Raw genomic sequence first — 57,262 nt, 5'->3', positions numbered from 1 at the left:
CCTGTCGTCCTCGTCCAGCAGCAGCTGCCGTTGCTGCCGAGCTGAGTCATCGACGCTGCGCGACTGGGCGGCCACCAGTGCCGGTGCCAGAGGCATCGGGACCGGTTCCTCCTCGAAAGGCCGCAGCGCGACCGCGCCCAGCACGGCGGCGGTCAGCAGGAAGCCGGCGAAGAGCCGCCCGGCGGTCACCCGTCGTCCGGGGCGCGCGCTCATGCCGGCGCCCCTGTCGGAGCCGGAACGGCCGTGGCGGCAGCCGGCGCGGCCAGGCTCGCCTCGTTCTGGCCCTCGCCGCCGGTGAGGTCGGCGCGGCGGGTCAGCCAGCCCTGCTTGTTCATGGTCACCAGCGCATAGGTCTTGATCGGGAGGGCCACCATGACGATCACGAGCGTCACCAGCGGCAGGATGAGCAGGTCGGAGGGGCGGCGGCGGAGATGACTGACGCTGCGGATGGCCCGGCCGAGGAACAGCCAGGTCACCGCGAGCCCCAGCCCCCACCAGCCCGCGCCGGTCAGGCCGGCTGCGATCACGTAGTAGACCGCGGCGAACATGGTCACCGGGGTGAAGAGGATCTGCAGCACCGTGATCTGGCTGACCAGCGGCACGTGCCACAGCCAGCCCTTCCAGGCGGCAGTGAGGTAGCAGCGGTAGCTGTTGCGGCTCCACCGCACCCGCTGCTTGCAGAAAGCCTTGAAGGTGCCGGGGAACATCGACATCGCCCGTGCGGTGTCCTGGTGCACGGTCTTGTACCCGCTGGCGAGCACCAGCCACGTCAACCGGCCGTCGTCACCGGCGATGCAGCGCCGGCCCAGGAAGAACTCGTGCTCGAGGTTCTCCAGCACCGGCAGCACGGCGCTCCGCCGGTAGGCCGCCGTCCGGCCCGACACGCACACCACGGCACCGGCGCGGCCGGTCGCCGGGACGTAGTCCAGGTAGCGCAGGTCGATGATCCAGTCGGCCACGCGCCGCCAGATGCTCGACATCGGCAGGTGCACGTTCTGCCGGGTGCCCACAGCGCCGACCGTCGGGTCGACGAAGGGCATCTGCACGGCATCGAGCAGGCCCGGACGCCAGTTGGTGTCCGAGTCGCAGAGCACCAGCACCTCGCCCTTGGCCTCCCTGATGCCGACGCCCAGGGCCGAGCGCTTCCCTTCGTGCGCGAAGGAGAGCACCGTCAGTCGCGGCTCGTCCCGCGCGGTCAGCCGACGGAAGGCCTCGTCGTCCTCGACGTCCAGCACCACGATCACCTCGGTGGGGCCCTGCGCCAGCCAGGTGTCCAGGCACCGCTCCAGCACGTCCGGGTCCTCCCGGAACGACGGCACGACGACCGAGGTCGTGGTCCGGTAGTCGTTGACCGTCGGCCGGTACCGGGCCGACAAGACCTTGCGGATCAGCCAGATCGACCACGAGAGGGCCCCCACGACGCCGAGCGGAACCAGCAGGTGCCAGTCGCGGGCGACCACGGACAAGAGGTCGGACATCTAGACGTTCTCCCCGAGATGAATGCAGCAGTGAGCAGTACAAGGGCATGGCTGAAAGCGGCGTGCCGATTCGGCGAAAATGCGCCGAGAACCGGAATGTCCCGTTCTCGGGCACGGCAAGGAGTCACCTGCCGTGTGCGAGTGGAATGGCGGCGCCACTCGATGCGGCGCATCGGGGTGGCCCGGTGGGTCGAGGTCGGACAAGTGGATCGTCGGGCGGGCGTCGGACAGGTCGTCGGCCCCGCGACGCGGGGACCGGCGCGACGGGTGTGTGGCCAGTTCGACCTGCGCCGGTGCAGGCGAGACGACGTCCACGGCTTCGGGGACGACGCTTCCGCACCGGCGCACCCACCCGTCGGTGGGGCGCTGGACCGATCATGGGTGCCAATTCGGCGGTTCGCCACCTCGAATGCATTAACTCTCAGTGAAGTCGCTCTACGGGCACGTAAGGTTACTCAGGGTAAATGCCCAGGTTGAGGTCGAAACGTGGCCAGTTCCACTCGCCAAGGCAGCCCGTCGTCGCTTACCGTGCGTATTGGCGGCGCCGTTCCGGCGCTTTCCCGTTCCCCTTGTACTCTTCTCTCCGATGTGGAGCTTCGTATGAAACTGTCGGTCATCGGTTGTGGCTATCTCGGGGCCGTGCATGCGGCGTCGATGGCGGAGCTCGGTCACGATGTCGTGGGCATCGACGTCGACGAGCGCAAGGTGGCCGCGCTGTCGCAGGGAAAGGCGCCGTTCTACGAGCCTGGCTTCGAGGAGCTGCTGGCCCGCACTCTGGCGACGGGGCGGCTGCGGTTCTCCACCGACTTCGCCGACGCGGCCGGTTCGCAGGTCCACTTCGTCTGCGTGGGGACCCCGCAGAAGCGCGGTGAGTACGCCGCGGACATGCGCTACGTGCAGGGCGCGGTGGAGTCGCTGCTCGACGTCCTCGCCGCCGGTGACCTCGTCGTCGGCAAGTCGACCGTCCCGGTCGGCACCGCGGGGTTCCTCGCCGAGCTGGTCGCGGGCAAGGTGCCCGGCGCGCTCCTGGCCTGGAACCCGGAGTTCCTGCGTGAGGGCTTCGCCGTGCAGGACACGCTGCACCCCGACCGGCTGGTCTACGGCCTGCCGGCCGGCCCCGACGCCGACACCGCCCGGGCGCTGCTCGACGAGGTGTACGCGCCGATCGTCGAACGGGGCACCCCGAAGGTCGAGAGTGACTACGCGACCGCGGAGATGGTGAAGACCGCGGCGAACTCGTTCCTCGCCACCAAGATCTCCTTCATCAACGCGATGGCGGAGCTGTGCGAGGCCACCGGTGCCGACGTGAAGCTGCTGGCCGACGCCATCGGCTTCGACGACCGGATCGGCCGCAAGTTCCTCAACGCCGGCCTCGGGTTCGGCGGTGGCTGCCTGCCCAAGGACATCCGCGCCTTCATGGCCCGCGCCGGCGAGCTGGGTGCCGACCAGGCGCTGACCTTCCTCAAGGAGGTCGACAACATCAACATGCGCCGGCGCATCCGCATGGTCGACCTGGCCCGCGAGGTGTGCGACGGGTCGCTGCTGGGCAAGCGGGTCGCTGTCCTCGGTGCGGCCTTCAAGCCCGACAGCGACGACATCCGCGACTCCCCGGCGCTCAACGTCGCCGCCCAGCTGCAGTTGCAGGGCGCCGTCGTCCGGGTCACCGACCCGGCCGCCGTGGATAACAGCCGCCGGCAGTGGCCGCAGCTGGACTACGCCGACACGGCCGAGGAGGCTGCGCAGGGCGCCGACGCCGTCCTGGTGCTGACCGAGTGGAAGCAGTACCGCGAACTGGACCCGGTCGCGTTCGGGGAGGTCGTCAAGCAGAAGCGCGTGCTCGACGGTCGCAACGCCCTCGACCGCGAGGCGTGGACGGCCGCCGGCTGGAGCTACCGCGCCCTGGGGCGTCGCGCCGGCTGACCGCACGGCTGTCGACCGTCAGGTCACCTTCTGACCTTTCCTGTCGATTAGTGGTTCGTCATGACACTTTATGGAGCTAAGGTGTCATGACGGGTGGGGATGTCGCACCTTCGAGGGGAAGCGGAGGCGCGAATGGCCGGCTGGGAGGACCGGACGTGGCGCGGCGTTGCCAACGCACCGAGCTTCGCCGACCGGGCATCGGGCTCCTACCGCTCCTACGTTCCCGATCTTCTCGTGCCCCGCCCACTCGTCCTCGAGCCCGACGTGTCGGCGCTGGCCTGGGAAGCAGAGGCTGCTGTCCGAGGATTGGGCAACCGTCCCGGCGCGCGAGGCCTCGAAGGCCTTGCCCGGTTCCTGCTCCGCTCCGAGGCCATCGCCTCCTCGCGAATAGAAGGCCTCCAGGTGTCACCGCAGCAGGTCGGTCTGGCCGAGATCGCGGACGAGGAGGCGGTCACCGCCCAGGGCGTGAACCAGACCGCACGACGAGTGGCGGCCAACATCTACGCACTCCGGCGAGCGACGCACGAATTGGCGGGCGGCCCGGCGGTCACGCTGGCGGGTGTCAGCGAACTCCAGGCGCTTCTTCTTGCCGACGAGCCGGAGTTGCACGGCGTTCGCGACGAGCAGAACTGGATCGGAGGTTCGGCGTACCACCCCCTGAGCGCGGAGTTCGTCCCGCCGGCCCCGCGTCACGTCGACGGGCTGATGGAAGATCTGGTGGACTACCTCAACCACGGGGCTCATGCTCCGCTCGTCCAGGCGGGTATGGCCCACGCCCAGTTCGAGACAATCCACCCCTTCCGCGACGGCAATGGCCGCGTCGGCCGCGCGCTGATCCACACGGTTCTCGTCCGCCGCGGGCTCACGACGCATGCGGTTCTTCCGATCAGCCCCGTGCTGCTCACCCGCTCACAGGAGTACGTGGACGGGCTCACCGCCTACCGCCACAGCGGCGACGCCGCAGGAGCGGAGGCGACGGCAGCGGTCTCTGCGTGGTTGCGGGTGTTCCTCCAGGCTGTCGCGATATCGGTCAGCCAGGCAGAAGACTTCGCCGCGCGCCTCGACGAGTTGCGGGGCCACTGGGACGAGGCGCTCGCGTCATGGCGGTATCTCCACGACCGGCGGGAGACGCCGCGTGCCGATTCGGCGACCGCACGCATCCTCGAGACCCTTCAGGAGCATCCCGTGCTGACGGCCTCCAGCGTCGTGCGGCTCTTCGACGTGAGCCGTGGGGCCGCGGCCCGGGCGCTCGATGAGCTGAGCGAGGCGGGAGTGCTCACCCGCCGTCGACTCGACGGACGGACCAGCGCCTACCTCTCGATGGACGTGTTCGAGCTGATCACCTCCGCCGAGCGCCGACTGGCCAGTACCCGGTGGGACACCGGCCACAGCCGTCCGGCCCGCCCTGTCCCCTATCCGACGGCGCGGTGACAGCACCCTTGCCGGCGGAATCACTGTTCGGCGCCTGGAGTGCTGCCTCGCCCGTAGCTGGCCCCATGGGATGAGGTACCCCCGGATTCGGGGATGCCTCGTAGCTGCAGCCGTCAGGATGGGTGTCACCCGATCTGGACGGAAGACGCATGCCCCCCCGCAGTGACCACGACCTTGCCCGCGATCTGGCCGAGTCTGCCGGTGCGCTGCTCCTGCAGGTGCGCGGCCGCGACTTCGGTGACGCCGCCGCGCGCAAGGCCGCCGGCGACGCCGAGTCGCACCGCTTCCTGCTCGACCGGCTGCGCGAGCTGTGCCCGGGCGACGCCGTCCTCTCCGAGGAGGGCGCCGACGACGCCGCCCGCCTGGGCGCCGAACGGGTGTGGATCGTCGACCCGCTCGACGGCACCCGCGAGTTCTCCGAGCTCGACCGCAGCGACTGGGCGGTGCACGTCGCCCTCTGGGAGCGCGGCCGGCTGGCCGCCGGCGCCGTCGCCGTCCCCGCCGAGGGGCTCACCCTGAACACCGGCGAGGCGACGGTCGTCCCCGAGGCCGTCGACGGACCGATCCGTCTCGCCGTCAGCCGCAGTCGCCCGCCGGCCCTGGTCCAGGACCTGGCCGCCGGCCTCGGTGGCGAGCTCGTGCCGATGGGCTCGGCCGGCGTGAAGGCGATGGCGGTCGTCCGCGGTCAGGCCGACGCCTACGTGCACGGCGGCGGCCAGTACGAGTGGGACTCCGCCGCGCCGGTCGCCGTCGCCTCGGCCGCGGGCATGCACACCAGCCGGCTCGACGGCTCGCCGCTGCACTACAACCAGCCCGATCCCTGGCTGCCCGACCTGCTGATCTGTCGCCCCGCGCTGGCCGACCGGCTGCTGGCCGCGCTCGCCGAGCTGCCCTCGGCCGCGGCGCCGTCCCGCCCGAACCACGGGGGAGTCCACGCATGACCACTGCGCACTACGAGCTGACCCACCTCGACGCCCTCGAGGCCGAGGCTGTCCACATCTTCCGGGAGGTGGCCGCGGAGTTCGAGCGCCCCGTGCTGCTGTTCTCCGGCGGCAAGGACTCGATCGTCATGCTGCACCTGGCCACGAAGGCCTTCTGGCCGGCGCGGGTGCCGTTCCCGGTCATGCACGTCGACACCGGGCACAACTTCCCCGAGGTCATCGAGTACCGCGACCGCCGCGTCGCCGAGACCGGCGTCAAGCTGATCGTGGCCTCCGTGCAGGAGTCGATCGACAGCGGGCGGGTTCGGGAGCAGACCGGACCCAGGGCCTCCCGCAACCCGCTGCAGACGGTCACCCTGCTCGATGGCATCGAGAAGCACGACTTCGACGCCGCGTTCGGCGGCGCCCGCCGCGACGAGGAGAAGGCCCGCGCCAAGGAGCGGGTGTTCTCCTTCCGCGACGAGTTCGGCCAGTGGGATCCGAAGAACCAGCGCCCCGAGCTGTGGTCGCTCTACAACGGCCGCCGGCACCGCGGTGAGCACATCCGCGTCTTCCCGCTGTCCAACTGGACCGAGCTCGACATCTGGCAGTACATCGAGCGCGAGGGCATCGAGCTGCCCTCGATCTACTTCAGCCACCGGCGGACCGTCGTCGAGCGCGACGGCATGCTGCTGTGGCCCAACGAGCACGTGCCGCCGCTCGACGGTGAGGAGCCGTTCGAAGCCACCGTGCGCTACCGCACGGTCGGCGACGTCACCTGCACCGGCGCAGTGGAGTCGGCCGCGAGCACGGTCGACGACATCATCGCCGAGGTCGCCGCCACCCGGCTCACCGAGCGCGGCGCCACCCGCGCCGACGACCGGGCCAGCGAGGCCGCGATGGAAGACCGCAAGCGCGAGGGGTACTTCTGATGGAGATGCTGCGGGTCGCCACCGCCGGATCGGTGGACGACGGGAAATCGACGCTCATCGGCCGGCTCCTCTACGACACCAAGTCGATCTTCACCGACCAGCTCGAGGCGGTGGAGCGCACCAGCGCGCAGCGCGGCGACGAGTACACCAACCTGGCGCTGCTCACCGACGGCCTGCGCGCCGAGCGCGAGCAGGGCATCACGATCGACGTGGCTTACCGCTACTTCGCCACCCCGCGGCGGAAGTTCATCATCGCCGACACCCCCGGGCACACCCAGTACACGCGGAACATGGTCACCGGCGCCTCGACGGCCAACGCCGCGCTGATCCTGGTCGACGCCCGCAAGGGCGTTCTGGAGCAGAGCCGGCGGCACGCGTTCCTGGCCAGCCTGCTGCGGGTGCCGCACCTGGTGCTCTGCGTCAACAAGATGGACCTCGTCGACTACGACCAGGCCGTCTTCGACGCGGTCGCCGGCGAGTTCCGCAACTTCGCCGCCAAGCTCGACGTCGGCGACCTCACGATCATCCCGGTGTCCGCGCTGGCCGGCGACAACATCGTCAGCCGGTCGGCGAACATGCCGTGGTACGAGGGCACGTCGCTGCTCCACCACCTGGAAGAGCTGCACATCGCCTCCGACCGGAACCTGATCGACGCCCGGTTCCCGGTGCAGTACGTCGTCCGGCCGTTCTCCAGCGACCACCCCGACTACCGCGGGTACGCCGGGCAGGTGGCCGGCGGCATCTTCAAGCCCGGCGACGACGTCGTCGTCCTGCCCTCGGGGCTGCCCTCGCGCATCGCCGCGATCGAGACCATGGACGGGCCGGTGGCCGAGGCGTTCGCCCCGATGTCGGTGACGATCCGGCTCGAGGACGAGATCGACATCTCCCGCGGCGACATGATCTGCCGGCCGCACAACCAGCCGACGGTCTCCCAGGACGTCGAGGCCATGGTGTGCTGGATGGCCGACGAGCCGATGCGGCCCGGCGGCAAGTACGCGATCAAGCACACCACCCGCTCGGCGCGCGCGATGGTCAAGGACCTGCGCTACCGGCTGGACGTCAACACGCTGCACCGCGACGAGCAGGCCGGGACCCTGGGACTGAACGAGATCGGCCGGCTGCAGCTGCGGGTGACCGCGCCGCTGTTCACCGACCCCTACCGGGTCAACCGGACGACGGGCAGCTTCATCCTCATCGACGAGGCCACCAACGCCACCGTCGGCGCCGGGATGGTGCTCTGACGGCGCCTAGCCCGTGGTCTTCGGAATCCACGCGGACACCCGTCGCCAGTGCTCCTCGACGAGGCCTTCGACGCTGACGAAGCGGGTGGGCTCGGCTCCGCGCGCGGACGATGCAGAGGACGCAGCAGAGACCTGCCAGGCGATCCGTTCCGCCTGCTCGTCGTTCTCGGCGCTGAAGACGTAGATGACGTCGTCCGCCCCGGCTACCACTCGGTACATCGGCATGGCGTTCCCCCCGCGGCTGCTCGTGGGCAGCCGCCGGCGGGCTCACAGACACACCCCGCGACGAGAGTCAGCACTGAAGCATGAAATCTGCAGTAGAACGTGCGGTGGCGGCGTCGTCTCCACTGCCCTTGGAGGCGACGCCGTCCCACGGGAACGTAGGGGCTACCGCCCGGTAGAGCGCCGGAGCGAAGCGTGATGTGAGCTAGCTCACAGACAGCACGTGGTCGAGCACCAGCTGGGCGCACTCGTCGACGGTGCGCCCGGCGGTCTCGACGGTCACCTCGGCGTCGGTCGGCGTCTCGTACGGGTCGCTGATGCCGGTGAAGGTCGGGATCTCCCCCCGCCGCGCCTTGGCGTAGAGGCCCTTGCGGTCGCGGGCCTCGCAGTCGGCCAGCGACGTCGCCACGTGCACCAGGACGAAGCTCTCCGGCCCCGCCTGGGCCTCCACCTCGCGGCGGACGGCATCGCGCACCTCGGCGTAGGGCGCGATCGGCGCGCACACCGCGATCCCGCCGTGCTTGGCGATCTGCGCGGCCACCCAGCCGATGCGCAGCACGTTGGTGTCGCGGTCCTCGCGCGAGAAGCCGAGGCCCGCCGACAGGTGGTGCCGCACCTCGTCGCCGTCCAGCAGCGTCACGGTGGAGCCGAGCTCGATGAGCAGCTCCACCACGCGCGCGGCGATGGTCGACTTCCCGGCGCCGGACAGCCCGGTGCAGAACACCACCCGGCCCCCGGTGCGGTGCGGGGAGACGCCGAGTCCGCTGCCCGCCAGGGTCGCGCCGTACGTGGCGGCGAGGTCTGCGACGGGAACCTCCGGGAAGCCCGGCGACAGGGGCACCGGGACGACGACGACCTCGCGGCCCCCGGTCTGCGCCGGCGCCCACGCGCCGGCACGGGCGGACAGCTCGGCCGCGTCGGGGGACGTGCCGCCGGCGGGAAGCAGCACGAGGAGCCGGCCGGGCAGCACCGACAGATCCTCCGGCGGGGCGTCGACCCAGGCCGCGGGGGACTCCCAGCCCCGCTCGCGCAGCCGCGCGGCGACCGCGGCCGGCGCCTCCCAGCGCGGGACCTCCACCACGGTCAGGCTCTCGCCGTCGGAGGTGGCGACCAGCACCCCCTGGGCGTCCTCGTACTCCGCGGCCGGCGGCAGCTCCGGGACGCCGTCGAGACCGAACCCGTAGCGGGCGACCGCGGCCACCTGGGCGTCGCTGAGCCGGAGGCGGGGAGCAGGCATGCAGCAATCTTGCCGGGCCCCGTCCCGACGCTGCGTTCCCACTGACCGTCCGGGTCCCCCCGTCGGAGGAGAACTCGTTGCGGTCCGCCGTCCGGCCGAGCAGCCTGGGACCGTGCTCCTCCTATCGGTGATCCGCTCCTCCGCGGCCCGGCCGTTCCCGGAGGCCTCCCGATGAGCGACCTGGCCGGCTCCCGCGCCGATCTGTCCGCCGTCCGCCGCGTCAGCGCTCCTGACGTCGTCGTATCCGCTGCGGGCGGGCGCGAGGTGCGCCTGCTGCTGGTCACCGAGTGGCTCGACAGCATGAGCTTCCATCTCTCCTGGCCCTGGCTGCTCGACGACGTCCACGCGAGCGTGCGGCAGGCCTACCGGCTCGAGGACGCCTCCGGCCAGAGCCTCCCGCTGCTGGACTCCCGCGTCATGCCGCTGGCCGGGCGGATGAACGAGGTCACCTACTTCGACACCCAGGGCCTCGACCGATCGCAGATCCTCGAGCTCCGGCTGCGCTGCCGGCTGCCGGAGCCGCTCGAGGTGCCGTTCGGCGGCTGAGCGCCGGCTGCGGGACTCCCGGCCCGACGAGGGCCGGACGACGGCACCCGGACCGATGCGGCAAGCTTGGCTCCGTCGTCCACCGAGCAGTCAGGGAGTGCCCGTGCGTCTTCTCGTCACCGGGGGAGCGGGATTCATCGGCGCGAACTTCGTCCACTACACCCTGCGAGAGCACCCGGAGCACCAGGTCACCGTGCTCGACGCGCTCACCTACGCGGGCAACGAGGCATCGCTGGCACCGGTGCGCGACCGGATCGAGTTCGTGCACGGCTCGGTGGCCGACCCCGCACTGGTCGACGAACTGGTCGGCCGGGCCGACGTCGTCGTCCACTTCGCCGCCGAGAGCCACAACGACAACTCGCTGACCGACCCCTCGCCGTTCGTGCAGACCAACCTGATCGGCACCTTCACGATCCTCGAGGCCGTGCGGAAGCACGGCGTCCGACTGCACCACATCTCCACCGACGAGGTCTACGGCGACCTCGAGCTGGACGACCCGGCCAAGTTCACCCCGGAGACGCCGTACAACCCGTCGAGCCCGTACTCCTCGACCAAGGCCGGCTCCGACCTGCTGGTGCGCGCCTGGGTCCGTTCGTTCGGCATCCACGCCACGATCTCGAACTGCTCCAACAACTACGGGCCCTACCAGCACGTCGAGAAGTTCATCCCGCGGCAGATCACCAACGTGCTGGCCGGCCTGCGCCCCAAGCTGTACGGCAAGGGCGAGAACGTGCGCGACTGGATCCACGTCGACGACCACAACTCCGCCGTGCACGCGATCCTGGCGCGCGGCCGGTCGGGGGAGACCTACCTGATCGGCGCCGACGGCGAGAAGAACAACCGCGAGGTGCTGTCGCTGATCCTCGAACTGCTCGGGCAGCCGGGCGACGCCTTCGACTCGGTGACCGACCGCGCCGGCCACGACCTGCGCTACGCCATCGACGCCGCCAAGCTGCGCGACGAGCTGGGCTGGAAGCCGCAGTTCACCGACTTCCGCGACGGACTCGCCGCCACCATCGACTGGTACCGCGCGAACGAGGCGTGGTGGGGCCCGCTCAAGCAGCAGGTCGAGGCGAAGTACGCGGCCCGGGGCCAGTGACGACGGTCATCGTCGGCGCCAACGGCCAGCTGGGCCGGGCGCTGCAGCGGGAGTTCCCGGACGCCGTCGCGCTCGACCGTTCCCGGCTCGACGTGACCGATGCCGCGGCCGTCGGCGCCTATCCGTGGGCCGGCGTCGACGTCGTCCTCAATGCCGCGGCCTGGACCGCGGTCGACGCCGCCGAGGACCCGGCGAACCTCGCCGCCGTCCGGGCGGCCAACGTCGACGCCGTCGGCCACCTGGCCCGCGCGGCGCGCACCTGCGGGGCCACGCTCGTGCACATCTCCAGCGAGTACGTGTTCGACGGCACGCACCAGGGACCGCACCCCGAGGACTGGCCGGCCCACCCCCTGTCGGTCTACGGGCGGAGCAAGGCCGACGGCGACGTGCAGGCATCGAACGTCGCCGAGCACTACCTGGTGCGGACGACGTGGGTCGTCGGCGAGGGCGGCAACTTCGTGCGGACCATGGCCGGCCTGGCCGACCGCGGTGTCTCGCCGACCGTGGTCGACGACCAGATCGGCCGGCCCACCGTCACCCCGGACCTCGCCGGCGGCATCGCCCACCTGCTGCGCACCCGGGCGCCGTTCGGCACCTACAACCTGACGTGCGCCGGGGGGCCGGCGTCCTGGGCCGACGTCGCCGCGGCGGTCTTCGAGGCCCGCGGCCGCTCGGCGTCCGACGTCGGGCGGACGAGCACGGTGGAGTACTTCGCCGACAAGCCGCAGGCCGCGGCGCGCCCGCTCAACAGCGTGCTGGACCTCGCGAAGATCACCGCCACCGGGTTCCAGCCGCGCGACTGGCGCGAGGCGCTCCGGGAGTACCTCGCCGCCCTCTGAGCCTTCCTGTGCGCGGGCGGACCCACGGCGCGCGGGTGTCGGTCACGCTCAGCATGGCCGGGCGTGGACAACCGGCCCTACGCTCTGTCACACAGATGACGACCTGATGAACTCTCGGAGCGCCCCGTGCAGGGCGTCGTCATCAGGCGCGTGGCGCTGAGCTGGACCTTTGACGCACCTTTTCGATACCAGGCAGACCACTTTCGATCACTGAGCGCAACCACCACGCTGATCATGCGGAGATCACACCCGCATCGTTTGACGCTCAGTAGTCACGCGTTGAAGCATCGCTGGCACCGGGTGTACGACGCGAGCGGCTGTCGCCGCGTCATCGAGGCGCCAGGTCGGACCGAACCGTGCACGCGGGGCGGTCCGAAGGCTGGTCGCGTCGTCGTCGACACGTCCCAGCGTCGCCGACCGTGCCACCCGCGCCGGCCTTCCCCGCCCGGCATCGCGGCGCCGACCGACAGCCCGCGGCCCGTGTCCCACCAGCGCACGTCGAAGGAGCTCGTGATCAGGCGAACCCAGCGAGGTGGGAGCTCGGCGGCCCGCGCACGGGAGATCGGCCGGCTCCCCGTGTTCCTCAACCCCACCGGGCGCCGGTGGCGGCGTGTCCGCATCGCCGCGCTGGTCCTCCTCGCCGCCCTCATCGCGGTGATCGCGGTGGCGGTGCCCAAGCTGACCGCGTCGCCGGCGCTGGCCGGCGCCGGCGTGCCGGAGGCGCCCACGCTCGACGAGATCGGCGACCCGCCCGTCGTGGGGGAGGGCCCCCTGGTCCGGGTCGTCCGATTGCTGGAGTCCGGCGGCAGGACCTACGCCCAGGAGCCCTTCTACGGGCAGGTGGTCGGCGAGCTGTCGGCGGCCGACGCCACCAAGGCACGCGACGCCGAGTACGCCGTCCAGCGGTACGGATACAGCGCGACGGCGGAGAAGACCATCTCGCTCACCTTCGACGACGGTCCGCACCCGGTGCACACGCCACAGCTGCTCGACCTGCTCAGCGAGCACGGCGTCCCGGCGACCTTCTTCGTGATCGGCGACGAGGCGGCCCGGCATCCGGAGATCGTGCAGCGGTTGTCGCTGGAGGGTCACGCGGTGGCCAACCACACGCTGACCCACGTCGACATGAACGAGACGCCGTCCTTCCGCCAGCGGGCGGAGCTCGCGCTGACCGACCGCCTCCTGCGCGCGGAGACCGGGAACTACGCCTCCTACTTCCGGCTGCCCTACGAGGGCGCCGACGAGAAGTCGATCCGCAAGGACCTGACCGGCATCCTGCGCGCGCAGCAGCTGGGCTACGCCGTCGCGTCGCACGACTTCGACCCGCAGGACTGGTCCTTCCCCGTCGGCACGGACGTCGACGAGGTGCCGATGCCGCCACTGGACGAGCAGAGCAACATCACGGTCCTGCTGCACGACGGGGGCGCCGACCGCACCCTGACCCTCGAGTACGTCGAGAAGCTGATCGTCGAGGCGCGGGCCGCCGGCTACACGTTCCACTCGATGCCGCAGGTGATGCCCGCCATCCAGGCGGCCACCGGCACCGCCCCGGTCTCCGCCTGGGACACCGCCGCGCTGGGCCTCGCCACCGTGCTGTTCGTCTGGCCCGGCTCGGTGCTCACCGTCCTCTTCGTCCTCGCCCTGGTCACGATGCTCGGGCTGGGTCTGCTCACCACCGTTCTCGCGGTGGTGCGGTCGCGGCGACGGCGGAAGGCCCCGAACGTCGCGGCGCCGGCCGGGGTGTCGGTGCTGATCGCCGCCTACAACGAGGAACTGGTCATCACCCGGACGCTGCAGTACGTCCTCGCCTCGGAGTACCCGGTCGACGAGGTGCTCGTGGTCGACGACGGCAGCACCGACGGGACCGCGGCGATGGTGCGGGACGTGGCCGAGCTCGATTCGCGGGTGCGGCTGCTCCAGCAACCCAACTCGGGCAAGTGGGCGGCGCTCAACCGCGGCTTCGAGGAGGCGAGGCACCCCGTCGTCGTCACCCTGGACGCGGACACGCTCTTCGCCCCCACCACCGTCGGGCACCTGGTCGCCGGCTTCACACGGCCCGATGTGGGCGCGGTCGCCGGCGTGATCAAGGTGGGCAACTACGCGCGCAACGTCGTCACCCGCTGGCAGGCGCTGGAGTACATCACCCAGATCGGCGTCGACCGGTCGGCGTCCGCGCTGCTGAACGCCGTGATGATCGTGCCCGGCGCCTGCGCCGCCTGGCGCCGCGAGGCGGTGCTCGAGGCGGGTGGGTACAGCAACGCCACGCTCGCCGAGGACTGCGACCTCACCCTGCTGCTGCACCAGCACGGGTGGCGGGTGGAGCAGGCCGACCAGGCGGTGGCCTTCACCGAGGCGCCGGAGACCGTCGACGACCTGCTCAAGCAGCGGGTGCGCTGGATGTTCGGCACCGTCCAGGCCCTCTGGCGGCACCGCGACATGATCCTCCGACCGCGGTTCGGCTGGCTCGGGATGCTGATCATGCCCATGGCGGCGCTGCAGATCCTGCTGCCGCTGGTGTTCACCCCGCTCGTCGTCGTGGTGGTCCTGCAGATGCTCGCCTCGGCCGGGCCGCTCCCCGTGCTCGGCTACTTCCTGTTGTTCGCCGTCATCTACGGCGCGATCGCCGCGGTCGCGGTCCGCCTGCTCGAGGAGAGGCCGGCTCACCTGTTGATGGTTCCGCTGTACCGCTTCATCTACGAGCCGCTGCGCGCCTACCTGCTGTACGCCACGATCGGCACGGCCGTCCGCGGCATCCGGCTGGGCTGGAACAAGCTGGCCCGGACGGCGCACATGGACGAGGCCGCCGAGCAGCCGGTGACGGTGCCCGCATGAGCCGGCGCCGGTGGATCTACGGATCGGCGGTGGTCGTCGTCGCCGTTCTCGCCGTGGCCGCGGCCCTCACGCTGCCCGGGAAGCTGGCCGACCGGGACCGGCCGCTGGTGGCCGCCGCGTGGCTCCCGGTGTGGGACGAGCGCGCCGCCGAGTCCCTGCGTCCGGCGCTGGACGTCGGCGGGGTCACGGAGGTGAGCCCGACCTGGGCCACCGTGGGCCTGGACGGCGAACTGGTGGTGACGCCGCCTACGGCGGAGGTCCTCGACCGGCTCGAGGCGGCCGGCGCGCGCCTGCTGCCCACGGTCCAGAACTTCGCCGACGGCAGCTGGCAGGGCGAGCTCGTCGCCGAACTGCTCCGCGACCCCGCCCGGGAGCTGGCGCACCGGGAGGCGCTGGTCGACCTGGCCCTGGCCAACGACTGGGACGGCATCGACATCGACTACGAGGCGCTGCCGCCGACCGCCGGGCCGCAGTTCATCGACTTCCTCACCGCGCTCGGCGCCGATCTGGACGAGCACGGCCTCGACCTCACCGTCGCCGTGCCGGCCCGGTCGGCCGACGAGGACCCGGGGACCCTGGCCTACAGCTACCAGTTGCTGGGCCGGGTCGCCGACCAGGTGCGGGTGATGACCTACGACCACTCGTGGAGCACCAGCGACGCCGGACCGGTCGCGCCGCTGGACTGGGTGTCGTCGGTGATCGACTACGCCGTCGAGCGGGTGCCCGCCGACAAGCTGATGCTCGGGCTGCCCACCTACGGCTACGACTGGGTCGGCACCCGCGGCGAGGTCATCGGCGCGGCCGAGGCCGCGGCCCTGGCCGCCGAGGTCGGCGCCGAGCCGGCCTGGTACGAGGGTGCCGCATCGCGCACGTTCAGCTACGTCCGGGACGGCGAGCAGCACACCGTCTGGTACGAGGACGCGCGGTCGCTGCAGGCCGCCCAGGACCTCGCCGTGGAGGCGGGGCTGCGGGGCGTCGCGATCTGGCAGCTGGGCGGCGAGGACCCGGACGTGTGGCCCGCGCTCGCGGCCGTCACGGGCGGCGGGAACCCCTCGTGAGGGTCGCGATCGATCCCTACCTGCGTCTCCTGGCCGCGGCGGCGCTGGTCGTCGTGGTCACCGGCACGGTCCTGGACCTGTCGTGGCTGCCGCTGCTCGTCCCGGCCGTCGGTGTCCTCTTCGCGGTCGGCGGCGCCGTCGCCGCCGCGGCCACGGACCGGGCGGCCTCCGCCCGCGCGTCCGTGGGCCGCGCGCTGACGACGCTCCTGCTGCCGTTCTGGCTGTTCGCCGTCGCCGTGGTCGCGACCATGCTGACCCTCGGCTGGAGCGCCGCCCCGTTCCAGGGAGCCGAGCCGTTCTCCTGGTCGACGGTGTGGCTCTGGCTGTTCCCGATCTCGGAACCACCCGCCTCGGTCGAGGGCACCCCGTGGGTGCTCACCGCCGCGTTCGTGCCCGCCTACCTGTGGTTGACCCTGGCCACGCCGGCGCTGCTGTGGCTGGTCCGGCGGTGGCCGCTGCGGCTCCTGGCCGTGCCGGTGCTGACGGTCCTGCTGCTGACGGCCGGGATCGTCACCCTGACCGGCCGGGCGCGCGACGTCGTCCTGGCGGTCTGCGTCCTCGGCTGCTGCTGGGGAGTGGGGCTCGCCCGCTCCGCCGGGACGCTGCCCCGCGTGCGGCCGCTCGTCGCGCTGGCCGCCGGGGGCGCCCTGCTCGGGTCCGGCCTGGCCCTCGCCCTGTGGCGAGACGTGTACCCGGCGGGAACGGTCGACGACTCCCCGCTGACCGCCCTCCTGTGCTCGCTCGGGGCCGTGCTGCTCCTCCTGCGGGTGCCGTGGCGCGGCGACCGGCTGCGCGGCGGATGGCCCGGCACCGTGGTGTCCGCGGTCGGCGCCCGGACCATGACGGTCTTCCTGTGGGCGCCCGCCGCCGCGGCGGCCGCCGTTCCGGCGCTCGCCCTCTCCCCGCTGGCGGCGTACCACACCGACGACGCCTCGGGCGCGCTGCTCCACTACGCGACGACGTGGCTGCTGATCCTGGTCGTCGTCCTGCTGGTGGGCTGGGCCGAGGACGTCGGGGCCGGGCTCTGGCCGACCCTGCTCGGTGGCCGCCGCCACGAGCGGCGGCGGGCCGCCGAGCTCGAGCGGACCTTCGTCGTCCGGGACAACCTCGTGCAGGGGCTGCCGCCGGCTCCGCTCGGCCCCGCGTCGGAGCCGGCAGCGGCTAGTCTGCGCCGATGACCTGGCTGGTGACGGGCGGCTGCGGGTACATCGGCGCTCACGTGGTGGCTGCCATGCGCGCCGCCGACGAGCGCGTGGTGGTGGTGGACGACCTGTCGACGGGGGACCGGCAGCGGGTGGCCGGCGCACCGCTCGTCGAGGGAACTGTGCTCGACCAGGCGATGCTCGAGCGGACGATGCACGAGCACGCGGTGACCGGCGTCGTCCACATCGCGGCCAAGAAAAAGGTCGAGGAGTCCGTCCGCCGTCCGGAGTACTACCACCGGGAGAACGTCGAGGGTCTGCGCAGCCTTCTCCAGGCAGCGGCTGCCACGGGCGTCGGCGCCTTCGTCTTCTCCTCGAGCGCCGCCGTCTACGGTGCTCCCGACGTCGACCTCGTCCGCGAGGACACGGAGTGCCGCCCGGTGAACCCCTACGGGCAGACCAAGCTCGACGGTGAGCACCTGGTCGCCGGCGCGGCGAGGGCCACCGGACTCCGGTACGCCAACCTGCGGTACTTCAACGTCGCGGGGGCGGCGAGTCCCGACCTGGCCGACGTCGGGGAGACCAACCTGGTGCCGATGGTCTTCCGGCGGCTCGTCGAGCGGCAGGCGCCGCTGATCTTCGGCGATGACTTCCCCACTCCCGACGGCACGTGCATCCGCGACTTCATCCACGTCGCCGACGTCGCGTCGGCCCATGTGGCCGCCGCACGGGCCCTCGGCGACGGGCGCCTGCAGGCGCTGACCGCCAACGTCGGTCGCGGCGAGGGCGTATCGGTGCGCGAGATGGTCACCGCGATCCGGGACGTCACCGGGACGGCGGGTGCGGAGTGGGCGGAACCGGTCGTCGTCCCCCGGAGGGCAGGTGACCCGCCCCGGGTCGTGGCGGCCGCGGACGTCATCCGGGACGCGCTGGGGTGGGAGGCGCGGTTCGGGCTGCGGGACATGGTCGCCTCGGCTTGGGACGGGTGGACCGCGCGGGTGGGTGCGCCCGCCTGATCCGCCGCACGCGGCCTCCGTCACGCACTGGCCACCTGACCGACGGCAGACCGACAGCCGCCGATCAGCCTGCTGACAGCTCCCGCCCCGACGATGGGTCGCGTGCTGCTGATCGTGCTCGCGACGTGGGTGGGCCTCGGCGTGCTGGCCGCGATATTCGTCGCCGCGGTCGGGAAGAGCGGCCTGCGCGAGGACCAGGCCCTCGGTCACCTCGCGACCGGGTGCTGCGACGTCGGGCAGGGTGCCGGGTCAGCCCCGGCGGCGCGGGCGGGGCACGCACCCGAGAACCCGACGAGCGCCTCCCTTGTCCCGGGGGACCATTGGTAGGACGCTGCCCGGCATGACCGGTGACACCGCGGTACTGGACCGAATCGGGCGCAGCGCATCCACTCGGCCCCACCAGCCCCTGCTCGCCCTGCCACAGGGGTAGAGGCACCGGCGGAATCGCGGGTACCGGCAGTGGACCGCTGCTATCGGGAGATCCGGTCGGCGTGCTTTCCCCTCGGGCTGCCGGACCGGAGCGACCTGACCGTCATCGAGGCGTTCGACGACGGCTGGCTGCTCATCGAGCACTCACCGTGCGGAAGTCAGCTGGTCGGGATGGCCGAGGACTACAGCGCCGCTCGAGCGTGGCTGGTGCAGCCTCAGGCCGCCGTGCAGCCCGACGGCTCCTGACCCCGCGTCAGCGGAGCACGCCCAGATCGCGCAGGCGGTTGACGATCTCCTCGGCGGCCGCTTCGGGGACCGTGACCGTCGTGTCGATGCGGATCTCGGGGTTCTCCGGCGCCTCGTAGGGCGAGTCGATGCCGGTGAAGTTGGTGAGTTCCCCGCGGCGCGCCTTCCGGTAGAGCCCCTTGACGTCACGCTGCTCGGCGACGTCGAGCGGGGTGTCCACGAAGACCTCGACGAACTCGCCCTCGTCGACCATGTCGCGGGCCATCCGGCGCTCCGACCGGAACGGGGAGATGAACGACACCAGGACGACGAGGCCCGCGTTCACCATCAGGCGCGACACCTCGCCCACCCGGCGGATGTTCTCCACCCGGTCCGCCTCGGTGAAGCCCAGGTCCTTGTTCAGCCCGTGCCGGACGTTGTCGCCGTCCAGCAGCGTGGTGTGCGCCCCGAGCGCGTGCAGTCGCTTCTCCACCAGGTTGGCGATGCTGGACTTGCCGGCACCGGACAACCCGGTGAACCAGACCACGCAGGGCCGATGTCCCTTGAGCTCGGCCTGCGCCGCCTTGTCGACGTCGATCGCCTGCCAGTGGACGTTCTGCGAGCGACGCAGCGCGAAGTGCAGCATCCCCGCCCCGACCGTGGCGTTCGTCAGTCGGTCGATGAGCACGAAGCCGCCCATGTCGCGGTTCTCCGCGTAGGGGTCGAACGCGATCGGCCGGTCGAGGTTGAGGTTGCAGACCCCGATCTCGTTCAGGGCCAGGGTCGTCGCCGCGGCGTGCTCGAGCGTGTTGACGTCGACGCGGTACTTCGGCCGGCTCAGCGAGACGGGGACCGTGCGCGCACCGAGCTTGAGCAGGTACGGCCGGCCCGGCATCATCTCGTTCTCGGCCATCCAGACGACATGTGCCTCGAACTGGTCGGCGGAGCCTGCCGGTGAGTCGGCCGCGCAGAGCACGTCGCCGCGGCTCACGTCGATCTCGTCGGCGAGCGTCAGGGTCACCGACTGCTCCGCGACCGCCTCGTCCAGGTCGTCGTCCATGGTGACGACCCGGACGACCGTGCTCTGCTGACCCGACGGCACCACGCGGACCCGGTCACCGGGTCGCACGCGGCCGCCGACGACGACCCCCGAGAAGCCGCGGAAGTCGTGGCCGGGGCGGTTGACCCACTGGACCGGCATCCGGAACGGCCCGTCCTTCGCGTGCTGCCCCACGGGAACCGTCTCGAGGTATCCGAGCAGCGTCGGGCCGTGGTACCAGGGCGTGTTCTGGCTGGGTTCGGTGATGTTGTCGCCCCGGAGCGCCGACATGGGGATGCAGACGATGTCGGTCAGCCCGATCTGGGCGGCGAAGTCGCGGTACTCCGCCTCGATCGTGTCGAAGACGTCGCGCGAGTAGCCGACCAGATCGAGCTTGTTGACGGCGACGACGATCTTGCCGATCCCGAGCAGCGAGACCAGGTAGCTGTGCCGTCGCGTCTGGGTGAGCACGCCCTTGCGCGCGTCGATCAGGATGACCGCGGCCTCGGCGGTCGACGCACCGGTGACCATGTTGCGGGTGTACTGCTCGTGGCCAGGGGTGTCGGCGACGATGAACTTGCGCTTCTCGGTGGAGAAGAACCGGTAGGCGACGTCGATCGTGATCCCTTGTTCCCGCTCGGCGGCCAGCCCGTCGACGAGCAGGGCGAAGTCGAGCTCACCGCCCTGGGTCCCCGTCTTCGAGTCCGCCTCCAGCGCCTCCAGGTGGTCCTCGAAGACCAGGTGCGACTCGTACAGCAGCCGCCCGATCAGCGTGGACTTGCCGTCGTCGACGCTGCCGCAGGTGATGAAACGGAGCAGGGACTTGTGCTGGTGGACGTTCAGATAGGACTCGATGTCCTCGGCGATGAGCCTCGACGGCACGGTCATCAGAAGTAGCCTTCCTGCTTCTTCTTCTCCATCGAACCGGCGGAGTCGTGGTCGATGACCCGGCCCTGGCGCTCCGAGGTCGTGGTCAGCAGCATCTCCTGGATCACCGCGGTCAACGTGTCCGCGGTGCTCTCCACCGCGCCGCTGAGCGGGTAGCAGCCGAGGGTCCGGAACCGCACGCTGCGCAGCTGCGGCTCCTCGCCGTCGAAGAGGGGAAGACGGTCGTCGTCCACCATGATCAGCGCGCCGTCGCGCTCGACCACCGGCCGCGGTGCACCGAAGTACAGCGGCACGATGGGGATCTCCTCGAGGTGGATGTACTGCCACACGTCGAGCTCGGTCCAGTTCGACAGGGGGAACACCCGCATGGTCTCGCCGGGGTTCCGGCGCACGTTGTAGGTGCGCCAGAGCTCCGGACGCTGCTGCTTGGGGTCCCAGCGGTGCTGCGCCGAGCGGAGCGAGAAGACCCGCTCCTTCGCCCGGGACTTCTCCTCGTCCCGGCGCGCGCCGCCGAATGCCAGGTCGAACCGGTGCATGTCCAGCGCCTGCTTCAGGCCCTGGGTCTTCCACATGTCGGTGTGCGTCGCCGACCCGTGGGTGAACGGGTTGATGCCCAGCTCCACGCACTCCGGGTTCTGGTGCACCAGCAGGTCGATGCCGAGCTCGGCGGCCGTCTTGTCCCGGAACTCGTACATCTGCTTGAACTTCCACGTCGTGTCGACGTGGAGCAGGGGGAAGGGCGGGAGGGCGGGGAAGAACGCCTTTCTGGCCAGGTGCAGCATCACCGAGCTGTCCTTGCCGATCGAGTAGAGCATCACCGGGCGCTCGCTCTCGGCGACCGCCTCCCGCATGATGTGGATGCTCTCGGCCTCGAGCCGCTGCAGGTGCGTGAGCGTGTCGGTCATCGTCGGCCCCCCGTGGTCACTGGACATCCCGCTGCACCCGCTCGATCGCGGTGAGCACCTGCTCGGCCACCTCGGGCCGGCAGACCACCAGATCGGGGAGGTACGGGTCGGGCTGGTTGTAGCGGAGCGGCGACCCGTCGAGGCGGGACGCGTGCAGTCCGGCCGCCATGGCGACGGCGACCGGCGCGGCCGAGTCCCACTCGTACTGGCCGCCGCCGTGCACGTAGAGATCGGCCTCGCCGCGCACGACGGCGGCGACCTTGAAGCCGGCCGAGCCCATCGCGACGAGGTCGGCGCCGAGCGCCTCGGCCACGCCGGTCGCGATGGCCGGGGGGCGGCTGCGGCTCACCGCCATGCGCAGCGGTGCGGCACCGTCACGGGAGGGGACCACCGCGGCCGGTTCGGTCGTGAGCACGGTGCCGAGTCCGGGGAGCGCCACGGCGCCGGCGACCAGGGCACCGGCCTCCCACAGGGCGACGTGCACCGCCCAGTCGGATCGGCCCTCCGAGTACTCCCGGGTGCCGTCGAGGGGATCGATGATCCACACCCGTGCCGCGTCGAGCCGGGCGGCGTCGTCGACCGCTTCCTCGGACAGCACGGCGTCACGTGGCCGCGCCTGCGCCAGGCCGGCGGCGAGGACCTGCTGGGCGGCCTCGTCGCCCCGCTTCTTGACCTCGTCGGTCGGCAGGTTCCCCACGCCGGCCCGCAGCTCGAGCAGCGTCCGCCCGGCCGTCCCGGCCAGCTCGACCGCCAGCTCGGCGTCCGACAGGTCCCCCTCGCGGAGGTGCGTGCTGGGCGACTGCGGCTCGGGGAGCATCGGCGTCCTTACTGATCGGGTCGGCCGGCGGCACGGCCGGGTGGACGGGGACGGCGCAACGGTGCGTCATCTTGCATGGCGCCCCTGGACCCCGACAGGCCCTTGGTCCTCGCACCTGCCCCGCTCGGGAGAAACGAATGTCCGCGGTCTCGCCGCACGGCCCGGTCGGAACGACCCGTACCCGGCCGACTACCCCACGTCGTCAACAGATGATCCAGGCCGACGGATCAGCCTGCGGACGCCGACGTAGCGGTGGGTCCGGACTCGCGGGCTGCCTGGCGACGACGGCGCTCCTGCCGGGCGAGGGGAGCCTCGCCGTGCCGCACCCGCACCCAGGTCCAGGCCGCAAGACCCCCGATCAGCGCCGCGGCGACGGTGAGGAGGACGACCGTCGTCGAGGCGCCGAGCAGCTTGACCCCGGACGCCAGCAGGATCACGGTGAGGGCCCGCCGGACCAGGCTCCCGGGCGACCGCGAGGAGACGCGAGCCCCCAGCCAGACGCCAGGGATGGCGCCGACCAGGACGCTGGCCGTCAGGGCGAGACCGAAGTCGCCGAACATGAGGTGCCCGACCGACGCCGCGGCCACCAACGGCACCGCCTGCACCAGATCGGTGCCCACGAGCTGTCCGGCACGGATGGAGGGGTACAGCAGCAGCAGGGACACGATCATCAGCGACCCGGCACCGACCGAGGTCATCCCGACGACCAGGCCGCCACCGGCCCCGACGAGCACGGTGGCCAGGCGCTTCACCGGAATGGTGGTCAGCGGCCGCTCGGGCGCATCCGACCGGCCGCGTGCCCGACGCCGCTCCCGTTCCCGCAGCCGGAGGTAGGCCTTCGCGGCCATCGCCAGTGACGCGAGCACCAGGACGCCGCCCAGTGCGGTCAGCAGGATGTCCTGGAGGTTGCCGCCCTCACCGATGAACCGGAGCAGCAGGACCCCGGTGAACGCCCCGGGGACGGATCCCACGCAGAGCCACTTCACCATGCCGAGGTGGACGGTGCCGCGGCGCAGATGCACCACGCCGCCGATCGGCTTCATGAACAGGCTGGCGACGACATCGCTCGACACGGCCGCCAGTGGAGAGACGCCGAAGAAGAAGACGAGGATCGGCGTCATCAGGGCGCCGCCACCCATACCGGTCAGGCCGACGACGATGCCGACCAGCAGCCCCACGGCAGCGATCGTCGGGTCCCACCAGTCCATCGGCCCTCCAGATGCGCGCCTCGGCTGCACGGCTGCCCGCCGGAGAAAACTGTCACCACGTCGCCGCCCGCGCGCCGGACCGACAATAGGGCTCGGCGCCGCCGTCCGGGCAGATCAGGGACGGCCCACCGGCACTGCGGAGCCGTATTCGCGCGGGCCCGGCGGTCGCCGGGACGCACCGTGGGCCATCCCCGCTTGCCCTACGCTCTCGCATCCCCGGTCACTGAACGATTCGCTTGCACACTGAGCGCAACCGTTACCTGCGGGCACAGTCACGCCGGTCCGTGTTCGGGACGGTGGATCTGCGCCGACGCCGCTACGGCTGGAGGCTCTCCTCGGTTTGGTGATACCTCTCACAGCCTTGCACTCTGCGCATGAGGATCACCGAGCGCGACGTCGAGCGGAAGGAGCAACGATGATCGGTCGTCCGGACCCGCGCGACCCCTTCCGACGACGAGACCGTGCGCGCACACTCTCGACGGGCTGGTTCGGCCACACGGGGGCTGGGCGGCGACCGGCCATGGCGGACGAGCGCACGAGCGATCAATGCTCGTGGCCAGGGTGACGGGGGACAGGTTGTCGACAGCGAGCAGCGGGAACTCCGCCCGGTCCGAGGAGGCATCGGAAGCATCACAGCGCCGGCCCTCGGACGACAGGGGCACGCGTCCGGCCGCCCGCATGAACCGCATCATCAGACCGCTCCGGCCTGCGCTGGGGGCGGGTGTCAGCGAGGCGCCCGCGGCGCCGGGGGCACGGAAGGTCCGGCTGTCCGGGAACACGGCGCGGGAGGTGCACGGGACGTCGACGCTCGGGCTCGTCGCGCCACGGCGGCACCGGGCCCTCGCCCGGCGGCTGTGGATCCCGGGCATCCTGCTGTGCGCCGATCTCGTCGCCTTCGCGGCGGCCATGTGGCTGATCTCCTCGCCGAGCCTCAAGACCTTCGGGGTGCTGGTCGTCATCCTGGCGCTCTTCCAGACCGCCGGTCTCTACCGGCCGAGGCTCTCGCTGTCGGTCCTCGACGATGCGCCGGCCATCGTCGGCCGGGCGCTCGCCGCGGGCGCCGCGGCGATGGTCATCGGCGGACTCGACGACGGAGTCGTGGGGACGACCCGGCTGCTCACCTGTGCCGTGTTCGCCGGGTTCACCGTGCTCACCCGGATGGTGGCTTACAGCGCCATCCGGTTCGCCCGTCGGCACGGGCTGACGCGGCGCACACTGCTCCTCGGAGCCGGTGCGGTCGCCGGCTCCCTTGCGACGAACCTGGCTGCGCATCCGGAGTACGGACTGCACCCCGACGGCATGCTCGATGACGACCCGTTGCTGTCCGAGGATGAGCGGCCCGTCCCGCTGTTGGGTGGTTACGCCGACCTCAACAGAGTGCTGCTGGAGCACTCGGTGGACGTCGTGATCGTCACCTACGGCTCTCTCCGCGAGCCGTTGATGGTTCCGCTGCTGCGCGCCTGCGACCGCCTGGCCTGCGAGATGCTCTTCGTGCCACGTCTCTACGAGGTGCACACGGTCACCAGGGAGACCGAGGTCCTCTGGGGCATGCCGCTGGTGCGGATGCGGCGTGCGCCGTTCCGAACCGGCGCCTGGACGGCGAAGCGGGTCAGTGACGTCGTCATCTCGGCGGTGGTGCTCATGCTCCTGGCGCCCGTCATGCTCGCGTGCGCGCTCGCGAGCCGCGCCGAGACGGGGTCCGTCCTGTACCGCCAGACGCGCGTCGGCCTCGCCGGCCAGCCATTCACGCTGCTGAAGTTCTGCTCGCTCCGGCCGGCTGCCGAGTTGGAGGGCACCACCCGGTGGAACATCGGCGAGGACGAGCGGCTCGGGCCGGTCGGCAAGATCCTCCGCCGTACGTCGCTGGACGAGCTGCCGCAGCTCTGGAACGTCCTCCGCGGCGACATGAGCCTCGTGGGCCCACGGCCGGAACGCCCGTTCTTCGTCGACGAGTTCACCCGCCAGTTCCCGTGGTACACGGCACGCCACCGCGTGCCCGTGGGGCTCACCGGCTGGGCGCAGGTCCATGGGCTCCGCGGCGATACCTCCATCGCGGACCGGGCCCACTTCGACAACTTCTACATCGAGAACTGGTCGTTGTGGGGTGACATCAAGATCCTGGTCCGGACGGCCGGTCAGGTGCTTCGGGCAGCAGGTCGCTGATCCGGTTCCAGGGGTGGGGAGCCTCGTCGCGTTGCCGTGCGTGGACGGTGGAAGCCATCGCGAGGTGTCTGCCGGGCGCGCAGCCGTCCTGACCTGACCGCCCCACGGCACGTGTACGCGGCCCATCTGCCGAGCTAGAGACGACGAGTCCACAGCAATCCCCGGCTCGTGAGCCCGCCAACCCCGGTCACTGCCGGGGGCACAGCCCCGCCTGTCCTGTCCTCGGCCGCAGAGCACGACCGCAACCGCACGCTCGAGGTCGGCGGTCACCAGCTGCTGGTGTCACCGGCCTCAGTGGCCGGTACAGCTACAGACCGGTGGTGAACTTCCAGGTGACCGTCGCCAGCGGGTTGCCGGCGACGTCCTTGACACCCGTGTTGCCGCCGGTGATCGTCACCGTGAACTGTGTGCTCGCCGGGAGGGTCGCGTCCGGATCGACGATCCACTGGTTCGACGTGCCGTTCTGCGCGACCGCAGCGGTGACCACCGCTCCGGTGGCGGTGTTCCTGAGGGTGAAGGTCGTCCCGCTGACCCCCTGCACCGGCTCGGAGAAGGTGGCCGTGACGTTGCCGGTGCGGCTCATGCCGGTCGCGTTCACCGCTGGGGTCCGAGCAGACACCTTCGGCGCCGGCCCGGTGAGGAAAGACCAGCTGACGGTGGCGAGGGCGTTGTTGGCCGCGTCCCGGACGCCGGTCTGGCCCCCGGTCAGGGTGACCGTGTAGCGCATGTCCGGAGCCAGGTTGGCATTCGGATTCAGGATCCACGTGTTGGTGGTGTCCTTGCGCGACACCACCGCGGCGACCGGCGCACCGGTCGCGGCGTTCGTGAGGGTGAAGCTGGTCTCCACACCCTGGACGGGCTCGCTGAAGGTTGCCTGCACGTTCGTGCCCAACGAGATCCGAGTGGCGTCCACGGCGGGATTGCGGCTCTTGACCGTCGGTGCGGTCGTGTCCCCCGAACCGGAGGCCGTGGTGAACGTCCAGCTCATGGTGGCGAGGGCAATGTTCTGGGCGTCCCGGATGGCCGCCGGGCCGCCGGTCAGGGTAGCGGTGTACTGAGTGCCCAGCGCGAGGTTGGAGCCGGGATTGAGCGTGGCCACCTTGCTGGTGGCGTTGTAACTGACACCGGCGGACACCGCGGCACCGGTGGCGGTGTTCTTCAGCGTGAACGTGGTCTTGCTGACGCCCTCCACGGGCTCGCTGAACGTGGCGGTGATGTTGGCCGACACTGCCAACCCGCTGCCACCGTCCACCGGGGTCGTGGCGATCACCGTCGGGGCCGGATCCGCAGGAGCGGCCGCTGCCGTGGTGAAACTCCAGCTCACCGGGTCGGGGCTGAGGGACTGGTTGGCGGCGTCCCGGATGCCACTGGAGCCGCCGGTCAGGGTGGCGGTGTAGACGGTGCCGGCGGCCAGATCGGTGACCGGATCGAGGATCCACTGGTTGCCGGCACCCTGCGCGACCGAGGCGGCGATCTCGGCCCCGGACGGATCTCTCAGCCGGAAGGTGGAGCCGGACACGCCCGTCACCGGCTCGCTGAAGGTAGCGCTGACGTTGCCCCCCACCGGCACCTCGGACGCGTTCGCCGTCGGGCTGGTCGCGGTCACGGTCGGCGCGGGGTCCACGGGAGTGCTACCGCCACCGCCCCCGGCCAGCTCCATCTCCGCATGCACGTACAACTTCTTACCGTCGGCGACCGCGAGGATGACCATCCCCGTCTCGCTCGTCACCGGGTCCTTGGCGCCGGAGGCGTTGTTCACTCCGGCCGTCGTATCCACGAAGCGATCCCCGCGGCCGGGCGGGAACGCGACGGACCCCAGCGGGGATTTCTTGTAGTAGACGTCCCCGCCGGAACCGGGCGCTGTCGCGAAAAAGTACAGCTCCTGGTTCGTCGCATCGATCATGATGATCGGCCGGGTGTGATCGTCGGCGATCGTGCCGGCCGGCGTCAGCGCCCAGGAGCCGACGCCGTTCTGCCCCGGCGTCCGGGTCAGGACCCCGACGAGGGTGTCACCCGGCGACGCCGTGGCGGCCTCGTCCGCCGACGTCTTGATCGCGGCAAAGATGCGGCCCTGCGTATCGCCGACCAGTTGCTTGAGGTTGATGTGGTCATCGGCGGCCATCGGCACGTCCTCCACCCGCCAGACGCCGTCCCCGGCCCCGTCGTCGTGGATCGCGAAGCGGAAGGCGCCGGATTGCTGGTCCGACCACATGACGCCGATGCTCGTACCGAACGCGATCAACGCGGACAGGTCGTCGGACTTGATCGCGATGTCGGGCACGTTGGGGTGGAAGCCGGCGGTCCACTGGGTGCGGTCGGCATTGGTGGAATGTGCCACCCAGATCCGGGACGCTCGGGTGTAGGTGACCCACAGATGGCCGAGGGAATCCTGGTCGATGGTTGCCGACTCCGAGCCGCCACCGGTCTCGACGGTCACCGGGAAGCCCGCGGCGGACGACCATGTCCGGGTGACCGGGTCGTAGGAGAAGCGGTTCACCTGCAGGTTGGAGCCGTCCGCGCGGCTGGCCACGTACAGCGCGCTGTCCCTGGCACTCCACAGCGCGTCGCCGGTGCTGTTCAGCCGGGAGTCGACCTGGCCGCTGGCGATCTGCCAGGAGTGATCGGGCATCAGTTGGTGGATGTGGACGAGAGTGCCGCCGGCACTGACCATGAGGGCCCACCAGGCGCCGTCGTGGTACCAGAGCTTGCTCTGCGGCTTGTTCTCACTCGGCCGTTCCACCGTGGAGGCATACGAGTGGCCCACGTAGGTGACCGGTACTCCCACGGCGCCCATGGCCGTACCGGGCCACGTGAGACCGCTGACGCACAGCGCCGCAGTGGTCGCCAGTACCAGCAGCACGCGGCGACCTCGGCCGACGCGGTGCACGGCGACGTGAGGATTCATCGGAGCCCCCAGGGCTGCTCGCCTCTTCAGCCAGCCTCTCGCGGCTGACCGCCAACGTGACGCCGGCGACAGATGCAAACATCTTTCCCTCGGGGCGGCAATGACCCTCAGTGCGCCACCAGCCGTGGGCAGCCCGCTCGGACGAGCCGGTCCGGTATCCGCCGGAGCCTGCTGGTCAACCGCGGGTCAGGAAGCGACGCCCGATCGCGACCAGGCCGGCGATCGCGGCAAGGGGCAGGAGTCCGATGCCGACGATCGTCGCGGTCCCGGGTCCCGGGGGTGCGCCCGGCAGGTCGACGACGATGCCGACCGGTGCAGACCGGTTGCCCGCGGAGTCGACGGCCTGCACCGCGTAGTTGATCGATACCGCCGAGGTCGGGTCGCCGCCGGCCCGCGGCTGGTCCTGGGTCGAGGTCGACGTCAGGGTCGCAACCTCGGCGCCGTCCCGCAGCAGGACGTACTGCTGCGCCGGGACGCCGTTCCGAGCAGGCGCCCACTGGTTCCCGTCGGTGGCTTCATCCCACGAGAGGACCACCGATTCCGGAGACAGTGCCCGAGCCGTCAGGTTCCCGGGTGGGTTCGGGGGGCTCTGGTCGGCGGGATCAGCCGTCGGCGTCGCGGAGGTGAGCGGCAGCTCGGCATGGCGATACGCACGGTCGATCGAGTCGCTCGCCAGGACCACCAGGCCGGACCGGGCATCGACTGGGTCCTTGCTGCTGGTGGGGTCGGCCAACTCCCCGTCCAAGCCCACCGCGAAGAGGGCGCCGATGCCGGGCTCGAAGCGGATGTCGTCGAGGGACGTGCGCTTGGTGACGATGCTGCCGTCACGGGAGGCGAACACGTGCAGGGTCCGCGTCGTCTCGTCGACCTGGACGATGGGCTCGTTGTAGCCCTCCGCGATCGTGCTCACCGGCGCAGCGGACCACCGCCCGTCCGGTGTGCGGATGAGGACCTCGATCAGCAGGGAATCGGGCGGCTCGCCCTCGTCGCCGCGTGACGTCTTGACCGCAGCGACCAGCGTGTCCGCGGGTTCTCCCCGTACCCGCAACAAGCTGATGTGGTCGTCGGCCTGCGCCGGCCCCACCAGCGCCTGCTCGCGTGACCACACAGTCGGGAGGTCACCGTCCCGGTGCGAGGCGAACTCGAAGGAGCCGGTGGTCTGGTCCGACCAGAGCAGGCCGATGCGGTCGTCGTAGGACACGATCGCCACGGCCTCCGGCGTCTCTCCGGTCTCCCGGATCGCCACGGGCATGTTCCGGGCCCAGCTCTGTCCGCCGTCGTCGCTGTAGGTGACGACGGTCCGCACCGCGCTGGTGAAGGCCACCCACAGTCGTCCCGTCGTGTCCTTGGCGATGACCGCAGGCTGTGCGGAGCCTCGGGTGGGAACGAGCACGGAGGGGTCGGCCCGGTAGTCGCGAGCAGCCGGGTCGAACGTCAGCCGCACATAGTGGAGCGAGGCATCGCTGCGGCGGGACACCACATGGACGAGGTCGCCGTCGCGGAGCGCGTCACCGGTGTCGGCCGCATCGGTGGTGACCACGGCGGAGGTCGGGCGCCAGGAGTGGTCGGGCATGAGTTCGAATACGCGGACGGTACGACCCGCCGGCTCGAGGAGCAGTGCCCACCAGGCGCCGGCGTGGAACCACAGCTTGCTCTGGCTCTCCTTCTCGGTGGGGGGGGCGGGGAAGTCGGGGCTGTAGGCAGGGCCGTTGTACGTCCGCGGCGTCCCGTCGTCGGCGGCTGCGGGCAGCAGGGGCCCGGCCGCGAGCAGGAAGAATGCGAGCCCGGCCGCAGCCAGCCGCTGGGCGCGCCGGTGCCGGGGCGTCATGCCCGCTCCGGCTCCGGCTCTGGCACGTCCCTGACCTGTCTGCGGCGGCGGGCGGCGTCCGTGGGGGGCGGGGCGGCGGCGCCTTGGAGCATGGCGGATCGCAGGCGACGACCCAGCCGAACCTCGACCAGGATGACCCCGATGAGTCCGCCGTTCACGTAGTCGGAGGCCAGCGCCCGGAGACGCCGTCGCGATACCCCGCGCGGGGCCACGACGACGGCCGAGACGTGCGACGTCGCGGGATCGACGACCTCCAGGGGAGAGCCGCCGTCCACGAGGACCAGCTCGTCACCGGTGTCGGTGAAGGGACGCCGCGCGCCTTCCCCGAGGCGGTGCCGACGGACGGCGTCGACGACCTCCTGCGGGGCCTCGACCTGCACCCGGCGCAGGATTTCCAGTGCCACGGCGACCATCACGAGGACGCGCCGGCGCATCCCCGCAGCGGTCGGCGAACTGACGAACAGCAGCCGGCCGGGAGGCACCGTACCCAGCCACCGCGTGACGGTCGCGATGCCCCGGACACCCACCGGACCGTGATAGGTGTGCCGCCTGACACGGGGCAGCTTGACCGTTCCCAGCAGCGGTACGCCGACTGCTCCCTCGACGTCCGAGCCGGTGATGACCGGCCGGCGTAGCGACGCGGTCAGCGCGACCAGGCCCAGGCCGAGAGCGGCGCCGATCAGTGCCCCGACGATTCCCAGCAGGCGGAGGTCCGGTGCGTCGAGCGGCTCGGCCGGAAGACTCGCCGCGGCCTGCAGAGCGAACACGCCGACGCCGGCGCCGCCGCGGTTGAGCTCGTCGGCGAGGATCGTGGCGCCCAGGGTCGCCAGCTGTGCCGCAGCGGCTGGATCGGCATCGCGCGCCTCGACGACGAGAACGATCGAGTCCTCGGCAGCCACGAGGGAGAGTCGTTCCGGGATGAGCGCGCTCGTGTTCCCTCCGACGGTCGGGTCGGCGGCGACGCGCGCCTCCACGGCCCCGCCGGCGAACACCGCCTGACCCAGCCGCGGCAGGATCTGGTTCGGCACGTTGAGCTGCTGGGCGACGACGAGGGCGTCAGCCTGGTACGTCGGCTGCTCCTGCTCGATGAGGAGCGGTGCGGCGGCCAGCGCCAGCATGCAGGCGACGACCATCCAGCCGTACGTCCGCAGGGCCCAGGTGAACCTGGTGCCGACTGACGGCCTCGCTGTGTCCAACCGGAATCGCCCTTCGATCTGCACTGCGACCTGCGCTGATCACGATCACAGTAGCCGCTGCGCCCAAGATCGGGACGGGTATCGTCCGCCGCACCCGCCGGCCGACCGGGCCGCGTCTCGACCCCGCGGAGCCGCGCAGCATGAGCAAGGTACTGCTCGTCGGGAAGGGAGCCCCTGATCGCGGCGGCATCCCCACCTTCCTGGAGACCCTGCTGCACAGCAGGCTGGCCGAGGAACACGAACTGCGGTTCCTGAACGTGGCGCACGCAGGCATGCCGCAGGGCGGACGCGCGACTCCGGCCAACGTCCGCCGGACCGTCCGGGACGTCGTGGCGGTGTGGCGAGCCGCCCGAGGGCACGACGTCGTGCACATCCACTCCGCGCTGTCCCCCGCGGTGACGGTCGTCCGGGCGTCGCTGCTGGCACTGGCCGGGCGCAGCCGCGGCTGCGCCGTCGTGGTCCACGCGCACGGCGGCAACATCCGGTTCTGGCTCACCTCGCCGTGGCGGCGCACGATCCTGCGGGTGGCCATGCTGCCGGTGCACCGGGTCGTCGCGGTCTGGACCGCCGGGCTCGAGCTCTTGCAGACGGTCCTGCCCCCGGAGCGTGTCGCGCTGATCGACAACGGGGTGCCGATCGAGGGCAGTGCCGCTTCCGGGAGCGAGCCGGAGCACGAGCCGCCACGCATTCTCTATGTCGGGCTGCTGACCCCCCGCAAGGGCGTGCTGGACCTGCTGACCGCGTCACGACTGCTCATAGAGCGTGGTGTCGCACACGAGCTGTGCCTGCTCGGGGGCACGCCGGACGAGGGCCCGGCCGCCGAGGCCGAGGTGCGCGCGGCCCTGAACGATTCCGTGCAACTGCTCGGGACTCGGCCGCGGGAAGAGATGCCCGCTGCTTTCGCCGCTGCCGAAGTGCTCTGCCTGCCGTCGTGGTGGGAGGCGATGCCGCTCTCGGTCCTGGAGGCGATGGCCGCCGGACTGCCGGTGGTCGCCACGGATGTGGGCGACGTGGCGCGAGCGGTGGTCGACGGGGTCACCGGGTACGTGGTGCCCTCGCACGACCCCGAGTCGCTCGCCGCCGCGCTCGAGCCGCTGCTCACGGACCCGGACCTGCGACGGCGCATGGGGGCGGCCGGACGTGTGCAGGTGACGGAGATGTTCTCGGCGGACGTGACCGCAGGCGCGGTATCGGCGCTCTACGCCGAACTACGAGGAGGGCCCCGATGACGATCCTGTGCTACCACTCGCTGCATCCGACGTGGGAGTCGCCGCTCGCCGTGCGGCCGGACGCGTTCGCGGGACAGGCCGCCTGGCTGCGCAGGAACCGGCGGGTGATGCCTCTTCGCGACGCGCTGCCGCAGCTGGATGCCCGTGGCCGGCTGCCCCGCGGCCACGCGGCGTTGACCTTCGACGACGGGTTCGCCGAACTCCACACGCATGCGCTCCCGGTGCTGATGAGGGGCAGATTGCCGGCGACGGTCTTCCTCGTCGCTCAGACCCTCACACCTGCCGGTCGACCGGTCGACTGGGTGGACACGGCGGGTCCCGAGCCGCTCTCCACCCTGACGCCGGACCAGGTGCTGGAGATGCGCGACGCCGGAGTGGACTTCCAGTCGCACAGCTGGGCCCACCACGACCTCACGCAGCTCTCCGAGGCCGAATGCGTGCGCGATCTGCGTGACAGTCGGGAACTGCTGTCCGAGCTGCTCGGCGTCCCGGTCCCGCTGCTGGCCTATCCCCGGGGCCGGCACAGTCCGCACGTCCGCAGGGCCGCGGCGCGGGCCGGCTACACGCACGCCTTCGCGCTGCCCGAACGGGCCGAAGACGTGGACGAGTACGCCGTGCCCCGGATCGGCGTCTACCGCAACAACGGTCCGCTCACCGTCCGCCTCAAGGCGACGCGGCCCTACGCGCGGGTCCGGACCTCCGACATCGGGGCCGGGAACGTCCGGCGGGTCAAGCGGATGGCGGAGAGGCTGCGACTCCAGAGACGCTGACCGGTGCGGCCGTCAGGCGCCGCGACCCTGTCCACCCGCGGCATGGCGCCTCTCGAGCGTGCGGAGCAGGCGGCGGGTCTCCTCGTGGTAGTGGCGCGAGGCTATCCGGATCCGGGCCTCGCGCACCCGCGGCCTCACCGTTCCGTGCCGGATCCGTCGGCTGACGAGCGCGGACCACTTGTCCAGCAGGACCAGCAGTTGGAAGGCCGGCACCGCGGTGGACGGGACCGGGTCGGTTCCGAAGTACCCGCTCAGGAAAGCCGCCTCATATCGGGCGACCGCCTCCCGGGGGAGCGCCATGCCCTGCGTGATCGCCTGTACGGGCAGCGCCCGGAGCCCGACCAGGAGAGTGGCGATGTCCTGGTACACGGGAGCCCGCCACATCGGCAGGGGATCGAACACCGTGATGCGGCCGTTCGGCGACGTGAACATGTTGTTCGCCACGAAGTCGCCGTGGCACGTCGCCAGGGGGAGCTCGGCAGGGAGGGCCCAGGCCGCGAGGTCGGGTCCTGACGCGCTGAGCTCCCGGAGAAGGGGGCGGTCCGGCATCCGGTCGAGCAGGAAGTCCGCGAACTGGCGAAACAGGTCACCCACGTGCGTGGCGGTCTCCGCGCGAGGTGTCAGCGGCAACGCACTGCGGTGGTCGTGGAAGAGGCGCAGCCAGGCGCCGGCATTGCGCCAGGGATCGGCTCCCAGTCGAACTCTGGCCCCGAGGCGCAGCCGGGTCGTCCCCAGGAGCACCGTCCTGAGCGTCGGGTGCTCGACGAGGTCGGTCACCATGGCCGCGTGCCCGGGCAGCCATGCCAGCGGTCGCAGGACACCGAATCGATCGTCGCGCTCGTCCCGCAGGGCGTCTTCGATCAGCTGCAGCCCCTGGTACTCCATCCGGGCAGTGGACTCGTCGTCCATCGTGCGCACCGGCGCCAGGACCGGACGGTCCTCCCACAGGTGCAGTCGGCGCAGGTTCGGGTCCGAGTGCCGCACCTTGACCATGATCGATCGGGTCGCGTCCGAGCTGGACAGCTCGACCCGGTAGAGGAAGCAGCGCGCCCGGGTCTCGGCACTGATCAGCCGCACGGCGGAGAGCGGTGTGCCGCAGTCCGGGAACCACGCCTGGCCATCGGCCGCTGTCGCGGCCGCCACGGCGTCGAGCAAACCGTCGGGGGCGGTCATCCTCGGGACCTTACGTTCCGCCGGCCCGTCGTCGGGATCAGCAGCCGGTGGGCTGTCGCACGCGACGTCGGGCCCGGGCAGCCGGACGGCGTCGTGCGGCGGCGGGTCACGGCTCTGCCGGGGACTGCCGCTCTCGTGCTGACGGATCCGTCGGACGGGAGCGGGCGGTCGCGTCACCCACCGGGTAGCGGTAGCGCAGCAGGAGGGGCCAAGTGAGGGCGCGGACGAGCAGCCGCCGTCGCCGGGGCATCCGCGACCTCCACTCGTCGTCGAGGGTGATCCGGATCCGGCCCACGCGGAACCGGTTGGGGTTGCCGGCCACCGTGTGCTGGAGGCCCAGGACGACGCTGTCCTCGTCGACGAAGGGCGCGTTCTCCTCCTCCCCGAGGAAGGCGAGGAGCCGGGAGACGGTGGGCCGGGGGGCAGCCACGAAGTCCTCGTAGCGCAGGAACATCCAGCGCTCGGAGGGAACGCAGCGTCGCAGCACCTCGGCGCTGAGAGCGTTCTCCGACCAGCGCTGCAGGCTGGGCAGCAGTCGCCGGGTGGTCATCGTGTGGACTTGGTCCCCGACCTGGACGGTCTTGTCCCGCCGTTGCCACGAGAAGGCGACCGCGGCCGGGTCGCGCACGATGTGCACCACGTAGTGGTCGACCTCGTCCAGACCCGCGAGGACGGCGGCGTCCTGAGCCCGCTTGGAACTGTCCACGATCACCCGCGCTCCGGTCACGTCGGTGATCGCCCGGATCAGCTGCCCGGTGACGGCGCGCACCCGCTGCAGCGCACTCCAGTCCGGGTCCGCTCTCGTCGCGCCACGGATCACGCGCAACCGGTGCCGGCGAGCCGCCAGCTCGTCCTGCGCCGCGACCACCCCGGCGGGAGTCTCGGTGCTGCCCATCGCGAGCTTCGCGATGACCTGGGACCAGACGGGACACTCGTCCGGCGGCCGTCCGCACCCGCAGGGGCGGCGCTGCAGGATCCCCCGGTGCCAGAGCCACCGCAGTTCCCCGACGTTGCACACGCCGTCGACCTCGCCGAGAACACCGGCGAGCAGGGTGGTCCCACTTCGGCCGGGGCCGACGATCGACAGCACCTTCGTGCGACTCATTGCGGGCAACTTACCGGTTCCTCCGGCGGGGGTGTGTGCAACCATCCCCCAGTCCGACGGAGGAGGAGCTCGCATGTCGACGACGTTGCTGGTCGCGGTGGCTCTGTCGCCGCTCCTGGTCGCGTACGTCGTCGCCTGCATCCGCGACCCGTTGCGCTACGCGATGCCGCCCTACGCGGTCCTCATCCCCTTCAGCTCCCTGATCTCGATCGGGCCCGGGGCGTTCGGGTCGGTGTCGTCGCTGCTGGGGGTCCTCCTCGGGCTCGGACTGCTCGTGCAGCTGGTCACGACGCGTCGCGGGAGCGCCCACATCTCGCTCGCGGTGCCGGTCTGGCTGGCCTTCCTCGCACTGTGCGGGTTCTCGCTGTTCTGGAGCGTGTCGCCGACGGACACCACCGACGGTTTCGCGGTCCTGGCGAGCCTGGTGGTGCTCTTCGTCGCCCTGGTCCTGACCCGGTTCGACCAGACGACGCTGCGGCGCTTCGAGAACGCGATCCTGCTGGGCGGCGTCCTGGTCGTCGGCTACGGCCTCGCGCAACTCCTGTTCCTCGGCGGCCTGCCGACGGGCGAGGCCGGTGGGGCGCGCTTCGGCGAGGACCTGCTGGGCGCCAACAACCAGGCCGCTTCACTCCTCCTCCCCACGGCGATCGCGGCCGGGCGGACCGTGGCGGGAGCGGTCACCGGGCGGCTGGTGTACGGCGCCGTGACGCTGGGGTTGCTGTTCGGCGTCGTCATGACCGGGTCCCGCGGCGGGCTGCTCGCCGTGATCGTCGTCGTCGGGGCGGTCGTGCTGTTCGGTGTCGCGCCGCGTGCCTCGAAGATCGCGCTGATGGCGACCGCCACGGTGCTGCTCACCTTCGTCATCGTGGTGAACCCCGGCGGTATCGGCGAGCGCCAGCTCGGCAAGGAATCGACGTCCGGGCGGTCTGAGATCTGGGCAGTGGGGGTGTACGCCTGCCGCCACTACTGCCTCACCGGGGCGGGGTGGGGCGGGTTCCCGACCGTCTACGCCGAGGAACGGGCGTCGGTCGCGGAGGCCAAGGTCCTCCGGCGGGGAACGGCCTTCGAACCGCACAACGTCTACCTCCTCGCGCTGATCGAGGCCGGTGTGCTGGGCCTCGTCCTGGTCCTCGTCGGGCTGGGGATCGCCGTCGTGACGGCGCTGCGCCTGCCGCCGCTGATGCGGGGCCCGCCCGTGGGCGCCATCCTCGGCACCCTGGTGGGGTCGTTCTTCCTCTCCAACCTCGAGTACAAGTTCTTCTGGGCGGTGCTCATCTACGTCGCTGTCTCGGGATCGGTCGCCGCGGCGGCGCGTGCGGGGAATGTCCCTTGTGCGCCGTCGCAGGACCGCACCCTCGTGGCAGCGGGACAGGACGGTCGTTAGATGCTGGGACGTCCGATGTTCGTCATCGGCACCATGAGGTCGGGGAGCACGCTGTTCCGACTCATACTTGATGCTCACCCGCACATCTCCATCAGCGAGGAGACCGGCTTCATGGGCGCCCTCGCGGCGACCAAGACGATCCCGAACTGGAAGCACGGCGCCGGGTGGTACGAGCGGATCGGGTGGACCGAGGACGAGTTCGACGCCCGTCTCCGCGAGTTCTACTCCGGCCTGTTCGAGCGGCACGCACGAGTCCAGGGCAAGCAGCGATGGGGTGAGAAGACCCCGTTCCACGCCCAGCACATGGCCCAGATGGCGACCGTGTTCCCGGACGCGGTCTTCGTCGGGATCGTGCGCCATCCCGGCGCGGTCGTGCACTCCCTCATGCGCAAGTTCCACTACGCCGTCGAGGACGCCGTGACGTACTGGGACGACACGAACAAGGAGATCCTCCAGCGTGGGCTGGAGCTCGGCGGTGACCGGTTCGCCCTGCTCCGCTACGAGGACCTCGTCGCCGAGCCCGAGGCCACCTTGCGAGAGCTGGTCGACTGGCTGGGCGAGCCCTGGTCGGATGACCTGCTGCGCCACAACGACGTCCAGGCCGCTCGCGGGGCGCCGCGGCTCTCGGCCGGTACCACTCGCACGCGTGACCCCATCATGACCGAGCTCGCCGACCGGTGGGCCGAAGCGCTGCAGGGGGAGGAGCTGGACCTGCTCGTGCAGCGCACGGGGCCGCTGGCCGCCTTCTTCGGCTACGACCCGGAGCGGCCGGGCGCTCCCGGGCCGCTGGTCCTCCCCGACTCGGAGGGCCGGAGCCGGTTGCTCACCGGTGCCGCACTCGCGGACAAGCAGCGCGGATCCCACGCCGTGCCGCTCGATGATCGCGCCGAGGCGGTGATCATGCCGGACATGAACCCGGCCGAGCTCGCCAAGCGCCTCCAGCAGGCCGAAGCCGCCCTCAGGAGGGTCCGATCCCGTCGCGCCGTGCGCTGGAGCGACGCCTTGCGGCGGGCACAGCGCCGTGCTGCCGGGCTGCCCGACGAGCTGCGGGGAGCCGTCGGCAAGGCCGGGCGCGGACCGACGGCACGCGAGCGCGGGTAGTTCGACGCGCTGGCCGATCGGCCGCCGTACCGGGGCGATCCCACCGCCGAATCGAGACAGGAGCGAGAGCTGGGCACCTCTGCACAATCCTCGGAGGATCGGTCGAGAGCCGTCGAGCGGGCGATCCTCGACCGCGTCGCGGAGCATGCCGACGACTGGTTCCCCGGAGCCGGCGCGCGCTCGACGGTGCGACTCCAGCGCCTGGTCCAGCGGCCTCGTGCCGTCCTCTACGGCGTGTACCTCGACGACGGATCGCAACTGCCGCGGGTGCTCGCGAAGGTCCGCCGAGGCTGGCCCGGTGACGACGGCGCCGAGCGAGGAGGCACACGACCGAGACTCGCGTCTGGCTCGCTGCCTCCCTCGGAGTCGACCGCCCTCGAGTACGCCGGACTCAGGGCCATCGAGACCATGTTCGGCGGCGCCGATCCCGGATTCAGCGTCGTCCGTCCGCTGCACCATCTGGTCCATGAGGACACCATCCTCATGGAGTACGTCGACGCCCCGACGCTGCGGGACCGTCTTCTCGCGGAGAGCCGGCTCTCGCCGCAGCATGTGCTGTCCCGCCACCGCAGCACGGAGGAGGCCTGGTGGAAGGCGGGAGCCTGGCTGCACCGGTTCCAGCGGGAGATGCCTCGTCAGGAGCTCCCTGCCCGGCAGCCGACCCGACACGACGTCGTCCACCAGTTCCTGGCCTACGACGAGTTCCTCACGACCCGACTCGGTCGACGCGCTCTCGGCGACGTGGCGCGCAGAGGGGCAGCTCTGGCCGAGCAGTTGCTGCCGGAACGGCTGCCCTCGGCCGTCGGTCACGGCGACTACGCCCCACGCAACATGTTCCTGGACCGAGCGGGCCGCCTGACTGTCTTCGACCCCATGCCACGGTGGGTGGTGCCGCGACATGAGGACCTCAGCCGCCTCCTCGTGGCGATCCGCCTACTCGGTGCTCAGTTGCACACCCGCGGGGCGGCGTACAGCCGAGGCGGACTCGACCGCCGGGAGCGGGCGGTCATCGAGGGCTACCGTGCCGAGGATCGGCTGTGGCTGCCGGAGCTCCGCTGCCATCAGCTGCTCATCACCCTGGACAAGTGGTCGGCGGCGGTCGATAGCGCACCTGCCGGATGGCGGGGGCGCCTGCGCGCGGCTTCGGTCGAGTGGGCGTCCGGGTTCCTGCGCCGGGAGTCACGACGGCTGCTCGAGCTGATCGAGTCGGACTCCGCTCGGACGACGTAGTCACGTCGGACGGTGACCGCCGTTGCTGCCCCGCCGGGTCCGGCCGGGACATGCGCCGGGCAGCGGTTCAGGAGCCCCTCAGCTCTTGTCGGCCAGCATTGCGGCTTCCCGGGGGTCCACGTCCTCGGTCACCTCGACGTGGGGCTTCGGCCTGGCCCGCGACCAGCGGCCCTTCTTGACGAGCAGTAGCCGGGCCTCCGCGCTGCCGCCCAGGTGCTCCACGACTGCGGCCTGCAGGGCAGCGCTGCGGATGCCCTCTCGGAAGACGAGGACGGTCGCGGTCAGTCGCGGTGGCTGGACGAGATCCAGTGGCTCGCTGCTGTCGACGATGGTGATGCGCGCTCGGCCGGTCCCGCGGGCCCCGTTCGAATCGCTAGGGGGTGCGCCGGCAGCGACCTCCAGCTCTGCGACCATCTCCTCGAGCTCGAACGTGCCGATGGAGCGAACGCCGTTCAGCTCCGGCACCGTGGGGCCGATCAGACGGACGTCACGGACGCGCACGAGAACTTTCGCCAGCGCTGCCGTGAGCTGCGCGCGAGCCCTTCTGTCACGGCGCTGACTGACCAGTACCAGCGTTGACGTGGATAGGTGGAGCAGGCGGCGGCACACCGGGACCAGGCCGGGGAACTCCTCGGGCGGCGCGTACACCCCGCGCCGCGTCCGGGGCACCTTCACCGTGCCGAGAACCGGAACCCCAGTTGCCTCCTCGGCATCCTCCGCCGCGATGATCGGCCGGCGGACGATGAGGAACAAGGACACCAGCGTGAGGGCGAGGAAGAGTCCGGCGACCAGTCCGATCGGAATGGCGATCAGGCTGCCGAGCCTGTCCTCCTCGACGGCGGGCGGCGTCGCCGGGCTCTGCAAGGCGAAGAGGCCCGCACCGACTCCCGTGGCGTTGAGCGCCGGGAGGAAGGCCTCGGTGGCGGTGTTGGCCAGATCGGCTGCGATCTGCGGGTCGACGTCGCGACCGACGACCCGGAAGACGATGGAGTCCTGCTCGGCGACCAAGGAGATCCGGTTCGGGACGATGTCATCGAACTCGTCGATGTCGGGAAACCGCGCTGCGACAGCTTCGGCGACCGCCCCGTTGTCGAAGACCGCCTCGCCGTACCGGGGGAGCGCGACGAGGTCCATGTCGAGAACTTGCGCGATGACCAGGGACTCCGCCTCGACGGGGGTCTCGAAGCGCGCCTCCGCGCGCGGCGCCACGACCGCCCCGAGAACGAGGCAAGCGAGGACCAGCCAGCGGTAGCGGCGCAGGCCCCAGCGCAACGCGCCGACGGCGTCGGTACCGGCCGCCCTCATCGACTCCTGCCCATCGCTGTCATGGCCCTGCCCCTGCAGCTCGTCGAATGGTCTTCGCAGCTAATCACGCCCGGAACGCCGGCACCACGAGTTGACCCGCGCATGGAACACGCCGGGCTCACCGCGCGGCCCGCAGCATCTGCTCGACGGGTTCGACCAGCGACTCGATATGCACGGGATACGGATGGCGCAGCAGATGCGCCGGCCGGTCGGAGAGGGTCTGCTCGAGCAGCCGGCGCTCGATCGCGGGCGCCTCTTCCACGACGGCGGCCCGGCGATCCGGGAACAGGAACCGGAACTGGCGGTAGAGCTGGAGGAAAGGGCTGCGTTCGTCCTCGAGTGAGGCCAGCATGCGGGCGGCGACCTGGGTGCCGGGAACCGGTTCGATGCTGACGTCGTCCCGGTCGTGGCTGACGACGAGCACGATGTGATCGAGGCGCCCGCGCAAGGCGATGGCGTCCGCACCGAAGAGGCGGGCCGGTGGAACCTGGACGTACGCCTGACGACGCAGCACCGGTGCGGTCCGCCGCAGCACCGAGGCGGGTAGTCCGGCGAGGGCGCCGGCCAGAGCTGTCGTCGACGACGCGATGGATGGCAGCGCGCCGAGCCGGGCCCTGGTGCTCCAGGGGAGCGTGGCACGCAGAGCAGGCAGCTGCGCCACGTGCCAGTGCCAGAGCCTGATCGGCTCCGGGACGCCGTACATGTTCCCGTCCGGGGTCAGATAGACCCATTCGTCACCGACGTAGTGGGCGCCTCGCGCGGCGAATGCAAGCAACGTCTCCGTCTTCCCGCCCTTCGCCCAGCCCGTGGCGAGCACGCCGGCTCCCCTATAGGTGAACGCGGAGGCGTGCAAGGGCAGGACCCCCTTGGCCAGGGCGGTCAGGTTGATGACGGCGAGCAGGTGCGGCACGGCACCGGCCCGCCGCTCGCACACGATGTCGCAGCGTCCGCCTACGGCATCCACCGGCAGCAGGGTGCGCGCGGCGACCCCGTCCCGTCCTCGGAGCACGAAGAAGTCGTCGCCTGCGGCGGCCGAATCCGGCCAGCCGGCGTAGGTGAGGCGACCCGGATCCGGAAGGCGGTCCACGAGTCTGACCGTGATGTCGGGGTCCCCGGTCAACGGGGCGGTCAGGGGTCCGATCTGGCGGGTGATCGTGTCGACGTCCTGCGCCCGTGGGTCGAGCAAGCGCAGCCCGACGATGCCATGCAGGTCGAAGTCCACGTGAGGTGCGATCACGTCGTCCACGGCTTCTTCGGCAGCCGGCACGGCCCTCACCGCGTCGTCCTGCGGGTAAGCAGCTCCACCGCGCGGGACCAGACGCCGATACCCCAGCCGATGTGCATCGCGAGGAACGCGGCCGGCACGAACGGCCGTGCTCGAGGGTCCTCCAGCGTGCGGGCAGTGGTCACCGAGGCGGCGGTCAGAGCGACGGCGTACGGGGCCACCATGGCCGCGGCCCGACCCGGCCTGCGCACCCCGACCGCAGCGGACGCGACGAGGTATGCGATGAGGAGCGGCGGCCCGAGGTGTCGTGGTTGCAGCGACCGGGGGTGCAGCAGTGCGACGTCCACCTTGCCGCGTCCGTAGCGGCGGTACTGGCGATAGAAGTCGCGCACCGACTCCTTGCTCTGCCAGGCGATCCGCAGCCGCGGATCGAAGAGCAGCCGGGCGCCGCTCCGGCGCAGCCGATAGTCGAACTCGAAGTCCTGGTTGGTCATGAGGCGCTCGTCCCAACCGCCGAGCCGGCGCACCAGCTCGGTGGGATAGGCACCGAACGGGATGTGGTCGACCTCCTGCTCCCTGATGCCGTGGTGGTAGACCGACCCACCGACCCCGAACCGGCTGCCGAGGGCCGCGGCGATGGCCCGACCGGGCGGGGTGGCGGCGCCGCCGTCCTTGCGGCCACCGACCCCACCCCAGCGTCCCTCGCGCAACCGGGCCACCGCCCCGCCCACGTACCCGGCATCGACCATCGAGTGGGCGTCCATCCGCACCAGCCACGGTCCGCGCGCCTGCGCGGTCGCGACGTTCAGGGCGACGGGGGTGATCTGCCGCGGGTTGTGCACCAGCTCGACCCGCGGGTCCTCAGCCATATGCCTCTGCACGACCGCCACCGTGCCGTCGGTCGACCCGCCGTCGGCGACGATGATCTGCAGGTTGCGGTAGTCCTGACCCCGGAGGGCATCGAGCGTCGCCCCGATGGAGCGCTCCTCGTTACGAGCCGGGATGATGACGCTGACCAGGTCCTCCGTCGCCTCCTGTGCGTCGGACACGGCTTCGCCCGGCCCGGGACGTGCCCGGCCGGCGTTCTTCGACAGCGTCACGGGAGCATCTCTTCCTTCGCAGATGGCGGATTCGTGCAGATCATGGGACGAGCAGCCGTAGGACCGGTACGCGGCGGAGCTCGGGAAACGTGTCGCCCAGCTCGATCGCCCGGCGGCTGACGACGAGTACGACGACGGAGGCGACGGCCACGGACGCCAGCCCCAGGACCAGTCCTGGGTCGACCAGCACCTGGAACGCCCACAGCGCGGCGGCAGAGCACAGAATCACCAGGTAGCAGAGTGCGCAACGGCGGTCGATGAACGAGGTGCCCAGGGCGCGTCGCAGCGCCCACTGGTTGACCACGTTCTGCAGGACGAGGGCGCTCAGGTTCGCGATGGCTATGCCGACCGCCGCGTATCGCTGGACGAGCAGCAGGCTGAGAGCAACGTTGAACACCGCCGTGACGGTGTTGACGCCGACGAGGAACCGGATGCGCCCGCAGATCTGGAGGGCATAGGTGTTGAAGCCCAGCACGACGCTGAAGTAGTAGCCCGCGGACAGCAGCGCGAGGACGAGCCCGGAATCGGCGTAGGCCTCTCCGAACAACAGGACGGTGGTGTCCTCCGCCATGGGCCCGGTCAGCCCGAACACCGGGAACGTCAGGACTGCGACGAAGGCGCCGGTCTGCCAGTAGGTCCGGCGGAGACCGTCGATGTCCGACCGCGCGAACAACCGAGCGGCGAGCGGCAGGAACATCGGGACGAAGGCATGGAGGACCGCAGTGTTCAGGCGGGCCGGGTTGAAGACTGCGCGGTAGCCGGCCACCTCGGCGGCCGAGTGGTAGTAGGCGAGGATGAAGACGCCGCCGACGGTCAGCGACAGGGTGAGCAGCTCGCCGGTGATCAACGGCAGGGAGAACGAGAAGACCGCCCGGTACGGCAGGACGACTCGGCGGAGTCGCAGGTGCCGGAGGAGGTCGCGTTCGCGCAGTACCTGGGCGAACAGCGTCACGTTCAGGGCCAGTCCCACGACGCCCGCGGCCACGTAGCCGATGGCGAGGAAGGTCACGGACGAGCCGGTCAGGGCGAGGATCAGCACGACCGCGAGCCGCAGGGACGGCGTGAGCAGGTACTTGCGGAAGAAGATCGCGCGGGGCTTGCTGAAGGCCGCGAAGAGTGAGACGAAGACCTGGTCGAATGCCTCCAGCGGAGCCAGGAAGACCAGGATGAGCACGACCTTCACGGTCGCCGGGTCGCTCACCGCCGAACCGACCAGGGCGTCGGCCAGCATGAAGAGGGCGACGAGCGAGACCGTGCTGGTCAGCAGGATCGTCCCCGCGGCGAGGATCATGCTGCCGAACATCCGATCGTAGTCGCGCTCCTCCTCGTACTTGGCGGTGAACCGGCTGAGCAGCTTGCCCTGACCGAGGGAGAGCAGCAGCCGTCCGGCCGAGGCGATCGCCAGCGCGTAGCCGAAGGCGCCGAAGTCGCTCATCGTCAGCGCACGCACCAGCACGATCTGCGTCGTCGTGGTGAGAAGCAGGGCGAGGATGCGACCCACCACGAGGAGCGTCGATCCCCGGACCTGGGTGCGGCGCATCTCGCCGGTGTCGGCGACGCCTCCGGCTACGCCGGGCGCGTCGTCGGGCGCCGCCGCCATGGGAGGCGGGCCGTCGTCCGGGCGAGGACCCTGGTCGGCCGGCAGGCGACGAGACCCGCTCATCGGACGGCCACCCCGGTGCAGCAGGGCAGGGCGCACCCGCCGGTGAGCGGCTCCGGGGCCCCGATCCGCCGCACGCCGTGCCCGTTCATCACCCCGTCGTCGGCAGGAGTGTCCCGCCGGGCACCGAGGGGGCGATCGACGACGGGCATGGCGCTGACGATCACGCGGTTCCCATCCGGCCGCTACCCAAAGCCGCTCGTCTCCTTCATGAGGCCAGCCCGTTCCCGTGTCGCACGGAGCCGCGACGTTAGCGCTTCGTGTGATGCCGTGGCAGGCCATGTCCTCGGGCACGACGGATCGCTCCGTCTCGACCACGACAGATCCTTCCGCGCTCAGGCCGGCGGCGGGGACGAATCATTCCCACGGCGGACACGGTCGCGGGGGTCCGCGGACCACCGTCCGGGGGCTGCGCCTCCGTCCCGGGGGCACGCCTGGTTCGACGGGCGCCCGGTCCGGTGATCATTCGTCTGGACGGTTGCGGTCGGTAACGCCTACTGTCCCCCGGACACTGACCGTGTCGGACATTGGACCGGTCAGTGCTCTGTCGTTCGAGCCGGACCCCGGTGAGAGCAATTGCCGGGAAGCCATATCAGCGACCGAGGGAAGCGGAACGGTCTGTGACCGACGTACACGTGTGAACGCCGACGGGGATCGAGAGCCGAGGTCACCCCCGCAATGCCGAAGGGGACGCTGAGCATGCAGCTCGCTGGATACGCCTGCATGGGCCGCGCGGCCGGCACGGCTGCCGCTCGGGTCCTTGCATGATCAGCGTTGCGATCATCGGCCCGGACGGCGCAGGCAAGAGCACCATCACCGCGCTGCTCGAGCGTGAACCGATGCCGGCGCCGGTGAAGCGCATCTACATGGGCGTCAATCTCGAGGCGAGCGGCCTGATGCTGCCCACCACCCGGCTGGCACTCGCCGTCAAGAAGGCCCGTGGCCGTCGTCCTGACATGGTGGCTCCTTCGGAGCAGGTCCCGCCGGCGACCGGCAACCCGGTCCGGCGAGTCCTCAAGGGCATCGCTCGGGGGGCCCGGCTGCTGATGTGGCTGGCCGAGGAGTGGTTCCGTCAGACGGTCGCCCAGTACCACCGGAGGCGCGGCTCGATCGTGGTGTTCGACCGCCACTTCTACGCCGACTACTACCACTTCGACATCGCAACGGAAGGCCGTCGATCAGCCACCTCGCGCGTCCACGGCTTCCTTCTGAAGCACGTCTATCCGAAGCCGGACCTCGTGATCTGCCTCGATGCGCCCGGTCAGGTGCTCTTCGACCGCAAGCACGAAGCGAGCGTGGAATGGCTGGAGCGCCGACGTGGGCAGTACCTGCAGTTCGCTCACATGCTTCCGCATTCCGAGGTGGTCGACGCCGACCGCCCGCTGGATGCCGTCGCCAAGGACGTAGCAACCGTCATCACCGAATTCTTCGAGAAGAGGCGCACGTGAAGATCCTCCTCGCCAGCTCGATCGACCCAGCCGCGATTGACGCGCTCGAGCGTGACCACGACGTGGTGCGGGCGTTCAATGCGTCCGAGGAAGAGCTAGCCACGCTCGTAGCCGACCGCGAGGCGGTGATCTTCCGCAGCGGCGTCACGATCTCGGCGCAGGTCCTCGACTCCGCCCCGAACCTGGCCCTGCTGGTGCGGGCCGGATCCGGTCTGGACAACATCGACCTTCCCTACGCCTTCGAGCGCGGCGTCCAGGTCGTGCGGGTACCCGGTTCGTCGGCACAGCCGGTTGCCGAGCTGACCTTCGCGCTGCTGCTCAGCCTGGCCCGGAAGGTCACCTTGGCCGATCGCCTGCTCCGCGAGGGCCACTGGCCGAAGGCCGAGCTGGGCGGGCCGCTCCTGGCCGGCAAGACCATCGGCATCGTCGGGGCGGGTCGCATCGGTAGCCGCGTCGGCGAGATGGGGGCCGCGTGGGGGATGCGCGCCATCGGCTGTGTCGACAATCCACATGCGGGGGTGCAGGCTGCTCTGGCGGATCGGGGCATCAGCCTCACCGACTTCGACACGGTGGTCGCCGAGTCCGACTTCCTGTGCCTGCACGTCCCGCTCGACGAACGCACCCACCACATGATCGGCGCGGACGTCCTGTCGCGCATGAAGGAGCGGTCGTTCCTGGTCAACGTGGCTCGGGGCGGCGTCGTGGACGAGCAGGCCCTGCTCACCGAGCTCAGGGAGGGTGGGCGGGTTCTGGGGGCCGCCTTGGACGTACACGAGCGCGAAGGGGAGGGAGTGCTGTCCCCCCTCGCCGCTCTGCCCAACGTCGTCCTCAGCCCGCACATCGGCGCAATGGCATGGGACTCCCAGCGGCTCATCGGCGAACGGGTCGTCGAGTTGCTCCGCGCGCACGAGCAGGGCTGCCTCGACCAGCAGCTGCACCCGGAGGAGATCGTGGCCGGGACCGCCCCGTGACCCTGGCCGCACCTCGATCACCCGGAACAACCACCAGCGGAAGAAGGATCTGATGCGACTCAATCGTGCTGAGAAGAAGCGCGCCGCGATGCGCGCCGGGCTCGCGGCCGACAAGCCGTACGTGGCGGTGGGGGCACACGATGCCATGAGCTCCCAGCTCATCGAGGCCTACGGCTTCGACGCGGTGTGGGTGAGCGGCTTCGGCGTCGCCACGATGACCCATGCACTGCCGGACCTGAACCTGACGACCATGACGGAGACTCTGGCGGCAGCCGTCCGTATCGACGGCGCGACCGACCTGCCGGTCCTAGCCGACTGCGACAACGGATTCGGCGGCCTGACCAACGTCGTGCGCACCGTCGTCGAGTTCGAGCGGAGCGGTATCGCCGGCATCTGCATCGAGGACAACCTCTTCCCCAAGAGGAACAGCCTCTACACCGGGGACTCCAGGCGAGAGCTCATCCCCGCCGATGAGCAGGCGCGCCGGATCCGGGCGGGCAAGCAGGCGCAGGAGACCGACTCGTTCGTCCTGGTCGCCCGTGTGGAGGCGCTGATCGCCGGTCATGGCATCGAGGCGGCATGCGAACGGGCCGACGCCTACGTCGAGGCCGGCGCCGATGCCATCCTGATCCACTCGAAGGACAAGTCGCTGCGCGAGATCGAAGGGTTCCTCGGTACCTGGGGAGGTCTGGGCAAGACCCCGCTGGTGGCCGTGCCGACGCTCTTCCCCGACTACACCGACCAGGAGCTCCACGAGAAGGGCTTCCAGATGGTTATCCTCGCCAACCACCCGATGCGGGCAGCTGTCCAGGCCATGGAGGACACGCTGGGCATCCTCCGGTCCGAGCGCAAGGCTGCCGCGGTCGATCCGCACATCGCGGCGGTCGACCACATCTTCGAGCTCGTCAAGACCAAGGAGACGATCGCGCTCGAGGAGTCCGGAGGTTGATCTCCGGTTCGGTCACGGGGACGGTGGCGCGCGAGGTGACCGGGCCGACAGCCGTCGTCATCGGTCTGGACACGATCACCGGTCTGCAGACCGCACGCATCCTGGCGGCGCGAGGTGTGCCGGTCGTCGGGCTGACCAACGACCGGCGGCACTACGCGTCGAGGACCCGCGCGTGCCGGCAGATCGTCCAGGCCGATCTCGGCAGCGAGAACCTCATCGATTCGCTCCTGCGCCTGGGGCCCCAGCTCGACGGGCGGGCGGCGCTCATCCCGTGCACGGATCTGACGGTCCTGATGATCTCGAGCCATCGTGACCGGCTCATTCCCTGGTTCCACATCGCACTACCCGACCACGCCGTGGTCGAGATGCTCATGGACAAGGTCGCCTTCCTGCGCCATGCGCAGGAGAACGGCTTGCCCGTTCCGGCCACTGTGATCATCGAGAACCGCGGCGACGCCGAGCACGCGGCACGGACCTTGAGCTACCCGGCGGTGCTCAAGCCGCCGATGAAGTCCGCGGCCTGGCAGTCGCAGACGAAGGAAAGGGCGTTCCAGCTGGCCAACGGCGAAGAACTGCTCGCTGTCTACGACCGGGTGGCCCCGTGGTCGGAGCGGTTCATCGCCCAGGAGTGGATCGACGGCGGAGTGGACGCCCTCTTCTCATGCAACGTCTACTTCGACCAGGCCTCGCGCCCTCGCGCCACCTTCGTCGCGCGGAAGCTGCGTCAATGGCCGCCGCACACCGGGACCAGCAGCCTCGGTGAGGAGTGCCGGAACGACGTCGTCCTCGACGAGACGGTGCGCCTGTTCGCCGGGCTCGGCTACCGGGGCCTCGGGTACGTCGAGATGAAGCGGGACGCGCGAACTGGCCGGCACCTGATCGTCGAGCCGAACATCGGCCGGCCGACGGGCCGTTCGGCCATCGCGGAGGGCGGTGGCGTCGAACTGCTCTACACCGCCTACTGCGACATGGTCGGGTTGCCGCTGCCGTCGGCCAGGGAGCAGCGATACGGGGGGGCGAAGTGGATCGACGATCGCCGGGACATGCAGTCGGCTCTCTACTTCCTCAGACGCGGTGAGCTGACGCCGGGGGAGTGGCTCCGCTCCGTGCGCGGGCCGAAGACACACGCCGTGCTCTCGCGGTCGGATCCGGCACCGTTCCTCCACGAATTGCTGCAGTCGACGCGCAAGGCGCTGGGCAGGCTCACGATGCTGTCCGGGGGGCGGGTCCGGGAGCGCCGAACGGCTCTCCGGGCGCGACGGTCCGGCTGAGGGCGGCGGATTCCTCAGCGCCTCGAACGTCGGATGAACAGGATCGCCAGGGTCAGCAGCAGGCCGCCGCTGACGACGATGACCGCGACGAGCCAGAGCCCTGGGCCGGAGGAGGCCGGGGGTTCCGGGTCAGGGGCAGGAGCGCTGTCCGTCCGGCTCTCCGGCACGGGAGCCCCTTCATTCTGCGCCCACCAGTCGGCGAAGCCGAAGTTCGTCGACGTCGCCTGCGGTGCGTTCCCCGGGAAGTCGACGCCGTAGGCAGCCTCGATGACCGGAATCTGCCAGCGGAAGCCGTCGTAGGGTGGCTGGTCGTTCGCGTACTTCCACTCCATCTGCCGCAGCGCTGCCTGATCACCCCACGCCCACGCGTCTTCCCCCTGCTGCGCCAGCATCCAGAACGTCAATGTCATGCCGTCGGTGGCGCCATGGATGTAGTTGGTCTCGCAGGGCGGCCATGAGTACTCGCCACAGCGTTCCTGGTCTTCGGGAAGGACTCCGTCGATGCTGTTGCCGTCACGGGCGCACCCGGCGGCGTTGATGCCCGCGGGACGATCGGGATCGCACTGCCAGTCGGTGCCCGTCCACCTCCGGGTCTCGTGCGAGTAGTCGGGGTCACCGGTGGCCCACCCGTACCAGATGTCGCGCGCGGCCTCGAGTTCCTCCTCATCGCCCAGGTACAGCGCCGCGGCGACCCGTGTCGCCCCGGCGTGCGTGCCGTAGTTGTTGGGCTTCCTGTTGTGGTTCGAGACGACCGACCCGCCACCTCCACCGCCCTCGTAGTCGAAGCGGATCTCGTCGGCCAGCCACGTCCGGAATCGGGCGTCCAGCTCGGGGTCGAACGACGCCAGGTCGATCAGGTCGGCGCTGATGATGTAGGTCTGCAGCTGGCGCAGCGTAGCCAGCAGGTCGCCGTCGTTGCGGGGCTCGGTCATGATCCGCTCGACGTTGTCGCGGACGAAGGTTTTGTACGCCGCGTTGTCCAGGCGGGCTCCCGCGAGGGCGTGGGCCAGCACGTCCTTGTTCGCGTCGTCCCGCTCGCCGAGGATGTAGGACCCGCCGTAGGGGTCCTCGACTCGCGCCATGATGGCGTCCCAGCCGGGTCCGGACGTCGGCAGCTCCATCAACTCGGCCTGCGACAGCAGGATGCCCTCGCCCCCGGATGGAGGTGCTTCGGCACCGCCGTCGTCCGGGCTCGGCTGCACCCGCTCGACCGCGACGCCGATGCCATGGACCGCAACGCCGTCGTTCCCGCTGTGCTGGGGATCGGTCTCGTCAGCGGTGATGATGTGGCTCGCCGCGGCGGGAATGACGACGGGACCCGAGGCGTCGATGGAACCGGCCATGGGAAGGGCGACGGCGGGCGCGACGACGAGGGCCGCACAGAGCCGCCGGACCCGAGCTGTCAGGAGACGATCTCCGCTCCCGGGAAGGAGTCCGCGGCGGCGGTCAGCCAATGGTTCCGCTCACGGGTCCGTCGTTACTCGGGCGCGCGTCCGCCGTGCGGCTCGGCGCGGCGTCGTACGACAGCATCGCTGGACCTCCGGGATCGCGTCGGTGCGTCGAAGCCCTCGGCCGCCGAGAGCTGATCGGCGGTCTCGCAGCGCCAGCCACGGTAACGCACACCCCTGGGCGGAGGGGTTGTCCTGGTTCTCGCCGGGCATGGAGAGCCGCCTGGTGAGGCACCGCGACAGCGATGGTGCCGGGATCGTCGCCAGGCAACCGGCACGCGCCCATGCCAAGCCCCCGACGCGATCCGCCGGTCACACCGCGAGGGTGTGACCGGCGGATGGTCCTATGCGCCGGGGTTGGTCACTGGGCCCACCAGTCGGCGAAGCCGAAGTTTGTCGACGTCGCATCGGCGGTGTTTCCGGCGAAGTCGACGCCGTAGGCGGCCTCGATGACGGGGATCTGCCAGCGGAATCCGCTGTAGGGAGCCTGCCCGTTCGCGTACTTCCACTGCATCTGCCGCAGCGCGGCGTGGTCGCCCCACGCCCACGGGTCCTCGCCCTGCCGGGCAAGCATCCAGAAGGCAAGGGTCATGCCGTCGGTGGCGCCGTGGATGTAGTTGGTCTCGCACGGGGTCCGGGAGAACTCGCCGCAGCGCACCTGATCCTCGGGGATGACCCCGTCGAGGCTCTGGCCGTCCCGGGCGCAGCCGGCACCGTTGATGCCCGCGGGACGGTTCGGGTCGCACTGCCAGCTGGTGCCCGTCCACTTCCTGGTCGTGTGGGAGTAAGCGGGATCCCCGGTGGCCCATCCGTACCAGACGTCCCGGGCGGCCTGCAGCTCGGCGTCGTCACCGAGGTAGATGGCTGCGGCGACACGCGTGGCGCCGGCGTGCGTGCCGTAGTTGTTCGGCTTCTTGTCGTGATTGGAGATGACCGACCCGCCACCGCCGCCCCCGCTGTAGCTGAAACGGACCTCCGCGGCCAGCCAGGTGCGGAACCGTGCGTCGAGCGCCGGGTCGAACGAGGCAAGGTCGATCAGGTCGGCGCTGACGACATACGTCTGCAGCTGGCGCAACGTGGCCAGCAGGTCGCCGTCGTTGCGCGGCGCGGTCATGATCCGCTCGACCTTGTCGCGGACGAAGCCCTTGTAGGCATCGTTGTCCAGGCGGGCGCCGGCGAGGGCGTGGGCCAGCACGTCCTTGTTCGCGTCCTCCCGCGTCCCGAGGGTGTAGGAGCCGCCGTACGGCTTTGCGACCCGTGCCATGATCGCGTCCCAGCCGGGGCCGGACGTCGGCAGCGCCATCAACTCGGCCGGGGACAGCAGGATGCCCTCGCTGCTGGAGGAGCCGGTCCTGGCGAGGCCGGTCCTGGCGGAGCCTGCCGTCGCGGGGGCGGACCCGACGCTGTCCGCACCCTGTTCGGCGGTCGGTGCCGGACCTCTGGTCGGGTCCGCGCTGCCCGTCTTCCGTGCCCCACCGGCGGTGCTCGGCGCCGTAGCGGTGGTACTCCGCGCCGTCTCACGCGCGTCGTCGGCGCGACGGCTGCTCGACGTCGCAGCGCTGCTCGACACCCGCTGTCCGGCGGCCTTCCGGGCGGTTCCGCGGGCCTCGACCGGGGTGGCCTTCACCGCGCGGCCGCGGAGCGAATCGGTGGTCGACTTGGAGAACCACTCCGCCCACCACCACGTCCTGAAGTGCGAGGCGGACTCGAGGCCACCCTGCGTCACGGCGTCCCGCCCGCCGAGAAGCCCAGGCGGAGCCAGCACGACGGCCAGCGCCAAGCAGGCGAGCATGGCGGTCAGAGGGACGCGATAGTGACGCTTCGGGGCGGGGCGACCAGCGGCGCGGGAGGAGTGACGGGGGCGATGGGAACGGTGGCGCACGAGGACCTCACGGAGTTTCATCACAGATTGTTATCGGATGAAGACTACGTGCTTGTAATACGACAGGGGGAAGTCAAAGTGACGCATGTCATAAATCCGATACTGCGTTCGCCTTGAGCGGGCGCGAGGAGCGGCTCGGGTGCCGATGAGTCCGGGTTGTCCGCTCCCGTGACCATGTGCCGACAGATCGGGTTGACGGGCATGTGCGCGAAGGCGCAGGTCCGGCTCGTGTCGTCCCACGTGCTGACTCGGCCGCTGAACCCAGCCGAGCAACGCGGCCCGCGCGCTCAGCTGTAGGGGGCGAGCGCGTTGTCGACGGCGCGGCGACCGATCTCGCCGGTGAACCCGGGGCGGGGCGCCTGCTCCGGCTCCTTCAGTCAGGCTAGGTAAGAAGCGCGCGACCGGTAGAGATGCTCACGGTCGGTTACAGTCCAGCTACGGTGGCTTGGTCGGTGTCGAACTCGCGGTGCACCCTGCCCGCCCTGTGGCCCTCCGGGTCGCCGCACGGTCCCCGGACCGTCCATGGAGCGAGGTCGTCGCTGCCGGAATCGCTCCGTTCGGCGGTCCGGATCATGCCTGCGATCAGAAGCCCAACGACGCCCGAGGTCACCAGCCAGCCGGTGAGGAGGATCCCCGTCGCGCTCATGGTCGAGTAGTAGCGGCGGAGGCTGAATGAGCGGTTAACGCGCGGGTGCAGGAGGGTGCACCTTCGACGTCGCTTCGTCCTGACGATGCGGTGGCGCTGTACTGGTGCGGGCCGGCTCTGCGTCGACGCACGGACCAGGACGGTCCTCCTGTCGCTCTCGCGCGCCCCGCCTGCCGGTCGCCTGCATCGAGCTCGAGTGGGATCGTCGCCATCCGGGCACGCCGTCCACGACCATGATCACCACGCATCGGTGGCCGGATCCACTCAGCGGACAGCCCCGACTTCATGTTGATCGTGGAACGCCTGTCGGTCGGGTCAGGGCCGCGTATGCGCCAGCAACTCTTCGACGGTCCGGGTGTTGATCACGCGCTCGACCGGCACCCCGCACTCGATGGCCCGCTCGCAGCCGTTGCCCTGCCAGTCGAGCTGACCCGGGGCGTGCGCATCGGTGTCGATGGCGAACTCGCAGCCGAGCTCGTTGGCCAGCGAGAGCAGCCGGCGCGGCGGGTCGAGCCGCTCGGGGCGGGAGTTGATCTCCACGGCGGTGCCGAACTCGACGCAGGCGCTGAACACGGCCTCGGCGTCGAACTGGCTCTCCGGCCGGGGCTTCTGGGTGCCGTTGCGCTGCCGGCGGCCGATGACCAGCCGGCCGGTGCAGTGGCCCAGGACGTCGGTGTGCGGGTTGGCGACGGCGGTCAGCATCCGCGCCGTCATGGCCTTCGCGTCGGCCCGCAGGTCGGAGTGCACGCTGGCGACGACGACGTCGAGCCGGTCGAGCAGCTCGTCGGACTGGTCGAGGCTGCCGTCGACGTTGATGTCGCACTCGATGCCGGTGAGGATCCGGAACGGCGCGAGCTCCTCGTTGAGCTCGGCGACGACGTCGAGCTGCTTCTCCAGCCGCGCCGCGGTGAGCCCGTTGGCAACCGTCAGCCGGGGGGAGTGGTCGGTGAGCGCCATGTACTCGTGGCCCAGCGCGATCGCGGCCTCGGCCATCTCGCGGATCGGGCTGCCGCCGTCGGACCAGTCGGAGTGCAGGTGGAGGTCGCCGCGCAGGGCGGCCCGGAAGTCGGCGACGTCGTCGGCCATCGGGACCAGCTCGGCGTACTGCTGCTCGAGTGCCGTCAGGTAGTCGGGGACCTGGCCCTTGTGCGCCTGCACGACGACCGCCGCCGTCTTCGGCCCGACGCCCTTGAGGTCCTTGAGCGTGTTCGTGGCGATCTTGAGGTCGAGCTGCTCGTCGGTCAGCCCGTCGACCACGGCGGCGGCCGTGCGGAAGGCCTGGACCCGGTAGCTGGGCTCGCGGGCGCGCTCCAGGAGGAAGGCGATTCTCCGGAGCGCGTCCGCGGGCGGCAGGGGTGTGCTCAGCGCGACCCCCTCAGCGCTTGGCCTTCTTGGCGCGCTTCTGGGCCTGCTTCTGCGCCTTGGCGGCGCGCTTCTGGGCCTTCTCGAAGCTCTTCTCGGTGCTGTTCGCGGCCTTCTCGGCGGCACGACGGGCGCGGTAGCCGACCGACGGCCTGCCCTCGGTGTCGACGGCGGCCAGCAGCAGGCCGCCGAGCAGGCCGGTGTTCTTGAGGAAGTTCGAGATCTGGCCGAACTGCTCGGTCGGGTCGTCGTGCTCCCAGAACCGGTGCCCGGCCAGCGTGGTCGGCACGATGGAGACCGAGAGCACGAGCGCGGTCAGCCGCGGCAGCTTGCCGAGCGCGAAGAGCGAACCGGCGACCACCTTGACGGCAGCGTCGGCCTGCACCCACTGCTGGACGTCGCGAGGCACCTGGACCGGCAACTGCTTGTCGGCCGTCTCGGCGATCTTCTCTACGACCGGGGTGGCTCCTGCGACGCGGTCCTCCGGCTTGCGCAGGGTGCTGACGCCCCCGAAGACGAACGGGGCGGCGAGCAAGGGCCGGGCGATCCGGCGAACCAGCATGGTGTCCTCTTTCCCTCGGTACCTGGCGTGCGGCGAGGCGTGCACTGCCCACAAGATCGCTGGGGCAATCCCTGGACTGACCGTAGCGATCTTCACCGGCGGCCGCCCGGTCAGTGATCGCCGTCCGGTGTCAGCGGGGCGTCCTCCCCGATCTCACCGTGAGCAGCAGCAGGGCGAGGACGGCCACGACCCAGCCGCCGACCACGAGGAGGTCGCCGGAGTGCAGGCCGTGGGTCCTCGTCACCTCCACGACGACCGGGCTCTCGGTCTCGTACTCCGCCCCGACCAGCAGGAGTGCGAAGGCGGACAGGACCGCTCCCGTCACCAGGGCGCACGACCAGCGGAGCACGTCCGGACGCTAGCGCGTTCGCCCGGCCGCCGGCCCTGCGGCATCTTCCCGTCCGGGGAGACGGCCACGCCCGTCAGGCGAGGGAACGAGCCAGGACCGGGTCCACGTGGTCGCCGGAAACGGGCTCACGGAGGAACCGGTGGTGGGGTCGCCGGGTCTGGCCGGACAGCCATTCGACGAGATGGTCGCCGGCGACGTAGGTGATGCCTCCGCTCAGCGCGAGGCGCTCGGGGAACGTCCCCCAGATCACGACGACGGCCCGCGGAGCGGGGAGGCGGCTGCCTGCTGCGGAGGCGGTACGGCCGAGGGCCGCGGCGGCAGGAGCCAATGAGCAGTGTTGTCCCCGGGCGGTCCAGGCCGCTTCGGGGCGCCGGTCGGGAGTGATCGTGGCTCCCTTGTGGTCGACCGTGACCACGCCATGCCATGCCCTGCTGTTCAGGAGGTAGCCGCCGGTGGGGCCGCTGGCGAGGTGATCGGCATGGCCGCCGTCCGGCAGCCGGATGTGCCGGGCGACCTGCCACGCCTCGCGGTCGAGCGACTGGAGGGCCAGCCCTGTGCGGCGCCGTCCTTCCGTCGTCGCTGCCCAGTCATGGATCTGTGCCGCGGCCGCGGAAACGAGCCGGAGCCAGTCGATGGGCTTCGTTCCGCGTGCGAGACGAACGGTGGCGGTCGTGGCGGTCCCCAGCGTCATCACGTGGCCCATCTCGATCGGGCAGTTGCTCGGACGTCGGAAGCTATGGGCACGGCCGCCCCGAGGACATGGGTTCGCGCCGCTACGTTCCGTGACACCCGTGGTTGCGTCGTCGATGATCAGCCCACCTGATCGAGCCTGTCGCACAAAGCGCGCCTGATTGATGATCATCCTGGGCGGCGGGAGACTGGGGTATGCCGCAGAACTTCATCCGCGGGGATGTCGATCAGGGGTTCCTGCTGCCGCCGGATGTGCGGGATTGGCTGCCCGACGGGGAGCTGGCCTGGACGGTCAAGGATGCGGTGGACTCGTTCGACCTGTCGGGGTTCAAGCGCTCGTATCGGGCCAACGGGCAGGGCGCGGCGGCGTTCGACCCGGCGCTGATGGTGGCGGTGCTGCTGTACGCGCACGCGGTCGGGGTGCGCTCGTCGCGGGCGATCGAGCGGCACTGTGTCCGCGATGTGGCGTTCCGGGTGCTGGCCGGCAATCGGGTGCCCGATCACGCCACGATCGCCCGGTTCGTCACGCGTCACCGCCAGCCGCTGCAGGAGCTGTTCGCGCAGGTGCTGCGGGTGTGTCACGAGGCCGGGATGGTGCGGCTGGGCGTGATCGCGGTGGACGGGACGAAGATCGCCGCGAACGCCTCCTGGTCGAAGAACCACACCTCGGCGTCGCTGGCCCACCAGGTCGCCGAGGAGCAGGCCCGCTACGACCAGCTGGCCGCCGAGCTGCTCGACGAACAGACGCGCATCGACGCGGCCGAGGACGCCGAACACGGCGACGACCGCGGGGATGAGCTGCCACCGCCGCTGCGCCGGCGGGCCGAGCGGTTGGCTCGACTGAAGGAGGCCAAGCAGCGCCTGGACGACGAGCAGGCCGCGGCCG

At 70.9% G+C, this 57,262-nt stretch carries 49 protein-coding genes (2 of these 49 cut by a window edge); 25 read left to right on the top strand and 24 right to left on the bottom strand.

Translation table 11 applies throughout. The annotated features are described in order from the left end of the window. Nucleotides 1-213, bottom strand: the start of a protein-coding gene (locus FHU33_RS22690; protein WP_142027819.1) for a right-handed parallel beta-helix repeat-containing protein. It extends 1,503 nt beyond the left edge of the window; 213 of the gene's 1,716 nt are visible here — the first part of the coding sequence; it begins with the start codon at nucleotides 211-213; its stop codon lies beyond the left edge, outside the window. Further along, on the bottom strand, nucleotides 210-1,478 hold the full coding sequence (locus FHU33_RS22685; protein WP_142027818.1) for a glycosyltransferase: 1,269 nt from the start codon (nucleotides 1,476-1,478) through the stop codon (nucleotides 210-212). Before FHU33_RS22685 ends, FHU33_RS22690 begins: the two co-directional genes overlap by 4 nt. Nucleotides 1,479-2,078: 600 nt before the next feature. Between FHU33_RS22685 and FHU33_RS22680 the strand changes: the two genes are divergently transcribed. The 5 genes from FHU33_RS22680 to FHU33_RS22660 all read left to right on the top strand — a co-directional run bounded on the left by FHU33_RS22680 (nucleotide 2,079) and on the right by FHU33_RS22660 (nucleotide 7,922). After that, nucleotides 2,079-3,398: a UDP-glucose dehydrogenase family protein gene (locus FHU33_RS22680; RefSeq protein ID WP_142027817.1), complete on the top strand. Its 1,320-nt coding sequence runs from the start codon at nucleotides 2,079-2,081 to the stop codon at nucleotides 3,396-3,398. Between the two features lie 132 nt (nucleotides 3,399-3,530). Further along, nucleotides 3,531-4,829: a Fic family protein gene (locus FHU33_RS22675; RefSeq protein ID WP_142027816.1), complete on the top strand. Its 1,299-nt coding sequence runs from the start codon at nucleotides 3,531-3,533 to the stop codon at nucleotides 4,827-4,829. A gap of 149 nt (nucleotides 4,830-4,978) precedes the next feature. Further along, nucleotides 4,979-5,770, top strand: a complete 792-nt coding sequence (locus FHU33_RS22670; protein WP_142027815.1) for a 3'(2'),5'-bisphosphate nucleotidase CysQ — start codon at nucleotides 4,979-4,981, stop codon at nucleotides 5,768-5,770. Beyond that, entirely contained in the window at nucleotides 5,767-6,681 is a 915-nt protein-coding gene (gene cysD, locus FHU33_RS22665) for a sulfate adenylyltransferase subunit CysD (RefSeq protein WP_142027814.1), read from the top strand. Before FHU33_RS22670 ends, cysD (FHU33_RS22665) begins: the two co-directional genes overlap by 4 nt. Then, the gene (locus FHU33_RS22660; protein ID WP_142027813.1) at nucleotides 6,681-7,922 is read left to right on the top strand and encodes a sulfate adenylyltransferase subunit 1; all 1,242 of its coding nucleotides are present in this window, start codon (nucleotides 6,681-6,683) and stop codon (nucleotides 7,920-7,922) included. The genes cysD (FHU33_RS22665) and FHU33_RS22660 overlap by 1 nt, the downstream gene beginning before the upstream one ends. Before the next feature lie 6 nt (nucleotides 7,923-7,928). Here FHU33_RS22660 and FHU33_RS22655 read toward each other — a convergent pair whose 3' ends face one another. Continuing rightward, nucleotides 7,929-8,147, bottom strand: a complete 219-nt coding sequence (locus FHU33_RS22655) for a hypothetical protein (RefSeq protein WP_170182643.1) — start codon at nucleotides 8,145-8,147, stop codon at nucleotides 7,929-7,931. A 202-nt stretch (nucleotides 8,148-8,349) separates the two neighbouring features. After that, entirely contained in the window at nucleotides 8,350-9,381 is a 1,032-nt protein-coding gene (gene cysC / locus FHU33_RS26050; protein ID WP_246064132.1) for an adenylyl-sulfate kinase, read from the bottom strand. A gap of 171 nt (nucleotides 9,382-9,552) precedes the next feature. Between cysC and FHU33_RS22645 the strand changes: the two genes are divergently transcribed. From FHU33_RS22645 to FHU33_RS22605, 9 genes are all read left to right on the top strand, one after another. Next, nucleotides 9,553-9,927 (top strand): hypothetical protein, encoded by a 375-nt coding sequence (locus FHU33_RS22645; protein ID WP_142027811.1) that lies wholly within the window; start codon nucleotides 9,553-9,555, stop codon nucleotides 9,925-9,927. A 103-nt stretch (nucleotides 9,928-10,030) separates the two neighbouring features. Continuing rightward, on the top strand, nucleotides 10,031-11,026 hold the full coding sequence (rfbB, locus tag FHU33_RS22640; protein ID WP_142027810.1) for a dTDP-glucose 4,6-dehydratase: 996 nt from the start codon (nucleotides 10,031-10,033) through the stop codon (nucleotides 11,024-11,026). Continuing rightward, entirely contained in the window at nucleotides 11,023-11,865 is an 843-nt protein-coding gene (locus FHU33_RS22635) for an SDR family oxidoreductase (protein ID WP_170182642.1), read from the top strand. The genes rfbB and FHU33_RS22635 overlap by 4 nt, the downstream gene beginning before the upstream one ends. 510 nt (nucleotides 11,866-12,375) lie before the next feature. Next, nucleotides 12,376-14,697: a bifunctional polysaccharide deacetylase/glycosyltransferase family 2 protein gene (locus tag FHU33_RS22630; protein ID WP_170182641.1), complete on the top strand. Its 2,322-nt coding sequence runs from the start codon at nucleotides 12,376-12,378 to the stop codon at nucleotides 14,695-14,697. After that, nucleotides 14,694-15,755 carry a glycosyl hydrolase family 18 protein gene (locus FHU33_RS22625; protein WP_142027808.1) on the top strand — a complete coding sequence of 354 codons (1,062 nt, stop codon included), beginning with the start codon at nucleotides 14,694-14,696 and terminating at the stop codon, nucleotides 15,753-15,755. Before FHU33_RS22630 ends, FHU33_RS22625 begins: the two co-directional genes overlap by 4 nt. Then, nucleotides 15,752-16,933 carry an acyltransferase family protein gene (locus FHU33_RS22620; protein WP_142027807.1) on the top strand — a complete coding sequence of 394 codons (1,182 nt, stop codon included), beginning with the start codon at nucleotides 15,752-15,754 and terminating at the stop codon, nucleotides 16,931-16,933. The genes FHU33_RS22625 and FHU33_RS22620 overlap by 4 nt, the downstream gene beginning before the upstream one ends. Beyond that, complete coding sequence (gene galE / locus FHU33_RS22615) at nucleotides 16,930-17,913, top strand: UDP-glucose 4-epimerase GalE (RefSeq protein ID WP_142027806.1); 984 nt, start codon at nucleotides 16,930-16,932, stop codon at nucleotides 17,911-17,913. Before FHU33_RS22620 ends, galE begins: the two co-directional genes overlap by 4 nt. A gap of 102 nt (nucleotides 17,914-18,015) precedes the next feature. After that, a complete protein-coding gene (locus tag FHU33_RS22610) occupies nucleotides 18,016-18,240 on the top strand; it encodes a hypothetical protein (RefSeq protein ID WP_142027805.1) in 225 nt (74 codons plus the stop codon). A 132-nt stretch (nucleotides 18,241-18,372) separates the two neighbouring features. Then, nucleotides 18,373-18,588 (top strand): hypothetical protein, encoded by a 216-nt coding sequence (locus FHU33_RS22605; RefSeq protein WP_142027804.1) that lies wholly within the window; start codon nucleotides 18,373-18,375, stop codon nucleotides 18,586-18,588. Nucleotides 18,589-18,595: 7 nt separating this feature from the next. Here FHU33_RS22605 and cysN read toward each other — a convergent pair whose 3' ends face one another. The 4 genes from cysN to FHU33_RS22585 all read right to left on the bottom strand — a co-directional run bounded on the left by cysN (nucleotide 18,596) and on the right by FHU33_RS22585 (nucleotide 23,424). After that, nucleotides 18,596-20,494: a sulfate adenylyltransferase subunit CysN gene (gene cysN / locus FHU33_RS22600; RefSeq protein ID WP_142027803.1), complete on the bottom strand. Its 1,899-nt coding sequence runs from the start codon at nucleotides 20,492-20,494 to the stop codon at nucleotides 18,596-18,598. Continuing rightward, nucleotides 20,494-21,399 carry a sulfate adenylyltransferase subunit CysD gene (cysD, locus tag FHU33_RS22595; RefSeq protein WP_246064131.1) on the bottom strand — a complete coding sequence of 302 codons (906 nt, stop codon included), beginning with the start codon at nucleotides 21,397-21,399 and terminating at the stop codon, nucleotides 20,494-20,496. The genes cysN and cysD (FHU33_RS22595) overlap by 1 nt, the downstream gene beginning before the upstream one ends. A gap of 16 nt (nucleotides 21,400-21,415) precedes the next feature. Then, nucleotides 21,416-22,216: a 3'(2'),5'-bisphosphate nucleotidase CysQ gene (locus FHU33_RS22590; protein ID WP_142027801.1), complete on the bottom strand. Its 801-nt coding sequence runs from the start codon at nucleotides 22,214-22,216 to the stop codon at nucleotides 21,416-21,418. A 227-nt stretch (nucleotides 22,217-22,443) separates the two neighbouring features. After that, on the bottom strand, nucleotides 22,444-23,424 hold the full coding sequence (locus tag FHU33_RS22585) for a sulfite exporter TauE/SafE family protein (protein ID WP_142027800.1): 981 nt from the start codon (nucleotides 23,422-23,424) through the stop codon (nucleotides 22,444-22,446). A 678-nt stretch (nucleotides 23,425-24,102) separates the two neighbouring features. On the opposite strand from FHU33_RS22585, the gene FHU33_RS22580 reads away from it, so the two are divergent. Beyond that, entirely contained in the window at nucleotides 24,103-25,587 is a 1,485-nt protein-coding gene (locus tag FHU33_RS22580) for a sugar transferase (protein ID WP_170182640.1), read from the top strand. A gap of 307 nt (nucleotides 25,588-25,894) precedes the next feature. Here the strand turns inward: FHU33_RS22580 and FHU33_RS22575 are convergent, their stop codons facing one another. The 3 genes from FHU33_RS22575 to FHU33_RS22565 form a co-directional block, all read right to left on the bottom strand. Further along, nucleotides 25,895-28,447 carry an Ig-like domain-containing domain gene (locus FHU33_RS22575; RefSeq protein WP_170182639.1) on the bottom strand — a complete coding sequence of 851 codons (2,553 nt, stop codon included), beginning with the start codon at nucleotides 28,445-28,447 and terminating at the stop codon, nucleotides 25,895-25,897. A 220-nt stretch (nucleotides 28,448-28,667) separates the two neighbouring features. Then, complete coding sequence (locus FHU33_RS22570) at nucleotides 28,668-30,320, bottom strand: hypothetical protein (protein WP_142027797.1); 1,653 nt, start codon at nucleotides 30,318-30,320, stop codon at nucleotides 28,668-28,670. After that, entirely contained in the window at nucleotides 30,317-31,453 is a 1,137-nt protein-coding gene (locus FHU33_RS22565; protein WP_142027796.1) for a YveK family protein, read from the bottom strand. Before FHU33_RS22565 ends, FHU33_RS22570 begins: the two co-directional genes overlap by 4 nt. Before the next feature lie 203 nt (nucleotides 31,454-31,656). Between FHU33_RS22565 and FHU33_RS22560 the strand changes: the two genes are divergently transcribed. Together FHU33_RS22560 and FHU33_RS22555 are read left to right on the top strand one after the other, a co-directional pair. After that, nucleotides 31,657-32,745 carry a glycosyltransferase family 4 protein gene (locus FHU33_RS22560; RefSeq protein ID WP_142027795.1) on the top strand — a complete coding sequence of 363 codons (1,089 nt, stop codon included), beginning with the start codon at nucleotides 31,657-31,659 and terminating at the stop codon, nucleotides 32,743-32,745. Further along, a complete protein-coding gene (locus FHU33_RS22555) occupies nucleotides 32,742-33,515 on the top strand; it encodes a polysaccharide deacetylase family protein (protein WP_142027794.1) in 774 nt (257 codons plus the stop codon). The genes FHU33_RS22560 and FHU33_RS22555 overlap by 4 nt, the downstream gene beginning before the upstream one ends. Before the next feature lie 12 nt (nucleotides 33,516-33,527). On the opposite strand, the gene FHU33_RS22550 is transcribed toward FHU33_RS22555, so the two are convergent. Beyond that, complete coding sequence (locus FHU33_RS22550; protein ID WP_142027793.1) at nucleotides 33,528-34,688, bottom strand: phosphotransferase family protein; 1,161 nt, start codon at nucleotides 34,686-34,688, stop codon at nucleotides 33,528-33,530. A 106-nt stretch (nucleotides 34,689-34,794) separates the two neighbouring features. Beyond that, entirely contained in the window at nucleotides 34,795-35,793 is a 999-nt protein-coding gene (locus FHU33_RS22545; protein WP_170182638.1) for a sulfotransferase family protein, read from the bottom strand. 73 nt (nucleotides 35,794-35,866) lie between these two features. Between FHU33_RS22545 and FHU33_RS22540 the strand changes: the two genes are divergently transcribed. The 3 genes from FHU33_RS22540 to FHU33_RS22530 all read left to right on the top strand — a co-directional run bounded on the left by FHU33_RS22540 (nucleotide 35,867) and on the right by FHU33_RS22530 (nucleotide 39,508). Next, nucleotides 35,867-37,177, top strand: coding sequence for an O-antigen ligase family protein (locus FHU33_RS22540; RefSeq protein WP_142027791.1), 1,311 nt, complete (start codon nucleotides 35,867-35,869; stop codon nucleotides 37,175-37,177). Next, nucleotides 37,178-38,278, top strand: coding sequence for a sulfotransferase family protein (locus FHU33_RS22535; protein WP_142027790.1), 1,101 nt, complete (start codon nucleotides 37,178-37,180; stop codon nucleotides 38,276-38,278). A 186-nt stretch (nucleotides 38,279-38,464) separates the two neighbouring features. Beyond that, a complete protein-coding gene (locus tag FHU33_RS22530) occupies nucleotides 38,465-39,508 on the top strand; it encodes a phosphotransferase (RefSeq protein ID WP_142027789.1) in 1,044 nt (347 codons plus the stop codon). Nucleotides 39,509-39,586: 78 nt separating this feature from the next. On the opposite strand, the gene FHU33_RS22525 is transcribed toward FHU33_RS22530, so the two are convergent. From FHU33_RS22525 to FHU33_RS25200, 5 genes are all read right to left on the bottom strand, one after another. Next, a complete protein-coding gene (locus FHU33_RS22525) occupies nucleotides 39,587-40,813 on the bottom strand; it encodes a YveK family protein (RefSeq protein WP_142027788.1) in 1,227 nt (408 codons plus the stop codon). Between the two features lie 118 nt (nucleotides 40,814-40,931). Further along, nucleotides 40,932-42,089, bottom strand: a complete 1,158-nt coding sequence (locus FHU33_RS22520) for a hypothetical protein (protein WP_142027787.1) — start codon at nucleotides 42,087-42,089, stop codon at nucleotides 40,932-40,934. Then, nucleotides 42,086-43,138, bottom strand: coding sequence for a glycosyltransferase family 2 protein (locus FHU33_RS22515; protein ID WP_170182637.1), 1,053 nt, complete (start codon nucleotides 43,136-43,138; stop codon nucleotides 42,086-42,088). The genes FHU33_RS22520 and FHU33_RS22515 overlap by 4 nt, the downstream gene beginning before the upstream one ends. Nucleotides 43,139-43,178: 40 nt before the next feature. Continuing rightward, nucleotides 43,179-44,801 carry an oligosaccharide flippase family protein gene (locus FHU33_RS22510; protein WP_170182636.1) on the bottom strand — a complete coding sequence of 541 codons (1,623 nt, stop codon included), beginning with the start codon at nucleotides 44,799-44,801 and terminating at the stop codon, nucleotides 43,179-43,181. Further along, nucleotides 44,798-44,950 carry a hypothetical protein gene (locus FHU33_RS25200; RefSeq protein ID WP_170182635.1) on the bottom strand — a complete coding sequence of 51 codons (153 nt, stop codon included), beginning with the start codon at nucleotides 44,948-44,950 and terminating at the stop codon, nucleotides 44,798-44,800. Before FHU33_RS25200 ends, FHU33_RS22510 begins: the two co-directional genes overlap by 4 nt. 612 nt (nucleotides 44,951-45,562) lie before the next feature. Between FHU33_RS25200 and FHU33_RS25195 the strand changes: the two genes are divergently transcribed. From FHU33_RS25195 to FHU33_RS22495, 4 genes are read left to right on the top strand one after another with little or no spacing between them, the layout of a single operon-like run. Next, the gene (locus FHU33_RS25195; RefSeq protein WP_170182634.1) at nucleotides 45,563-46,246 is read left to right on the top strand and encodes a nucleoside/nucleotide kinase family protein; all 684 of its coding nucleotides are present in this window, start codon (nucleotides 45,563-45,565) and stop codon (nucleotides 46,244-46,246) included. Continuing rightward, nucleotides 46,243-47,217: an NAD(P)-dependent oxidoreductase gene (locus tag FHU33_RS22505; protein WP_170182633.1), complete on the top strand. Its 975-nt coding sequence runs from the start codon at nucleotides 46,243-46,245 to the stop codon at nucleotides 47,215-47,217. Before FHU33_RS25195 ends, FHU33_RS22505 begins: the two co-directional genes overlap by 4 nt. 52 nt (nucleotides 47,218-47,269) lie before the next feature. After that, nucleotides 47,270-48,166: an isocitrate lyase/phosphoenolpyruvate mutase family protein gene (locus tag FHU33_RS22500; protein ID WP_142027783.1), complete on the top strand. Its 897-nt coding sequence runs from the start codon at nucleotides 47,270-47,272 to the stop codon at nucleotides 48,164-48,166. Next, complete coding sequence (locus tag FHU33_RS22495; protein ID WP_211355330.1) at nucleotides 48,163-49,437, top strand: carboxylate--amine ligase; 1,275 nt, start codon at nucleotides 48,163-48,165, stop codon at nucleotides 49,435-49,437. The genes FHU33_RS22500 and FHU33_RS22495 overlap by 4 nt, the downstream gene beginning before the upstream one ends. 14 nt (nucleotides 49,438-49,451) lie before the next feature. On the opposite strand, the gene FHU33_RS22490 is transcribed toward FHU33_RS22495, so the two are convergent. The 6 genes from FHU33_RS22490 to FHU33_RS22465 form a co-directional block, all read right to left on the bottom strand. Further along, entirely contained in the window at nucleotides 49,452-50,780 is a 1,329-nt protein-coding gene (locus tag FHU33_RS22490; RefSeq protein WP_142027782.1) for an alginate lyase family protein, read from the bottom strand. A 466-nt stretch (nucleotides 50,781-51,246) separates the two neighbouring features. Further along, complete coding sequence (locus tag FHU33_RS25190) at nucleotides 51,247-52,665, bottom strand: hypothetical protein (protein WP_170182632.1); 1,419 nt, start codon at nucleotides 52,663-52,665, stop codon at nucleotides 51,247-51,249. 1,063 nt (nucleotides 52,666-53,728) lie between these two features. Then, complete coding sequence (locus FHU33_RS22480; RefSeq protein ID WP_142028122.1) at nucleotides 53,729-54,766, bottom strand: PHP domain-containing protein; 1,038 nt, start codon at nucleotides 54,764-54,766, stop codon at nucleotides 53,729-53,731. Between the two features lie 22 nt (nucleotides 54,767-54,788). Then, nucleotides 54,789-55,337 (bottom strand): DoxX family protein, encoded by a 549-nt coding sequence (locus FHU33_RS22475; RefSeq protein WP_142027780.1) that lies wholly within the window; start codon nucleotides 55,335-55,337, stop codon nucleotides 54,789-54,791. A gap of 130 nt (nucleotides 55,338-55,467) precedes the next feature. Beyond that, on the bottom strand, nucleotides 55,468-55,686 hold the full coding sequence (locus FHU33_RS22470) for a hypothetical protein (RefSeq protein ID WP_142027779.1): 219 nt from the start codon (nucleotides 55,684-55,686) through the stop codon (nucleotides 55,468-55,470). A 73-nt stretch (nucleotides 55,687-55,759) separates the two neighbouring features. After that, the gene (locus FHU33_RS22465) at nucleotides 55,760-56,548 is read right to left on the bottom strand and encodes an NERD domain-containing protein (RefSeq protein WP_142027778.1); all 789 of its coding nucleotides are present in this window, start codon (nucleotides 56,546-56,548) and stop codon (nucleotides 55,760-55,762) included. 23 nt (nucleotides 56,549-56,571) lie between these two features. On the opposite strand from FHU33_RS22465, the gene FHU33_RS22460 reads away from it, so the two are divergent. Next, a protein-coding gene (locus FHU33_RS22460) for a transposase (RefSeq protein ID WP_142025713.1) crosses the window boundary here: on the top strand, nucleotides 56,572-57,262 show its 5' end (the start). 701 nt of this gene lie beyond the right edge of the window; the window shows 691 of its 1,392 coding nt (coding positions 1-691); the start codon lies at nucleotides 56,572-56,574; its stop codon lies beyond the right edge, outside the window.

It is taken from the genome of Blastococcus colisei, assembly GCF_006717095.1.
Lineage (GTDB): Bacteria > Actinomycetota > Actinomycetes > Mycobacteriales > Geodermatophilaceae > Blastococcus_B > Blastococcus_B colisei.
This window is presented reverse-complemented; position numbering and strand designations above follow the sequence as displayed.

What these genes read in the sequence shown, in the direction of transcription:
- FHU33_RS22685 (WP_142027818.1), bottom strand. Translation starts at nt 1,478, where the DNA reads ATGTCCGACCTCTTGTCCGTGGTCGCCCGCGACTGGCACCTGCTGGTT.
- FHU33_RS22680 (WP_142027817.1), top strand. Translation starts at nt 2,079, where the DNA reads ATGAAACTGTCGGTCATCGGTTGTGGCTATCTCGGGGCCGTGCATGCG.
- FHU33_RS22675 (WP_142027816.1), top strand. Translation starts at nt 3,531, where the DNA reads ATGGCCGGCTGGGAGGACCGGACGTGGCGCGGCGTTGCCAACGCACCG.
- FHU33_RS22670 (WP_142027815.1), top strand. Translation starts at nt 4,979, where the DNA reads ATGCCCCCCCGCAGTGACCACGACCTTGCCCGCGATCTGGCCGAGTCT.
- cysD (WP_142027814.1), top strand. Translation starts at nt 5,767, where the DNA reads ATGACCACTGCGCACTACGAGCTGACCCACCTCGACGCCCTCGAGGCC.
- FHU33_RS22660 (WP_142027813.1), top strand. Translation starts at nt 6,681, where the DNA reads ATGGAGATGCTGCGGGTCGCCACCGCCGGATCGGTGGACGACGGGAAA.
- FHU33_RS22655 (WP_170182643.1), bottom strand. Translation starts at nt 8,147, where the DNA reads ATGCCGATGTACCGAGTGGTAGCCGGGGCGGACGACGTCATCTACGTC.
- cysC (WP_246064132.1), bottom strand. Translation starts at nt 9,381, where the DNA reads ATGCCTGCTCCCCGCCTCCGGCTCAGCGACGCCCAGGTGGCCGCGGTC.
- FHU33_RS22645 (WP_142027811.1), top strand. Translation starts at nt 9,553, where the DNA reads ATGAGCGACCTGGCCGGCTCCCGCGCCGATCTGTCCGCCGTCCGCCGC.
- FHU33_RS22625 (WP_142027808.1), top strand. Translation starts at nt 14,694, where the DNA reads ATGAGCCGGCGCCGGTGGATCTACGGATCGGCGGTGGTCGTCGTCGCC.
- galE (WP_142027806.1), top strand. Translation starts at nt 16,930, where the DNA reads ATGACCTGGCTGGTGACGGGCGGCTGCGGGTACATCGGCGCTCACGTG.
- cysN (WP_142027803.1), bottom strand. Translation starts at nt 20,494, where the DNA reads ATGACCGTGCCGTCGAGGCTCATCGCCGAGGACATCGAGTCCTATCTG.
- cysD (WP_246064131.1), bottom strand. Translation starts at nt 21,399, where the DNA reads ATGACCGACACGCTCACGCACCTGCAGCGGCTCGAGGCCGAGAGCATC.
- FHU33_RS22590 (WP_142027801.1), bottom strand. Translation starts at nt 22,216, where the DNA reads ATGCTCCCCGAGCCGCAGTCGCCCAGCACGCACCTCCGCGAGGGGGAC.
- FHU33_RS22585 (WP_142027800.1), bottom strand. Translation starts at nt 23,424, where the DNA reads ATGGACTGGTGGGACCCGACGATCGCTGCCGTGGGGCTGCTGGTCGGC.
- FHU33_RS22580 (WP_170182640.1), top strand. Translation starts at nt 24,103, where the DNA reads ATGAACCGCATCATCAGACCGCTCCGGCCTGCGCTGGGGGCGGGTGTC.
- FHU33_RS22570 (WP_142027797.1), bottom strand. Translation starts at nt 30,320, where the DNA reads ATGACGCCCCGGCACCGGCGCGCCCAGCGGCTGGCTGCGGCCGGGCTC.
- FHU33_RS22565 (WP_142027796.1), bottom strand. Translation starts at nt 31,453, where the DNA reads ATGGTCGTCGCCTGCATGCTGGCGCTGGCCGCCGCACCGCTCCTCATC.
- FHU33_RS22560 (WP_142027795.1), top strand. Translation starts at nt 31,657, where the DNA reads ATGAGCAAGGTACTGCTCGTCGGGAAGGGAGCCCCTGATCGCGGCGGC.
- FHU33_RS22555 (WP_142027794.1), top strand. Translation starts at nt 32,742, where the DNA reads ATGACGATCCTGTGCTACCACTCGCTGCATCCGACGTGGGAGTCGCCG.
- FHU33_RS22550 (WP_142027793.1), bottom strand. Translation starts at nt 34,688, where the DNA reads ATGACCGCCCCCGACGGTTTGCTCGACGCCGTGGCGGCCGCGACAGCG.
- FHU33_RS22545 (WP_170182638.1), bottom strand. Translation starts at nt 35,793, where the DNA reads ATGAGTCGCACGAAGGTGCTGTCGATCGTCGGCCCCGGCCGAAGTGGG.
- FHU33_RS22540 (WP_142027791.1), top strand. Translation starts at nt 35,867, where the DNA reads ATGTCGACGACGTTGCTGGTCGCGGTGGCTCTGTCGCCGCTCCTGGTC.
- FHU33_RS22535 (WP_142027790.1), top strand. Translation starts at nt 37,178, where the DNA reads ATGCTGGGACGTCCGATGTTCGTCATCGGCACCATGAGGTCGGGGAGC.
- FHU33_RS22525 (WP_142027788.1), bottom strand. Translation starts at nt 40,813, where the DNA reads ATGAGGGCGGCCGGTACCGACGCCGTCGGCGCGTTGCGCTGGGGCCTG.
- FHU33_RS22510 (WP_170182636.1), bottom strand. Translation starts at nt 44,801, where the DNA reads ATGAGCGGGTCTCGTCGCCTGCCGGCCGACCAGGGTCCTCGCCCGGAC.
- FHU33_RS25200 (WP_170182635.1), bottom strand. Translation starts at nt 44,950, where the DNA reads ATGCCCGTCGTCGATCGCCCCCTCGGTGCCCGGCGGGACACTCCTGCC.
- FHU33_RS25195 (WP_170182634.1), top strand. Translation starts at nt 45,563, where the DNA reads ATGATCAGCGTTGCGATCATCGGCCCGGACGGCGCAGGCAAGAGCACC.
- FHU33_RS22500 (WP_142027783.1), top strand. Translation starts at nt 47,270, where the DNA reads ATGCGACTCAATCGTGCTGAGAAGAAGCGCGCCGCGATGCGCGCCGGG.
- FHU33_RS22490 (WP_142027782.1), bottom strand. Translation starts at nt 50,780, where the DNA reads ATGGCCGGTTCCATCGACGCCTCGGGTCCCGTCGTCATTCCCGCCGCG.
- FHU33_RS22475 (WP_142027780.1), bottom strand. Translation starts at nt 55,337, where the DNA reads ATGCTGGTTCGCCGGATCGCCCGGCCCTTGCTCGCCGCCCCGTTCGTC.
- FHU33_RS22465 (WP_142027778.1), bottom strand. Translation starts at nt 56,548, where the DNA reads ATGATCATCAATCAGGCGCGCTTTGTGCGACAGGCTCGATCAGGTGGG.